The organism is Bradyrhizobium hipponense (assembly GCF_008123965.1).
GTDB classification, from domain to species: Bacteria; Pseudomonadota; Alphaproteobacteria; order Rhizobiales; family Xanthobacteraceae; genus Bradyrhizobium; species Bradyrhizobium hipponense.
Genome location: NZ_VSTH01000149.1, coordinates 1 through 50,058, shown reverse-complemented (window position 1 = coordinate 50,058; position 50,058 = coordinate 1). Strand labels below are relative to the sequence as shown.

Below are 50,058 nucleotides of genomic sequence, written 5' to 3'. Positions count from 1 at the left end.
CGCTTTCTATTCACGAGATATTAACCCTACTTGCTCTCTCAATCGTTCGGGCCTTCAGCCATCGTTTCCGGCTCCGCCTATCTGTTTTCTCCACCTTTCGGCCTTGGAGTGCCTCAATAGCTTTGCCGACAGCCTGACCTAACAGGCTGCTGAAAAAGTCGTTTTGCGAGTTGGTTGGAGTGTGATTCCGTGCATGTGTCTGATTACTTTGGGCTGGGGGATGCGATGCGCGGGGCAGATCAGCGGTCGGAAGGCATATTCAGTTACGTGCGGTTGGAGCAGCGCGTTCCAGCGGATCATCCGCTGCGTGCGATCCGCGACTTGGCCGACGCGGCGCTGAAGGATCTGTCGCGCGACTTTGCCAGGCTGTACGCCCGCCATGGCCGACCGTCGATTCCGCCGGAGCGGCTGTTGCGGGCGCTGCTGCTGCAGGCGTTCTACACGGTGCGATCGGAATGGCAGTTGATGGAGCAGCTCGACTACAATCTGTTGTTCCGCTGGTTCGTCGGTCTGTCGATGGACGATCAGCTGTGGGATGCGGCCGTGTTCTGCAAGAACCGGGATCGGCTGCTCGACGGCGACATCGCGGCCAAGTTCTTTGTCACCGTGCTGAACCTGCCGCAGGCGTGGGCTGTTATCCAGTGAGCACTTCTCCGTCGATGGCACGCTGATCGAAGCCTGGGCCAGCATGAAGAGCTTCGTGCCGAAGGATGGCGGCGATCCACCATCTGGCAAGCAATCGGGCAGCGGTCAGGGACGCAATGTCGAGCGCGATTTCCATGGCGAGAAGCGCAAGAACGACACGCATTCTTCGACCGACCCCGACGCCCGCTTGTTTCACAAGGGCGCTGGCAAGGAGGCCAAGCTCTGCCACATGTGGGCATCTGATGATGGAGAACCGCAACGGGCTGATCGTCGATGCGCGCCTCACCGAGGCCAACGGTACGGCGGAGCGAACGACCGCTCTCGACATGATCGAGGACAACGCCAAGCCGGGCAGCACCGTGGGCGCCGACAAGAACTATGACACCGCCGACTTTGTCGCCGGTTGCCGCGAGCGCGGCTGCACGCCGCATGTCTCGCAGAACCACACCAACCGCCGCTCGGCGATCGACGCGCGCACGACCCGGTATCCCGGCTATCGCATCAGCACGATCAAGCGCAAGCGGATCGAAGAACCATTCGGGTGGATCAAGACGGTCGGCGGTCTAGACCCGGCATCGTGGCAGAGGCCTAGTCGAGTGGTTCTTCGTGCTCACCGCCGCAGCCTACAATCTCGTTCGTATTCCGAAGATGCTGGCAGCAACGGGGTGAGTCTGTCTGGAGCGTCAAACATGAGCGAAAACTGCGCGTACAGCGCTCTTTACCACCCATCGATTGGCTCATCCTCGCCCGCACATCAGGAAAATCGCCCTTCAAGACCCATTTTTCAGCAGCCTGCCAGTCTTGAACAGCGTTGTCGACCCGCTCAAAGTCGGGCTGTCACTGGATAGAGCTGCATTCGAGGTGACCAGAAGCGGCCAGCGGGTGCAGTCGAGGCCGGCGCCGCGTACCCCACAGCGCTATCACCAGGACGGCCGCGTTCCTAATTCCCAGCAGCACGAGGATGCTTTCCAGCATGACGAATCAAGCCCCCGCCCAGGAGAATCATACACGTGGGCGGAATCGAGTCGCCAAGGCCATTAGCGCGAACCCTTCCAGGTGGTCCACTCACGCAGGTGGTCCACTCACGGCTCTGGGAACAATTGCCGGGTTTCCCAGCGACGTTTCCCCAACGTCAAAAGAAGACACAAACGACCTCCGCTTCTCCGCATTGCCCCGGAGCTGAGGTCGTTTCGTCTTTCTGACCTTGTGTAGGCCGATCGGCCAGCGTGAACCGGCGACGACCTGGAAAAGCGGCCTCAGGAAGAACCTGAGGCCGAAGATTAGCTTCTCTGATGCCTCGGGCCTATATGCGAAACGAAGCCCGAAGCTGTATCCAAACGGATCGTGGTTAGAGTTCCTTCGCGGCTGCAAGAGGTCCCGCCCCGGCCAAAAGAAACCCGCCGACCTGTAGGGGCCGGCGGGAGTTTTTGACTGATGATGTTGGCGATCGGCGGGCACCGACCGCCAAAATTACTTACCAGAGTCGCAGTTGCGTGCGGCCCTTCTCGTCAGATGCCCACCGGTTTTGGAGACTGCCCTCGCTGCCCGAGTAGTGCGGCGCGCCTACTAGGCCTCTCATGGCGGGGCCGCCGCTAGTGGAAGCGGCGGCCCCTAGCCGTGAAAGCGCCGTTTACGCAATACATCGGCAGCTCCGCGGCTACAGATAGCCTCGACCCGGCGATGGCCTTGCGCAATGTGATCTACTTATTAGCCTTACCAAGAGGCTTGTTCATGCGCGCTTCTCGATATCAGCCATCGTTCTGGCGAACGCTTCGCGCAGCTGCTCCGCGTGAGCTGCGCTCTGCGGTTCATTGAGATATGCAATCTTGATCAGCAGCCTATTCAACAGAAACGTAATGCGTAGATTTTCCGAGTGGCGCAGTGCCGTGATCTGCCGGCGCATCTCGCCGAGATCGAGCGTTTCGTGTTTCGACGCCCTCTTCAAAATGATACTCGCGCGCGGCCAGCGAACGAAGCCGACGCGCCGAGTATGATGGCGCGAAGGCTCGCTGGGGTGGACCCGGACGGGGCAATGTCCGGTCCGCAAACCTAACGCTGCAATGCGCCGCCGCAATCAAAGCGTCATACTAAGATTGATGTCCGCACTGCGGATTAATTCTGGAACTGGTCAGGCTTAGTCTGCTCACCGGGCTGCTCAAGTGTGAGGTTGATTCTGTTTCGCCGCGATGCTCGCAGATTCATCCAAAGCAGCACCACGCCTGCGATGATGAAAAAGACTGTCAGAAAATTCAGCAAAAGCGGGATCCTGAAAACCGATCTCGATCCTAAATGGAGGCCGATGCATGGCGCCTGTGGCCTGTCTAAAATCAAGCATGTGTTGCAGTCTAGCAAACAGCACCTTCTGCCTTCATGATGGCCTTCATCCGGTCAGTCGAGACCGGCTAGGCTCGGCACATTGTTTCGGCGGGGCTGTGTGCCGAGCCGCCGCCGTGCGTCATAAACACCGCGGGGTGGGCGATTCTCGATTGCGTTCTGAGGAATCCGACGCCGACCTGCGTAAACGCCGGATACAACGACCATTGAAGCCGTGGTCAGAATTAACTCAGCGCCCATGAAAAAGCTCGAAGAAAAATCGATTGTCTAAGAAACCATAGATCGCTCAGCCTGCCGCTAAGTCTCTCGCAACAGGCGAAATCGCGCAAGGGACGAAACCAGCTTGCGCTCGAGTTCTTCGACAAGATGATGTCGCTCATGGGCAAGATGCGCGAGTGCAGGCTCGATGCTCAGCGATGCGACTTTTTCAACAGTATGCCCATCGTTCGCGCCATTCGCCTCACTGATCCGGCGTGACGGCCCAGCTCGGCTGCTATCTTCGATACGGCAGCTCCTGCCCGGGCCAGCTTGGACAATTGCTGGACCTCGCGGTCGGCCCATTGCTTTGGCTTCGGCGTTTTCATCGGGGGCCGCCATCCTCGCGCTCAACTGAATCGTGCGACTCTTTCCGTCGCAGCCTTCACCTAGGCTTCATTGTAGGGGGCTGCGGCCGCTGAACGCTTCCCTGTCCCCCCGCCTGCGAGGTTCGGGTTATGGCGGCCTCAAACACCGCAATACGGCGATCAAGTTGCCATAGCTCGATGTCGTTGACATCAACTAGCTGCTGAGCACGTTCTCGTGCTTACTGCTCGTCGGCACACTGCAAATTGGCCACGTTTATAACGTGGTGGTGCTGATCCAAAAGGTAAGCTCGGTAGTGCGCCATCCCCACGCCCCCAAGACGAAAACAGGTTACTCCATTGATGCAAAGGGAAACCACGGAAATTTGGGCTCGGAAGTTCACGCTTAATGTCTAGCCCTTTCAAAGTTGGCGGCGCTCATCGTCTGTCGCGTCGCGGGCATGAAACAAAAATTGATCAAGCAGTCGCAAATGAGCGGAGGATATACCCCAGAACCGACTTGATTTCTCATTCCGCTAAATCTCGTCAGCGGATTTGTTTGATGGGTAAATAGCGGTGACTGATCAACAATTAGCTCTGCAAGCAATTGGCGAAGCGCAACTCATACTGGAAGAATACCTTCAGCCCTGGCCCAAGGATAATGCGCATATCCTTGAGAAGTTGGTGGAAGTTCTCGAACGCCCCGCCTTGATCGTCGCCGTAAGCCGATTGCAGCAACGAGGCAATTGAGTCCGCCCATGAGCAAACCGCTTCAATCATTTGCTTTGACCGTTTGCATTGCTGCCCTGTCGTCACTCGAAATGACAAACGTACAAGCAAAGCAACAATGCAGCGCTGCAATGCCCTCAAATCCACAAGGGCAGTGGTGGTCCTATCGTCTCATCAACGGGCGAAAATGCTGGTACGCGGGCAAGCCCATGCTTTCGAAATCATTACTGGAGTGGCCTACGGAGATATCCCTCGAACCGGGTTCTAGCGGAGAAGCTGGGGGCGTTATCATAGCGCAGCCTAGCAATCCACTAGACGCACAAGCGTTGGCGCTGAAAGAATTTGACACCTTTGAAGCGCGATGGCGCGCTAGGATCTCTATTTGCAAGGCATGCATCTGACCGATACTCGTGACTAAGCGATCTCGCATCGCGCTCATCGTCGGCGCAAGGGCGTTCGACGTCTGTTCGCGCGCGTGCGCTTTGATGATATCGTGATGGTGCTGCCGCGTCAGCTTGTCAGTCGAGCTTAAAGCGCGAACCACAGTCAGAACTGCTCTGGCCGATCTCGCGATCCCTTCTCAGATCAGCTTCAAGTTCTTCGACAATGGCGTGACTCAGACATGCGGCAAGCGAATCAGTAACTTCTCGCTCCAAAAGGCGGTACCGAGCGATTTGAACTTCTTGCTCGACAAACTAGCGCTCTGGCATGAGCCGTGCCCTCCAGCAAACCGACGCGGAGGCGGCCTAGTTGTTTCCCTAATATGAGCAAAGCTCATCCGCTCAGACCTGAACTGCCGCAGCGCGTTGGTGTCAGGCGCGCGCCACGCCGCCCTCATGGCACGATGCGCAGCGCGCGCGGTAGAGCGTTTCGCCTCGCGAGCTCAGCGCCTCTTCCGCATGATCCGGGAGGACGCCAGCGAGCGATATGTCCACTCCAAGTAGGAGGCGTGCGGAGCGAGTGGATCCAAGCCGAAGTCGAAGGCGGCTCTTGATGCCGCGCATCGCCGAGGTCCTAGGTCAACCGCTACCCAATTGGACAGTTCACGACCTTCGGAGATCGGCGTCTACGATGATGGCCGATCAGCTTGGCGTATTGCCTCACATTATAGAGGCGATTTTAAATCACGTCAGCGGCCATCGGGCTGGTCTATAACCGCGCTCGCTATGCAGCCCGGATGCGCGAGGCGCTTGAACGCTGGGCAGATTACGTGACGGCCCCGCCAGTTTAAAAACTGGCATACTTCATGACCGGCGGGATGCGCTCGACGAATGCATGCACGCGGCGCGCGCTGGTTTTGAGAGTATCGCTATCACCGAGCGCGCGCAGGGCTCGTACGATATGGCGCCCATCTCCTGGAATCGGCCTTGGCCTACGTGACGGAGGTCGACGGCCTGCCTTGCTGTTGCGGAACGACCACGTCGCGGAGGTGAAAGACCTGGCCTTCCTGCACGCCTGCCCGGAGGGCCAAGCCCACGCATGCCCGTCGCGGCAAGCTGCGCGTGGGTATGCTTCGCCAGGATGCCGGCGTCTTCGACACGTCCAGCACGTTGCCGGGCTCGTCGGTCGACGGGCTGGCCGGTGTTTTCACTCTCCTTGGGCGCCTTCTCGGTAAGCATCCGGTGAAGAGACCGGTGAAGGCCGGTGAAGACCGCACAGCGGTCACTCAGGCTGCCTGATCGACTTGCTTGTTTCTTGGCGCCAATTCCACGGAAGGAGTTCGTCGAGCCTTTACCACTTCGTTGAACACGCGATCACCGCATCGCGTTCGATCAATCGCTCGCGGTTCTTGCTGAACACCGTCGGCACCCACACCGCATCGTCCGTCGACAGACCGATGAACCAGCGATACAGCAGGTTGTACTGCACCTGCTCCATCAATGGCCGCTCCGAACGGACGCTGTAGAACACCTGCAACAACATGGCCCGCAGCAATTTCTCCGGCGCAATGCTGGGGCGACCGCCTTTGGCACTGCAGGCGTGCATGGCGGAAAACAAGCCGTCTAGCCGCACCAGCGCTTCATTGACCATCAGCCGGATCGGACGCAGTGGATGATCGGCTGGAACGAAATCCTCCAAGCGCTTCATCGTGAACAGCTGCTCCATGAAAACATCGCTCCCGCGCATCGAACCGCCTCACCAAGGTGGATCAGTAGTCTATCTTTGCCGTAGGTATTTCAGCAGCCTGCTAGGCGCCCGCCGCCACGTGCGGGCGACGCCGGCATCAGCCGGCGGGCAGATGCGCCGAGGGCAACAAGCGCACCTGACGCAACGCCGCCAGATCAGCCGAGCCGGTGCAGAAGCAGGCGACGGCCAACTGGCGGATGACGATCTCGAAATGCGCGACAACCGCCTCGGTCGACACCGTCGCCGCGCGCAGCACGCCGGCCGCCTGCCCGGCGATGTCCGCGCCCAGGCGGATGGCCTTGGCCACGTCGACGCCGTCGCGGATCCCGCCCGACGCGATCAGCTTCACCGTTGGCAGCGCCCGACGTACCGCCTGCACGCTGGCCGGGGTCGGAATCCCCCAATCGGCGAACGCCATCGCCACTGCACGGTCGGCGGCATCGCGGGCGCGCTCGCCCTCCACCGCGGCCCAACTGGTGCCGCCGGCGCCGGCGACATCGATCACCGCCACGCCCGCCTCGACGAGCGCATAGGCCACCGAGGCGGAGAGGCCCGACCCCACTTCCTTGGCCACGATCGGCACGCCCACGCTGCGCGCGGCGCGAGCGATCTGCGCCAGGACGCCGCGCCAGTCGCGGTCGCCCTCCGGCTGTACCGCTTCCTGCAGCGGATTGAGATGGACGATGAGTCCATCGGCCTCCAGCGCGTCCACCGCCCGGCGCGCCAGGTCCAGGCCGTCGGCCTCGCGCAGTTGCGCGGCGCCGATATTAGCCAGCAAGGGAATGTCTGGGGCCAGGCGGCGCAGCGCGCGCGTCAGCCCCTGGGAGTTGCGGGATTGCAGGCTCACGCGCTGCGAACCGACGCACATGGCGATCCCCAAGGCTTGCGCCGCCTCGCTCAGATGCCGGTTGATGGCCTCGGCGCGTGGCATGCCGCCGGTCATGGAGCTGATCAGCAGCGGCGCGCGCATGGTCTTGCCCAGCAGCGAGGCGCGCAGGTCGATCTGCGTCAGGTCCAACTCGGGCAATGCGCAGTGTTCGAAACGGATGTACTCCCAGCCGGCGGCGACCTTGGTCGGCGCCGTTCGCCGATCCAGCACGATGTCCAGATGGTCGTCCTTGCGCCGGCTCACGGCGGTGTCGCTCATGCTCGCTCCATCCGTCGCATCGGGCGACGGCGTTGCGTTCGGATCGACGGCAGCGCGCGCACGCCGCCGCCTCCCGCGCGTTCAGGCTGGCGCACGCTGGCCTCCCCCCGCAGCGTCGCTGCGGTAGCGGCTGGTCGAGGTCTGGTAGTACTGCGCGCGGATGGCCGCCATGGCCTCGATCAACGGTCCCCACGGCGCGGGAAAGCGTTCTTCCGCCATCACCCGGTGCAGCATGCGCGTATGGCCAGCCAGCTCGTCGTTGAGGAACTCCATCACAGGCATAGCCGGATAGCGCTGCAGCAGCAGGATCGCCGCGTTGTCGGCCTCGTCGGCCGACCTGTCTTTGTCGCGTCCATGCAGATCGTTCTGCAGGCGCCCGATCGCGGAGATGAGCCGCAGGACTTGGCGAAACGCCGGACGCGCGCGCAAGGTCGCCATGTCCAGCCCCCACAGCAACGACAGGCAACAGAACACGTTCGCGTAGGCGATCGAATCGATGCCGTTGTGCAGGTACTCGGCGTAGGACCAGCGTTCCGCTCCTGCCGCCTGCGCGTGTCCGGCGCGCAGCGCCGCGCAGTAGCACCGGGTATCGTGGAGAAGCTGAGCATAGTCTCGACGATCGTAGGCGAGCGCGGCCAGCGAAGCGCGCAGCACAGCGCAGCCCTCGAATCCGGGGAGCGCGCACGGCACGCCCTGCCCTAGCGCCTGCTCCACCGCGGCGAGCTGCTCCGGCGCGATCAGGCCAAGGTCGTTGCAATCGTCGAGCCAGAACAGCAGCGCCAGTTCGCGATAGAACGCCACGATCAGCGTTTCTTCCTGCGGATCGCGGCCGGTGCGGGCGCTGGTGTCGCGCAGGCTCGGGTGGATGCGCTGCAGGATGTACTGGCCACCCCTGACCGCTTCCACGGCATGCTCGTCGGCGAACCCGGTCAGGGTACGCCCCCACTCCAGCACCTGCTGCAGCGCGCGTTCGGTCTGGATCATGGCGCCGCTCCTGCTCCCGCGGCCAGGACGCGCCGCCCCCAACGAAGCGCCAGCCACAACCCCGCGAGTTCCGCCACGCGCACGACCCGCGTGGGGCAATACAGTTCCTTGCCGATCCACAGCGGCGTCTGCGGCAATGCATGCGCCGCATGGCGGGCGAGCATCCACTCCAGCGCACGCGCCACCGCCTGCGTGATGCGCCGGCGCCCTGTCGGCTCTTCGCTCCCGTCCATCACGTGCAACGCGAACAGCGCATAGGCGGTTTCCTCGAATGTGGACGCGCGACCGGCGCCCCAGCCGCCGTCGTCGCGCTGCGCCTGCAGCAGCGCCGCCAGCGTGCGCTCGTCGCGCCACTGGGGCTTGCCTTGCGCCAGCGCAGCGACCGCATGCGCGGTGGGATACAGCCATGAAACGTGCCATTTTTCGTTGTCCCATAGACCGTGCGGGTTGCGATTGGCCTCGACGTAGGCGCTGGTGCCGGCGGCGGGCTTTCCCAACAGTCGCAACGCATGCAGGACATGGATGTTGGTCGACACCGAGGCATTGCGCTCGCCGGGGAAGGTGACGAACAGCTCGCCGATTTCGAAATGGCGCAACGCATCGACCGCCGGGTCGCGTCCTGCAAGGCGCAGGACGCACAACGCAACGGCGGTGTCGTCCGCATCGGCCGCGAAGTGCAAGGCCGGGCCCAGACCGCGCACGCCCAGGCGGGCGTCGAGCTGCGCGACGATCACGCGCACCGCCTCGGCGAGCGCGGGATGCGCGAACAGCCCGGCCAGATGCAGGGTGTACAGCGACCAGCATGGCTCGAACACATTGATCGGCCAGACGTTGGGAACGACACCTTCGATGCCGCTGCGCGTCGCACGCGATGCCGCCTGCAGATACGCGTCGGCGCGCCCGACCTGCGGCGTGCTCCCCTGTGTCACGGCGTGCGCACGCCACGCGGCGGTGGCCGCCGGACTAATGCCGATGCTGCCGTCGTCATCCGGGCATGCGGTGGTCGGCGACGTCCCCCAGGCTTCCCAGGAGTGCAGCAACGGATGGCCGCTCGGCAACGTCGCCACCGCCCCCAGCTTGACCAGGCACGCTTGCCGCAACGGCAACAGCGCCGGGTGCCGCGGAAACGCCACGCCGCCCAGCAAGGATGCGGCCTCGCCGCAAAACTGCGGCAGGATCAGCTCCGCGCCGATCGGCGCGTCTTCCGGCACCGCATGCGCGTAGGGATCGGGCTGGCGCTCGAGGAACCGGATTGCAGCCTGGATTGCGTCGGCAGCGCCGGGAAGAGAATCGGCACGCTGCAATGCCAGCAACGCCGCCCACGTGGGCGCATGGCGGAACAGCGGGAAGTCCGCGCTTCCCCATCCGCCATCAGCCTGTTGCTGCGCGATGAGCCACGCGTATGCGTCCTGCCGACCGGTGACGTTGCCGTGGAACTGCAGAGCTCGCGCCGTGTCGTAGACGGACGGACCGACGCTGCCGCCGTCGCTCATCACGCTCAGCAGGTGGCGCAATTCGGAAAGGATCTGTTCGGACAGCGCGTTCACGCGGGATGTTCCTTCTGCAGACCGTTGACGAGAACCAGGATCGGGCAGACGCCGCGCACGTCGCCGCAGGCCCGTCGCGGCCCGGCGCATGGGCAGCGCCGGACGGCCGCCCTGCTCCGGCGCGGCGACGCGCCCCCATGCTGGCGCCGGTCCGCCGCATAGGGTTGCGCGCAGCGCGCCGCGTGCGCCGCGCCCGTGCTGGGCAACCGCTGCGATCGGCGCCGCGGACTCGGACACAGTGCAGGCATGCACCGCTGCCGCCGGCCGATCGCAGCGGCACAGGGGCGACTCCATGCGGACGGGCGCGCTCATGCGCATGGCGCGTGCTTGAACAGATACGCGTTGGCCCGCTGCAGCATCTGCGCCAACCGTTCCGCACGCGGCCCCAGCGGGGCGATGGCCTCCCCGGCGTCGCGCAACAGACCCAACGCGAACTGGCGCGCTGCCTGCAGCCCCATGATCGACGCGCAGGTCGGCTTCTGCGCCGCCGCGTCCTTGCGGGGGGTCTTGCCCAGCGTCGCGCTATCCGCTGTCGCGTCGAGAATGTCGTCGACCACCTGCAACGCCAGGCCGAAATAGGCGCTGTAGCGATCGAGCGCACAGTACAGCGCAGCGTGCGCGGCATCCTCCGCGATGGCGCATAGCGCGCCCATGCGAACGGACGCGCGCACTAGCGCTCCGCTCTTCATCCGGTGCATCGCCACGATCCTGTCCAGCTCGACGTGCTTTCCAACCAGCGACAGATCCATGGCCTGCCCGCCTGCGGCACCCTCGGCGGACACCGCCTGCGCCAGTTCGCGCACGAGCGCGATGCGGTTGTCGCCCGGCGCATCCAGGCTCGCCAGGGTCAGGAAGGCGTGCGCCTGCAGCGCATCGCCGACCAGGATCGCAGTCGCTTCGCCGAACTTGACGTGCACGCTCGGAAGGCCGCGGCGAAGCACGTCGTCGTCCATCGCGGGCAGGTCGTCGTGGACCAGGGTACAGGCGTGCATCATCTCGATGGCGGCGCCGACGTCGTCGAGCATGTGCGCCGGCGTGTCGGCCAGTGCGCCGGCAGCCAGACAGAGCAAGGCGCGGGTGCGCTTCCCGCCATGCAAGGTGGCGTAGCGCATCGCCGCCATCAGCTCGGTCTCACCGTCGTCTTCGGCGCAGAGAAGACGCGCCAGCGCCTGTTCGACCCGCTTTGCGCCGTCCTGCATCCAGATCTCCGGCAGCAGCCCGCCGGATGCGCCGCGCGCCTGCGCGCCCAATCCGCCGAGCGCGGAAACGCCAGTTCGGCCGTCGTGTAGCGTGGAACCGGTCTGCATGTTGTTCATGTCCTTGTACCTGACAGGAGACGGCCACGGCGAGCGGCGAGCCGCCGCGGTGGTGCCGGCGTCGCACCGAGCGCGCGTGCCGAGTGCAGCAATGCCGAGCGTCGCAGGCGCCGCTGCCTCGCCACACGGGGCATGCGATGCCAGCTCATGAGAATCCGATGCGGAGTGTCATGGACGGATGTGCGGTCGGGTAATAGCGCCGGCCTTTTTCGACGCCGCTCAGCAAACGCGGCCGCACCCCGGCCTTGTGCATGGTCAGCGCCAAGGCGATGCAGAACTGCACCAGTTCCAGCCATACCAGGTGGTAGCCGATGCAGACGTGTGGGCCGGTACCAAACTGCAGCATGTCCACCGGCCGGATTGGCTCCGTACGTTGCAGCCACCGCGCCAGGCGGAACTGATCAGGCGCCTCGTGCAGCAGCGCCGAGGTCGAGAAATGCAGCAGCGGGATGCACAGATGGGTGCCCGCGGGAATGCGCCGTTGGCCGAGTTGCAATTCCTGCAGCGCGCGACGCGGCAGGAGCGTGGTCGCTGGATGCACGCGCAGCGTCTCGCGGAACAGCGCCTCGGCGACGGGACACTGCGCCAAGTCCGCGTGCCGGGTCGGCACCGCGCCCACGCGTTGCGCCTCCTCGACCAGGGCGTCCCACAGCACAGGCTGCCGCGCCAGCTCGATCACCATCCAGGCCATCGTCGAGGCGGTGGTGTCGTGACCGCCAAGCAGCAGCAAGCGGATATTGGCGACCAGGACGTCATCGGAGTGCGCATCGTCACTGCGATCGAAGGCGCCCACCATGTCCTTGATCAACCCGGTGCGCGCGGCATGCGCGCGCGCGTCGCGGACGAACTGGCGCAACTGCGCGTCGATCCAGTCGCGGGCGGCACGGCCGCGCCGAAAGGGCAGTCCGGGCAGGTCGACTCGGGGCGCGACGATCAACTGCAGCAGTTGCCGGTACTTGCGATGCCATCCCGGCAGGTCCTGCGCGGGGATTCCCATGAGGCTGAAGATGAGCTTGAGCATCAGGTCGCCGGTTTCGCGCAGGATGGTTACGTCGCCGCGGTCGCGCCACGCCTGCACCCGCGCCCGGATGACGGGCGCGAACAGGTCGCCGATGCCGGCCTGGGTCAGCCCCTTGGGCAGGAACGCCGCCTTGATCGCATCGCGCGCCTGCCGGTGCGCGCCGCCGTCCTGGGCGACCAACGTTCCGCCAAGCAACTCGGGCGCCATCTCTTCCATCAGCGCCGAGGACACGTCCTTGTGCCGGAGCAGTGCGAACGCATCCGGATCCACGCAGGTCATCAGGTGTCCGGCAGGGCCGAAATCCAGCCAGAAGTGGCTGCCCAGCGTCCGTTCCGCGCGCCGCAGCAGGCGCGGCAGGTCGCAGACGATGGCGGGAAGATGCCCGACCAGGGGGAAAGCGCCGGGCACGACCGGGATGTCGTGCCGCAGCCGGTTCCGACGGTCCAGCGGGTTGAGCAGCATGTCCATCAGCAGCGCGGCGCCGCGGCCGCTTCGGCGGTGTCGCCGGCAGGCCGCGCGGCGCGGCTGTTGCCACCGTCGGCGTACGTCGGCACATGCGCCAGCATGCCGCCGTCGATGCACACGACCTGGCCGGTGATGAACGCAGCATCGTCGGAGAGCAGAAACGCCACCAGCGCGGCCACGTCCTCGGGGCGGCCGACGCGCGGCAGGAGCTGGTGCCGGCGCAGATGCCGTTGCATGCACTCGTCCAGCTTGGCGAGGAGACGCTTGGTCATGACGAGACCCGGCGCCACCGCGTTGCAGCGGATCTGCGCATGACCGTACTGGGTGGCGAGCGAGGCCGACAGCATGTTCATCGCCGCCTTCGACGCGGCGTAGGACGTCTGCGCGGTATCACCGCTGAGCCCCTGGCACGACGACATGTTGACGATCGCGCCACCGCCGCGGGCGATCATCCGTGGGATGGCCTGCCGGCAGCAGAGCAGCGTGCCGCGCAGATTGGTCGCCATGGTCTGATCCCAGACCGCCAGGTCCAGGTCGAGGATCGCGCGGTCGCGCGGGGTCAGATGCATGGCGCTCGCGTTGTTCACCAGCAGGTCGACCCCGCCGAAGTGCCGCTCCGCCGTCTCGAACAGCGCTGCCACCGCCTGCGCATCGGCGATGTCCATGGCCAGGGCCAGCGCGTGGCCCGCTTCGGCCGCGATCTGCGTGGTACAGGCGATGGCCGCCGAGCGATCAATGTCGGCCACCACCACTCTGCCGCCCTCGCGCGCGATGGCGAGGGCGCATGCCTTGCCGATGCCGGCGCCGGCGCCGGTCACCACGGCCACCTTGCCTTCAAACCGTCCCATCGTGTCCTCGTGTTTGCGTTGGTCTTTCGCGGCATGCCGCTCGGCCTCTGCCGGAGAAGGCGCAGGGTCGGCGCTGGCGCGCTCGTCATCGCCAGCGTCGCTTTCGATGACCCGAATGGCGGCGACCGGGCACTGGCTGGCCGCGAGCCGCACGGCGGCGTGCAGCGCCTGCGGGACCGTCGCCACGCACACTTCGGCCACGCCGTCCGGTTCGCGCTGGCGAAAGGTGCCCGGCAGCGTCAGCACGCACTGCCCGGTGGTTCCGCACAGATCCTGGTCGACCACGACGCGCATCTCAGCCCCCTTGCACATGCAGCCGCACCGGCAGCGCGCGGAACGTCCTAAGGAACGCGGAGGGCTCCCGGCTCGGCTGCTCGGCCAATGCCAGCGTGGGGAAGCGCGCCTGGATCCGCGGCAGGCTCTCGGCCAACTGGATCCGGGCCAGTTGCGCACCGGGGCAGAAGTGGATGCCGTGGCCGAAACTCAGCATGATCTTCCCGTCGGTCGACATGCCAGGATTGGTGCCGTAGAACCGCGCGGGATCGAAGCGGTCGGGATCGGCGAAGGCGTCCGGGTCGCGATTACCGGCCGCGATCAGCACGCGCACGTCCGCGTTCTTCGGGATCACCACGCCGCCCAGTTCGATGTCGCGCTGGGTGATACGCGGAGTGGCGCTGAACAGGACGGGCGCGTCGCAGCGCAGGACTTCTTCGACGAATGCCTTCACCCCCGCAGCGTCTCCCTGCAGCCAGTGCCGCTGTTCGGGATACGCCAGCATCGCCAGGACCGCATGGTCGATGGTCGCAGCAGTGGTGGTGAAGCCGCCCAGCAGCATGCCCCACAGCATGCCGATCAACTCCGCATCCGACAGCGTGTCGGCATCGTCGTCGTGTGCGCCGACCAGCATCGACACGATGTCGTGGCGGGGATCGGTGCGCTTGCGCTGTATGAGGTCGCCGAAGTAGACCTGCACCCTGGCGCTGCCCGCGTCCGCCGCCGCGAGCTGGGGATCGCTGGCGTGCGGGCTCAGGCCTTCCACAATGGCGCCGATGCCGGCGGCGAGCCCGAACATGTCGTCCTGGGGCAGGCCGAACAGTTCGGCGAAGACCAGCATGGGCAAGGCCAGCGCGAATTCCCGATGCAGGTCCACCGCCTCCCCGCGCTCCAGCGCGGGCGCCATGCCGTCCAGACGCGCTGCGACGATGCGCGCGATGCTCGGCTGCAGGTTGTCGATCTGGCGCATGGTGAAATCGCGAGAGATCAGCCGGCGCAGACGCGTATGCGTCGGTGGGTCCTTCATCGCTATCGTGGACGCCATCAGATTGAGTGACAGGCTGGTCGCCGCACGCGGGAAGTAGCGCGCCAGTTCGCCCGGCGCAGGTCCCCGAAACGCATCGCCCGTGGCCTTGAGTGCCCAGTAGATGTCGGCGTGGCGGCTCAACAGAAAGAGGCCCGAGGCCGCGCGATGCACCGGATCGTGCTCGCGCAACCACCGCATGAACGGATACGGGTCGTGGATACACGCTGGCGACGCCAGTTCGGCGAAGGCGTCCCGGCATGCTGCCGTGGTTTCTTGCACGTCCATCTTGGCTACCTATTGGCTAGCTGATCTGACCGGCGCGCGCCAGGCGCCAGCAAATTTGCGGAGAAGATCGCGATTCCCGGCGGCGTCCGCGCATCACCAGAGCACCGGGAGCTCCTCGAACCCGCCAGTGATGATCTCCTTGCGCAACTTCAGTTCTTCGGGCGCCACGGCCAGGCGCAGCGCGGGAAAGCGCTGGAAGATCGAACCGAACACCACCTTGAGTTCCAGCCTGGCCAGCGCCAAGCCGATGCAGTAGTGCGGCCCGTAGGAGAACGCCAGGTGCGGCTTTTCATCGCGTCCGATGTCGAAGATTTCCGGGTCTTTGAAATGGCGCGGATCGAACGACGTCGCCGGCAGGCCGACCAGCACCTTGCTCTCCGCCGGAATATGCATGCCCGCGATGGTCACGTCGGTCCTCGGATAGCGCATAATGCCGTCCCACCCCGCGCCCGGCGGGTACATGCGCAGAATTTCCTCCACCGCCTTGTCCACCAAGGATGGATCGCCGACCAGGCGTTCGCGCTGTTGCGGATGGCGGAACATGGCCAGCAGGCCGAATTCGAGCTGCGCGACGGTGCTCTCGTGCCCCGCCACCAGCATGCCCGCCGCCAGGCCGATCGCCTGTTCCTCGGTTGCCTTGCCCTGGTCGACCGCCGCGAGCAGATCCGTCAGCAGGTTGTCGCCCGGATCCTGGCGCTTGTCCCGCATCTTGCCGCGAATGTAGGCGCGCAGTTCTTCCCAGGCCAGGCGCGACGCGCTGCGCGGGCCGCTTTCATGCTGGTGCGTCATCACCTCGTCGGACAGCCCGGCGAAAAAGGCGTGATCCTCGTAGAGCACGCCCATTAGCGCGCTGATGACCATGGCCGGAAGTGGAAAGGAGAGGTGGCGCCGCAGGTCGGCGGGCTGGGGCTGGGCCGCCAGCGTCTCGAACAACTGCGCGGCGATCGCCTCGACCTGCTGGGCGAGCAGCTTCACCCTGCGGTCGCTGAAGGCAGGCGCCACGATCGTGCGTAACCGGACATGCTCGCCCCCCTCGTGCGAGACCAGCCACCCCGGCGAACCGAGCATCACCGAATCCGGGGTGAATGCCGCTGGCGGCATTCCCGCGGGCCGGAACGCCGCGTCGGACAGCACCGCCTTGGCCTCGTCGTAGCCTGTCACCCACCAGCCTTCGTGCCCGGATGGGAAGCGCACGCGGTGGATCGGACCGTTGGCGCGTAGCGCCAACATCTCGGGCGAGGGCTCGATGTGATCGACGCGCCACATCGGCAGCGTCGGCAAGGGTTGTTCGGACATGGTGGCACTTCACTCTCTAAGCGATGGAAGGGCGGAAGGTGACCGGCAGGCGCCGCGGGCAGCGGCTTCACGTGCGCTTGCGTTCATTTCTGTTCGTCGATGATGATCGGCGGAGAAGGCGGCCGGACCCTAGGGCCTCAAGTTGGCTTTAGTCAGCTACCGAATCTTGTAGTAGCCCCCCTAAGCTAAACGCCTGATGGCGCAAAAAATATGCAACAAACTCTGTCGCCACGCGCTGCCATACGGAAACCTATTTCCGATGGGTATCCGCCTATGTTGGTTGGCTACATGCGCGTGTCGTCGGACTCCGACCGCCAGAGCACGGACTTGCAGCGCGATGCGCTGCTCGCCGCCAGCGTTGATCCGCCTCACCTGTTCGAGGATCACGCCTCGGGCGCGAAGGATGACCGCTCCGGCTTGGCGCGAGCGCTCGAATTCGTCCGGCCCGGCGACGTGCTGGTCGTGCGGAAACTCGACCGGCTCGGCCGCTCGCTGTCGCACCTGCTCGCCATCGTGACCTCGCTCAAGGACAATCGGGTGGCGTTCCGCTCGCTGACCGAGAACCTGGACACCACGACGCCCTCCGGCGAATTCCTGTTCCAGGTGTTCGGCACGCTCGCGCAGCATGAGCGCGCTTTGATCCAGGAGCGTGTCGTGGCCGGCCTGGCCGCCGCACGGAAACGCGGCCGGATCGGCGGCCGGCCGCAGGCGATCACCGGCGAGAAGCTGGACGCCATCATCGCCGCGCTGGACGGCGGCATGTCCAAAACGGCGGTATGTCGCAACTTCGGTGGCAAGCGAACCACGCTGATCGAGACCCTGGCATGGGTTGGCTGGATGCGCTCCCGTGGAGCGTCATCGCGATGACGACCAAGAGCGAACGCTTGACCGTCCTATCGGGCGCCGAGCAGGAAGCCTGTACGGCCTGCCGGATTTCGACGACACCCAGCGGCTGGAATACCTGGCCTTGACCGAAACCGAACCGGCGCTTGCCAGCCGCCGCCCCAGCCTCACCGCTCGGTTTACTGCATCTTGCAGATCGGCTATTTCAAGGCCAAGCACGCCTTCTTTCGCTTTGACTGGAACGAGGTCGAGGACGATTGCGCCTTCGTGCTGAGCCGCTATTTCCACGGCGATGCGTTCAAGCGCAAGCTGATCCCAACCACGAACACTACACCGAGCGCGAGCGTATCGCTGCGCTGTTCTGCTACCGGCCGTGGGCGGCCGACTTCCTGCCGCAGCTCGCGCAGCAAGCCGCGCAAATCGTTCGGCGCGACGTGACGCCAGGATTCGTCGCCACCGAGTTGATTGGCTGGCTCAATGAGCACAAAACCATCCGGCCCGGCTACACCACCCTGCAAGAGCTGGTCGGCGAAGCCCTGTCCGCCGAGCGTCGGCGGCTGGGCGGTCTGCTGGGAAATGCTGGACGAATAGGCCAAGGCCGCGCTGAGTCACCTCTTGGTGCGCGACGACACCCTGTCTCAACTGGCGGCACTCAGGCAGGACGCCAAGGATTTTGGCTGGCGGCAGATGGCTCGCGAGCGCCAGAAGCGCGCCACGCTGGAGCCGCTGCACGGGATCGCCAAGGCGTTGCTGCCCAAGCTCGGCGTCTCGCAGCAAAACCTTCTGTACTACGCGAGCCTGGCGAACTTCTACACCATCCACGACCTGCGCAATCTGAAGGCCGATCAGACCCACCTCTATCTGCTGTGCTATGCCTGGGTGCGCTATCGGCAGCTCTCTGACAATCTGGTCGATGCGATGGCCTATCATATGAAGCACTTGGAAGACGAGAGCAGTGCGGGTGCAAAGCAATCCTTTGTCGCGGAGCAGGTGCGCCGTCAGCAAGACACGCCACAGGTCGGTCGCCTGCTGTCGCTTTGCATCGACGACAGCGTGCCAATCCCATGCCGTTCGGCGATGTACGCCAGCGCGCCTACAAGATCATGCCCCGCGACACGCTGCAAACCACGGCACTGCGTATGAGCGTGAAGCCGGTGAGCAAACTGGCTTTGCATTGGCAGGCGGTGGACGGCCTGGCCGAGCGTATCCGTCGGCATCTTCGACCGCTGTACGTCGATCTCGCCGGCACCGACCCGGACAGCTCGTGGCGCTGGCCTGGGCCAAAGGTGTGTTCACCAAACAGCAGCGTCTATCGCAACGGCCACTGGCCGAATGTCCAGCAGCCACGGTGCCGAAACGCTTGCGGCCGTACCTGCTGACCTTCGACGCTGATGGCAAGCCAACGGGCCTGCATGCCGACCGCTACGAGTTCTGGCTGTACCACCAAGTCAGGAAGCGCTTCCAGTCCGGTGAACTCTACCTCGACGACAGCCTGCAATACCGTCATTTCTCCGACGAGCTGGTTTCGGTGGACGAGAAGGCCGACGCGCTGGCACAGATGGACACCCCCTTGCTGCGGCAGCCGGTCGATGCCCAGCTCGATGCGCTGGCGGCCGAGCTGCAAGCGCAATGGCCGGTCTTCAACCGTGAGCTGAAACAGGGCAAGCTGATACACCTAGCCAAGCGGGGGACACGGCAGAGCCAGGCTCGCGGCTACGCCGCCCCGAGCTACTTGAAAAGTTAATTGGGGGGCGCCGGCTTCGCGGCCGATGGCGCGGTGGTCGACTCGGCTGCTGCCGGTGGAGAGCGGCCCACCATGACACTGAGCAAGCCCTGCCCCCACAGCCGCTGCGCGGCCTTCTCGGCGTCCCCCAGCGTCACGGCATCGACAAGGACGTTGAGCTTCTCGATATAGTCGATCGGCAGCTCGTCTAACTGATATTGCAACAACGCGAGGGCGAGCTTTGACGACGTATCGAGCGTCAGCATCTGCGACCCCTTCAGATACGACTTGGCCTCATCCAGCTCTTTCTGGGTCGGGCCCTCCTCGGCGATGCGGCGGATTTCCTTTTCGATCACGTCGAGCGTTTGGCCGGCACGGTCGGTGCGGGTGCCGCTACCACCGACAAACACCGCGGAGTGCTCCATCCAGAGCAGCGATTCATGGACCGAATAGGCCAGCCCGCGTTTCTCCCGGACCTCGTGGAAAAGTCGCGACCACAGCCCGCCGCCGAGGATATGGTTGACGACGTACCCCGCCATGAAATCCGGATCATTGCGGCGGATGCCGGGACCGCCGAACCACAGGATGGTCTGCGGCACATCGAGTGGAATAAAGGCGCGCTGCGGCGGCTTTGCCGCTAGCACATCAGGAACGGGCCTAAGGTTAGCTTTGGCGGGCAAGCCTCCAAACGTCTTGTCGAGCAGTTTGCCGAGCGTATCGGCGTCAATATCGCCGACGACCGCAATCCGCAGCGTATCCTTGGCGATCACGTGGCCGACATAGTCCCTCAGGTCGGCGACATCGATTCTTGGCACGCTATCCAGCGTCCCCCTCGATTGCCGGCCATAGGGATGGCTGCCGAACGCGATTTCGAGGAACTTTCGTTCGGCGAGCGCGCTCGGGTTGGTCCTTTCGCGGCGCAGCCCCGAGAGCACCTGGGCACGAATCCGCTCGACGTCGCTGGCCTCGAAATGCGGCGCGGTCAGCGCCATGCGCAGGAGGTCGTAGGCCTCCTCCTTGTTGCCTTTCAGCATGCGCAGCGAGCCGCGGAAATAATTCCGGTTCGAGGAGAAGCTGAGTTCGATGGCGCGGCGATCGAGACGCTCGTGAAAGGTTTTGGAATCGAGGTCGGCGGAGCCTTCGTCGAGTAGATCGGCGACCAGATTGCCCACGCCGGGCTTGTCGGCCGGGTCTTGAGCCGCGCCGCCACCGAAGGCATATTCCATCGCGATCAGGGGAACGGTGGCGTCCTGAACGAACCAGGCCTCGATGCCGCCGGTGGAGACCAGCCGCTGGATCTTGGCGGCGGCCTGAGACGGCGCCGAAGATAACATCATCATCGCGACGCAGACGCTGCCGATCAGCGCCGCGCGGCACGTTAAGCGGTAGATCACGAGCGCTTCTCCTCGCCTTTCGGCGCGGCATCCTTGATCAGGTAGCCGGTCACCGAGCGTTTCTTGTCGAGCCATTTTTGTGCGGCTTCGCTGACCTGCGCGGCGGTGACCGCGCGAATGCGGTCCGGCCAGCTTCTGATATCGTCGATGCTCAGCCCCGTGGTGAGCGCGCCGCCATACCGGCCCGCCAGCCTTTGCTGGTTGTCCTGGGCGTAGATCGCTTGCGCGATCAACTGCGTCTTGACGCGTTCGAGGTCTTCGCCGCGGGCCGGCTTTTGCGCGATTTCGGCGATCACGCCATCGATTACGGGTTCGATCTGCGAGAATTCCACGCCGGGTTTCGGCGTCACTGAGATGGAGAACTGCGAAGCATCGAGCGCGATGCCGGTGTAGCCGGCGCGGGCAGAGATCGCGAGCGGGCGGTCGATCACCAATGCCCGATACAGATAGGATTTGGAGCCGCCACCCATCAGTCGCGCGAGGACGTCGAGCGCCGGGCTTTCGCCGGCGATCGCTGTGGCTGCGGAAGGCACGAGATAATAACGGCGCAACCCGGGCTGCTCGACCCGCGGATCCGACAGCGTCACGGTGCGCGGCGCCGCCGGGATCGGTTCTTGCGGACGCATGCGTTTGGCGGGGATCGCCGGCTGCGCAGGGATATCAGCGAAATTCTTCTCGACCAGAAGACGGACTTCATTGGCGTCAACGTCACCGGCGATGACCAGGATCGCGTTGTTTGGCGCGTAGAAGCGCTTGTAGAAGGCGAGCGCATCCTCGCGATCGAGTTTCGCGATCTCCTGGCGCCAGCCGATCACGGGCCGGCCGTAGGGGTGGTTGAGGTAGAGCGCGGCCATGATCTGCTCGGTCAACCGTGCATCCGGATTGTTGGCGACCCGCATGTTGAATTCTTCCAGCACGACGTCGCGCTCGGGCAGCACGTTGTCGTCCTTCAGGATCAGGCCGGTCATGCGGTCGGCTTCGAACTCCATCATCCGCGCGAGCTGCTCGCGCGGCACGCGCTGGAAATAGGCGGTGTAATCGAGGGAGGTGAAGGCGTTTTCGTCGCCGCCGATCCGCCGCACGGTCTGCGAGAATTCGCCGGCCGGATGGTTGGCCGTTCCCTTGAACATCAGGTGTTCGAGGAAATGCGCAAGTCCCGATTTGCCCGGCTTCTCGTCGGCGGAGCCGACCTTGTACCAGATCATCTCCGTCACCACCGGCGTGCGGTGATCGACAATCACCACGACTTGCAGGCCGTTCTGAAGCATGAAGCTCGCTGGTCGTTCCCAGGTGGGGGTGATTTGGGCAAGAACGCTCCTGTTCACAGGAACGCCCCGGGAGCTAGGATCCCGGCTATTTTCCGTTTTGTATTCGACCGCCGCGGTACGCGTCATCAAGGCCAGGGCAAAAGTAGCTGTGCCTAGCACCTTGATTGTCAGGGACCTGGAATTCTTCATGTCATGGCCTTTGGTCACATAGAGATCCACGTTCTGCAGCGGACATCCCGACAAAGCAGGTGAGCCGCACGCCGTTGGGCAAACAGCGGAGCAATAGTCGGGCCAATCGCCTGACGCTTCTGCGCACGGGCCGCTGCGCGGCCAACTGGACGCAAGCGACGCGCAAGGCGTGTCTCTTTCCTCCCGAAAGCCGACCCGCACTTGCTTGTTGTCCGCCAACATGTTGCGAACACGACATTGCACACGAACCCGCACGACAATTCGCCGCCTCGCGCTGGCCTAAATCCTGCGGAGCCACATGCCGCATCGAGGGCGGTTGTCTCACTTTTCTGAGCACCCCTACACGACTTCGTTTCCGAAGGGCTGGAACGGCTCGTCGAGGGGAGCCGCACCAACGCTACTAGGAAAGGACTGCCATGCCTCTTTACGTGCATGGCTTTCTCGCGCGTCAGGACACGAGCCCCAGCAGGTCGAGAAACTGACGACCTAGCTGAGGGGATCATCGAGCAGCTCGGCGGCGACACCACAAGAGAATTGGAGCGTGCGCACCAGCTTAATAATCGGAGTTTCGATGAATTCTCTTCGGGTCCAAGCCGCGCCAGCCGGGCGTGCTTTAGACGGGGGAGCGGCCCTGTCCAACGGCGATCCGCATCAGAGGTCGCCAGGATCATTGCTATCGCTCTTGATCACATGCGTTAGAAGGACTGCTGTCGTGGGCCGGAGCGCAAAGTGTTGATCCGGGCGTCGTCCTGGAAGCGCAACAGAAGGGACATGCTAGACGGCCCTCGAACCCTCGGGAGAGCATTGACGAGGCGGCCGTTGCTCCTCCTCGATTGACATTTCGAGTCGCGGTTGGAGTCGCCAGTTGTATTTTTCATTCGAGATGCGAACCATTCACGTCTGGCCTGGCTATATGCACGCAGTGCTCGCGACCCAGCGGCGGCATAGCCCTCGAGGTGGGCGACGGCCGCCTTTGAATCATAGAGCGCGCCTCGAACCATGCAGGCGGAGCTCATCCGGCGACCTCGAACTATCATGTGCGATAGGGGAAAAGGAGGCCCTTCAACGACGCTCTCGAAAGCAGCGCGCCATGAACTTGGTTCGCTAGTGGATTCCCGAGTGTAATGGACGCAGAGCGCCGAAACCCCTATTAGGTACGTATAGTTTGCCAGCGTGAATATGGCGAATGAACACTTGGAAGATTTTCTGAAGCGCCGGTACAGCGATCTTCCATGCACTAAAAGCAGCGCTCGCGAGCGTAGCGAAGTCTCCCAGCTGAATTTCCGTGGTTGCACCGTGTTCAGGCAACAACCCTCCCTCGTCGACAAGGAATGCAAGGAATTTAGCCGATTCCTGGTGCAAGGTGGAAGCGTCCCTAGCTCCGACGGATGGGCACTATCGATCATTGCCACTAATCGACCCTCACGTTTGCAGAGATTAGTATCCCAGCAACACCCGGGCGAGCACACCGCCAAAAGACCATCCGGCGAGCGTACAAGCCATTTCCGGCAGCACGGAAACAATAGCCCGAGCATAGACTTTGGCGATCTCGTCAATCGAATCCACCTTCAGGAGTTCGTCACCGAGTAGCGTTTTCAGCTGTTGACATTCACGATGCTGCATGAAGGCGCGATGAAGATTTGCATTCTCGACTGCGGTCAACGGCGCTCGCAATCGGAACTTCGGGACCGATGCCGACACACGTCGATCATGGTGACATGGCGCTTCGGACGGCAGCAACGCCGCCATGTTGCATAAGAAAGCTGCCATTCAACTCATTTTCAAGAGAGCTTGAATCGTACGTAACGTCATATTGTACGTTTTGATCGCGTAGAGTTGCGCCTCGGTTGCGTAATTACGACGACATTTATGCGGACGTGTCGACTTATGGACAGTACTGCCATTGGCATGAGTGATGCTTGTTGGAATAAACGAGACCTAGACCAACCTCATCGATGCATGTCCACTCCGGCAGCTGCCCGATTCTGCTGGACTGGCGCTAAGGGCAAGAGCCGTGGCGCTTTCTTCATCTATCGGGGCCGCGCTTCGTGCCGTGTCGCGCTGATGGACGAATCGAGAATGATGCAAGAGCGGACCGTATGAGGGATGCAAATCGACAGTCCGGCCTCAAGAGCTCTTTCTTCGAAACGCGGAGCGCGGAAGTGGATAATATAGAAGCGATGACTCTACAGGAGCTGCGCTCTGCAATCACTGGCGGCAGGGTCCTGGAGATAACTACGACAACGGGCTGTGTCGTCGGATGCTCTTATTGCCCGCAGGACAAGTTTGCCAAACGGCAAAGAGCGATACCCGACGTGAAGCATCTTTCTCTCCAAGATTTTAAGCGATGTCTGGCGCGCGTACCAGCAGCTGTCGACATCAGCTTTTCCGGGCATTCGGAGCCTTGGCTCAATCCGGCTTGCACCGAAATGGTTGAGCATGCCTACGCGTGTGGCCATGGAATCCGGGTTTTCACAACCCTCGTAGGAATGAACGGGCGGGATCTAAGATGCTTGCGTGCGTTCCAGTTCCGCGTTTTCCTGGTGCATGTTTTTGATGACGGCACGCACATGGATAGTGGTCTCGTCAGGCGCAACTATGTCGATTTGATGCGCCAACTTGTCGATGCCGACATTTCATCACTGCTCTTCATAGTCATGGGTGACGTTCATCCCGAACTTGTCGACATAATTCCTGAGGAAGCGCTGGTCCGCTCGCGTCCGCCGCGCAGCAGGGCTGGCAGCGGCGAGCTTAAGATGGTTGAAGCGCGACAGCCAATCGTTGGAGCACTGACATGTCCTGACGAACGGCAATATCGCAATGTTCTTCTCCCAAACGGCGATGTTACTTTCTGCTGCATGGATTTTGAGCGACGACATGTTTTGGGCAACCTTCTCCGCGACAGGTACAAGGATCTCTTCGAAGGGGCGACTTTTTGCAAGATTGCCAGTCGCATGAACGGAGCGGACGGCTTTCTGCTTTGTCGATCGTGTGAATTCGCCGAACCACTGAGGTCGGAATGCTGATGTTTGGGAGCAGTTGACCATTGACTGATCGAAGCGAATCGCGAGCCCCGGCGAGGACGGCCTTGCAGCTCATCATCACATCAGCCGCGGGGACGACCCTGCCATGAACGGAGGGTCGCCATGGCCTGGAGCATTTTGTTGGTCGCCGGCCTCCTGGAAGTCGCCTGGGCAATCGGCCTCAAATACACCGAGGGCTTTACCAAGCTCGTTCCGTCCGTGCTCACGCTCGCGGCCATGGCCGGCAGCGTGATCCTGCTCGGCCTTGCTCTGAAGACGCTGCCCATTGGAACTGCCTATGCAGTCTGGACCGGCATCGGTGCGGTCGGCACCGCAGCACTCGGCATCATCCTGTTCGGAGAGCCGGCCGCAGCGTTTCGCTTTGCCAGTATCGGACTGATCGTCGCCGGCATTGTCGGGCTGAAGCTCGTGTCCTGACGAAAACATCCAAGGCGTTGACCCCCACCAGGTCAGCGCCGCAACGATCGCCGAGACCGGCGCCGTGATTGTCCAGGCATAGACAATTGAGCTGGCCGCGTTCCAGCGCGCCGCCGACGGGCGCGGCGTCGACAATCGTAATAGTGTGGCCGAGGAAAGTCGCCTCCAATGCAGGCCCTCTAGGCCGTGAGCTGTTGGCCGCGACCCTCAGTGTCGCAATGCGAAAGCCCATGCTGCGGGCGATACGCCCGCCGCCCATCGGCGTTCCCACGGCGATCGTGTCTGGCACGATCGCACCACCCAGAACAACGCGAGCAATTCTCTGCCGAGTTCGCCAATGCGAATAGAACAGTAATGGACGCCAGCTATGCCGCTGGTGCTCTGGGCGGCCGAGCAAGAAAGTCGCCTGCCGGAGTCATACGATGCCTGATCTCCGGAGCAGCAGGGGAGAAGATGCATAACAGAGCGATATGATCGGCAGATCGTGTTCGTTTGCTCCGCACTGCTTCCGGCTATCCCGCGTCGGCACGATCAGGGACGGCCGACCAGTTCGTTCAACTCTTTGGACTCGGATCAGTCAGGTGATCTTGCGGTCTCTGACTCAGCTCCGCGCCTCGAGTTCCCGGTGCGAACTTGTTTGTGTGGTTGTAAAGAAGCTGGAGCACCAAATCTCTTTCGCAGGAGTTCACAGCAGTGATCAACCAGCGGTGTCGGCGCGTCATGACATTCGTGTTCGACCTCAGACCCGCGGCTTGTTTGAACGATCACCGCTCTTGTCGCATAGAGGACACCGGCCATCGAAACACGCCGGGAGCTTGCGTCGCGCTCGTCGGCACAGAGTCCGCACACCACGAGAGCGTGGGAGCGACGCTGCGACTTCAGCAGATCACGATTCATTGTGGAAGCCGCGCACGTGGTGTTCGGGAGGTAATATGCGATTGACGTTCTTGTTCGCTTGTTCGGTCCGCCGCAGCAGTTGCGCTCATCGCGTGCGGTGTTGCTTATTCGGCGGATCTCGAGCCAGTGGTCAGCGAGCAACCGCACGAACAGCTGCATTGCCTTCTGTGGCATTGTTGTGATCGGCGCCTGCAAGGCAGGTCCACACGTCTTGGTCACCGAAACCGCACGTGTGGTGTTAGGCTTCTTACCCGCCCGGCCAAACGCTGGCCTATGTCGGAGCAGCCGTGACTTGAAAGGCAATCGCGGCCGATATCGCCAATAGCAGCGAAGTCCGGGAAGGAGCTTATGCGGCCTTCCCGCGGCAAAGGCCGCAATTCGACTACCGTCGTTTCGATGGGAGCCTCGCAGCCGTCGTTGAGCAAGCGCTCACACCTGCTTGGTCCGTCGGATTTGAGTGCGAGTATATGAGTTTTGGCAGGACGGCATCTGGGAATCAAGCTGCGAGCTCTGGCATGTCAAAACCTGAAAGCTAGCGTCTCATGGAGTGGAGGTGAGCTGCATCCCAACCCGCATTGGTGTTGCCTACCTTGCCCTGCGGTGCCTTGAACGCCACTGGCCTTCTTTCTTTTCGCTCAACCTCTACACGGCGGAATCTGATTGTTGTTCAGTGCCACGCCCTCGTCTTGCTTAGGCCTCGGAGAGCCCGTCATTCTTCTGAGGCGAATGCGGCCTCTCTCGAACTCAAAAGGCGGCGCCTTGGCAGGACCGCGAGTCCATGGTTTCCAAAAAACCGCGCCAAGAATGATCGGGCTCTGCGGAGCTCGCGATTCTCTGTTCTTGCGACGTTCGCGCTTACGAGAGTTCAAGATCCGCGGCAGTGGTAAGCTTGCCTCACTCCGATCGACGCCAGCTCGCCCGTGACTGTCACCTCACGCGGAGCCGATTACCGCATGTTCTGCTGTGGGCAACACCCGTCAAGGATGTGCATTCGCGTCGTCCGAACAGCTTGCTGGTTGACCGCCTAGCCGAATGCACGCTCGATACAACCAAGGTACGGCAAAGCTGCCCGCCCATAAGCCCAGTCCGGCACGATCGGCCGCACGTTGCGCCGCGTGGTATGGTCCCGTGGAAGATTGCGTCCAATCGAGCGCGAGACCGTTGCGCACCAACCACTCTCCGAGATCTATGCCATCGGCTGAACAGGTCGCCACCGTCCGTCCACACTCATCCTGCAGCACTGACAGGCACCTGACCTCGCGCTCTGCAATGAAGCCTTCAAGATCGCTCGCGGCATTGAGGCCACATCGATATAGATTGCTCTTGATATCTCGGCACATTTGACTGTTGTCCGGCGCCTCGATGCCCCAGAGCCGAACGCGAGTCCCGTGAACTTCAAGGGTGTCGGTGTTGATGACCTGTGCTCGCCCTGTCAACTCGCCGGCCAGCACGATGCTGCACAGTACGAGCATGGTCAACATCACGATCAATCCAGGCATGGCGATCTTCTTTGTCGAACTGCGAACATTCCGGCCAAGTGCAGCAGAGCATGGGAAACCGCCGAACAGCGCTCCATCGCAGCTGTGCTTAGGAGGGTTCTAATGTTCCAATGGTAAGCTCGTTCGACGGATGAATCCCCCTGGATCAGCAGCGCAAGACGCCGCTCGCGTCCCACCTCGCCCGCGATGCTCTGCGACCAGGCTGCTGCGCTGACCGCATCCAGCCATTGCGCCACATCATTGCGGCAGTCCGCCTCGGCTGCATCGCGCACCAGCAGGTCGAACTCCGTAGTGCGCGTCCACTGTTTAGTGAGCAAGCCGGAGCAGACGGCCGGCCGCAAGTCGGCGAGATATGATTTCCTGGTCGCCTTGTGCGGAAGAAGCATAAGCTCGGTCGCCTTGCTGCCACCGATAGCAGCGAGCGCGCGCCGCCCGGGATCGCTGCAGCCGGTTGCTATCAGAGAAAGCGTATGCATCGCTTGAGCAAAACGGGAGCCCCGACGGCCATCGTTGTTATCAACGGCAACATGCCTTCTACATGCGGTTGGCGACAACTCCGCCCGCAATCACGCCGCCCAATTTGTTTCGCGAGCGCCAGCACAGCCAGATCACCCTCCAGTTGGACAAGGGCCACAAGTGCGTAGGAAACGGCGAACCATGCGATGTGATAGAGGTTGGCGGCGCCGAAGCCCGCACCATCGAGCGCCCAAAACGCGACGCAGACAACGATACCAGACTGATACGCAGTCGAGAGGGCAAGCGCCTTACTGTACTGCAGATTGCGATAGGCGGTGTTGGATGGAATGAGCCGCTTGGCGAGCGCCTGGATCGCAAACAGCGGCACCAGAAGCGTCGTGACATTCATACCATATTGCGGCAGGTCGGCCGAAACAAAGAGGATGCTTGGCAGCAAGAGGCCGACCGCAAGAGCAAAGGCAGCTGGCCCCGGCCCGAACAACAGGAACAGCGTGGAGCCGGGGACGAAGCGCACCTCGGAGACCCCGACCGCAAAGTGCGGCAGGATCTCGAGGAACGTGAACACAAGCGCAGTCGCGGCGATGGCTTGCATGGCGAATGACAGGACGCCCCGCTCGCGCATGGTCTCGACCACAAGGTTGGCGGCGACGCAGCCCGCCGCAAGGCCTGTCGCGTAGCTCAATACGAGCTTGGCGCCTGCTACTGTTCCCGGTTCAATATGCATGGCCGCAAGTCCTGCCTGTCGTTCTACTCGGGGTCTTAGCTCAAGAATGCCGGGCCGTCTTGTGGCTAACAGTTGGAAACGGCCCTTCACCTTCACCACCGTCGGTCCACCGATCACCGTCCTGTTTTCGCCATTCGGGCTGGGTGTGTACTCAGCACCTCCGCTCGGCCTTTGCGACATTTCGATAGCAACAGCTATGCCAGCGCCGCTACCGCGATTAAGTCTCTGATTGCGCTTTGAAAAGTTCCGCGGCGCGCAACATTCGCCGTGTTCTGTAGCTGACATGCTCGGGATGAAATCGAACACACATGGCGCCGCCGTCTTTGCTCAACCTGTGCCGTTTCGAACAATCATTCTCGCTCCCCCATTGAATCGGAAATCCTGAGGCCGCTGGCGCGAAAGATACCGGTTCGGCATCAATCTTGCTCGACTTCGTTCGAGGACGGCGCATGCCGCGCAGCCAAATGTTTGGCGGCGGGATCGTCGAATTGGAAGACCTCTCGTTCTCTTCGTGAGCTTGCGGGGTTGTTCGATTGCCTTGCGACAAGCACGCACGAGTGTGGGAATGGCGACGACCCATCCGAACTGTGGAGCCGGCATTTGCCGGATTACAGCATCATCTCTCAGCGACGTGCCCGGCAAATTCCGCTGCACCGTCTGCGACGAAGTTCTGAACGTGTTTGATGGTCCCGCGCGAACGCCTCTCGCGTCTAAGTGGCGCCAAACCGGATGCTAAAGTGAACCTGGATCAACTTACGCCTGGTAAGCCTGCCGTGTCCGGAAAGACGGCGACCGGCTCGATGCTGCGCATTCGCGCAGTCATGCTAGGCGATCGTATCAACCCGTCGGCTCTCGAAATCGGAACGCTGGTGTCCTCGACGCCGGTCGCTTTCCGCATTCATGCGGGCCTTGTCGTGATCTTCCGCTATGGCGTTGTGGTGCTCATCGGGTTGTCGCCCTCGGAGGAAAACGCTCTGATCGAAACCTTGAAATCTCGGGTCATCGGTGAATTCAACTCCTACGAGGAGGAGAGCGCGCAAGCGCAGCTCTGCAACGACCAGGGCGCCGACGTCATTCTGCCGGGCGGGCGGATTTGTCTCAGCAAGTTTACCGACGACCGGCTGCTGCTGATCGCCGATACGCTCGCCAAGAGCACGGCGCTGGAGCGAGACGAGCGCCGTGTCGCCGCGGTGTTCGACGTAATCGAACCGTTTGCACGCGAACTCGCCGAGCGCGGCCGGACGCCGCGGGGCCGCACGAGCATTCTCCAATTGATCGGCAATGCGCTCCTGGTCCAGCAGCGCGTAGCGGGCCGCGTCGCCATTGCCGAAAAGCCCGACGCACTCTGGGACAAGCCGGAGCTCGAGCGGCTCTATTCGCGTCTGAAAGACGATTACGAACTAAAGGAGCGTCTTGAGATGCTCGAGCGCAAGCTGTCGGCCATCTCCGGAACGGCCAACGCGCTGACGGACATCATGGACACACGGCGCTCGCTACGTCTTGAGTGGGTTATAGTCCTGCTGATCGCGATGGAAGTTGCGATCGAATGCTTTCAGATAATAACAGCAGCTCATTGAAGTGCGGCTGGCCGCAGCACGCAAGGCTCCTTCGTGGTCTTTGAGCGGGCTTACTAACCGATCAGGCCGGCATTGGCGTGCGACGCGCTGTTCGGCAGCACGCGGGTTTCGGCCACGCCTTCGCCGTGCTCGTGCACGCGAGCTTCGGCGAAATCCCGGTGCGGCTCGCGAACGGAGCGAACAGGCGAGGCGACTTCCGGCGCGTTTCCCTGGATATCGAGCAAGGATAAGGCGTGTCTAGCAGATGCGCGGCGGATCGTTCATCTCGACGATCCTGCCCCCGAGAAGGCCCTTTTGCCCAGTTTGCCGCGGACCGCCACTGAGCTTGTCTGCTATTGCCGAGTGGCTCGCGGAGTACTTGCCAGGCCTTCCCCCGCCGTCCGCCAGCGCGCAACCAGCGACTACCGGAACACGGACGGTCGATTTCACCAGAGCGCGTAGCTGAGGTGAGCGACCGCCTTTCGCCGCTTTGGCGCATCGCCGCGGCTCGGACGACATGTCCTGCAGTGATTTCCCTTGCTTGGCTGTTAGCGAACGGTTCCATGGTCCGCCAGCGCAGCGCACCGCGCGCTGCAACTGAACATGAAAGCTCAGAACTGCGGATCTCGTGCTCGACGCGAAGGTCCCGAGCTTGACGTGGCCGGGGACTGCGACCGAGCGCGCATAGCGGCTCCGCGTCAGCGATCAACGCTAAACGGATGACAAAGGAACTGCGCAGCGAATTCGACGCGGTTTTGACCTCGCAAGCAGGCGCCTAGATTTGCTGTCGTCCCGTTTCCTGTGGACGTTCCATCTGCAGGGACTGTCCCTCAAGGCGGCCTGGACACTCACGCGCCCTCGGCAGCTCCTCTCAAATCCGCTTCCGAACCGATACCGGCATGGCGATCCTTCGCTGCCTCGTTCAGGAGCCCGGCGAGCCTGAGGCCTTCAAGGACTCCTTCGAGCCGGTGTTCGCGAATGATTGCGGCGAGCAGCGAAACGGCCTCCTCCCGATGGACGGTGAAGCAGACGTGAGGCGCTCGCTGAACCAACAGGTCCAGCAAGGTCGGAAGGTCAGCAACGTGGTGGCGTAAAGTCGAGACCACATCATTGGCGAGATAGCTCGCCAAATCCGCCTTCGCCGGCGGATCAAAGTCCAGGTCGACCTCGGCGCGCTTCTCAATCGCCTGGCGTATCAACTCGCGCTGCCGTCTTGCGTTCATCGAGAGCATGAACACCGCATCCGCGAGCTTCTCGCGCGGCAAACTTCTCAGTTCGGCTATGCGGGCCTGGATGTCGTCGACAGAACTCTCACGGCGTGCCTCTGCTCGCCGCGCGTTAGCGGCTGCCCTGCTCTTTTGAACTCGAACCATCGTCATTGCTCTCCGGCCGACGATATATCGCGGCGATACCGGCAAATGAAAGTGCAAACTTGTGTGCTGCATGCGCGCAGCCCGCCTGGCGAACCCGGAACCGGCGGCCGCGCGACGGAGTTAGAAAGCGCTAGTTTCGTGATTCGCTCGTGCTTTTCTAGTCTACAAGGCGCCCGATCGCATGTTGTCGGTCGGTGGCTACGGCCGCGCGAAGTCCTGCTTCCAGCATTCGTTGGTAGGTGATAGGCAGGGTCGCGAGACGGTGGCAGCAGGCGGATCGCCGCGAACCTTCCAAGGAGGACGAAACCGGCCAGTTGGGGAAGAAAACCAGGATCCTCGATCCAGATCCGAGATGGACGACCTAATCTCACGAATGCGTTGCACGCTTGTTTCGGATCCGCTCGTTTTGGCTATCTACGGGCATATTATAGCGGACACTGCAAGCTGCGCTTCCACCATGCAAGGGCCCGCCCGGTAGATGCAAAGATGGGGACCCCGATTGAATGTGCCCGGGTGAAATCTCGAGTTCGCGCCTGCCTGCCATGGCCAGACCCTCACCCGAACTTTTAACCAAACTTGAATAGCACACCGAAACCGCCGCGTGGGTAGCTCCACTCGATATCACCACTTTCTGCGCAGATCACCCGGCAGGTGCCGCACTCCATACACCCGTCGACTGTCACCTCAACATGACCTTTATCGTTGAGCTCGTAGCACCGTGCTGGACAAGCCTTCAGCATCGACAAGAGCCGCGACGATGGCGTGGTGTGCGGCCGCACCTTGATATGGGCGCGGCCGGAATCAACAAGATAACGGTTGTAGAATAGTTTGTCCTCGACACGTTGGGATGGCTCGCTCGGCATTGTTTGTGGCTCCGTCGTTCGTCGTTGTCTTTGCTTTGTGATCAGCGCCAGGCTCGGGCAATGCGGAGGGCATCGCTGAACAATCCACTCCACGAGCGCGCTTTGATGAACGAGTTGAGCATCAGCTTCTCTCTCTCGAGCTTTGGTGTGCCGTCGACGCGCACGTAATCCTGCATCGCCTTGGAGAAGAGCTGCGGATATGTGAGAAAGAAGTTCTGCGAGTGGGTATGCAAGAGTGCCGGCATATCCTTATACTTCTTCAGGTCCTTGATCACGAAGGAATCATTCAGAAGCTTCTTGTAAAGTGAAAGGTTTTTGGCCGTCATCGGATCTTTTCGCGATTTGATAAGGCAGATCGCTTCCGCGGCGATACGCCCCGACGTCATCGCAAGATTGGACCCCTCGCGATGGATAGCGTTGTTGAGCTGGGCGGCGTCTCCGACAACGACCCAGCCCTCACCACAAAGCTGCGGGATGGCCTTGTACCCACCTTCGGGGATCAAGTGCGCGGAATATTCCTTTACTTCCGAACCCTCGATGAGCGGCGCGACGGAGGGGTGACGCTTGAAGCCCTCGAGCAGGCCGTAAGGCGTCTCGCCGGTACGCTGGAAGTCGGCAACAAGACAGCCAATACCGAGCGAGATGCATTCCTTGTTGGAATAGATGAAGCCCATACCGGTCATTCCGCGGGAGATGGTTCCGGCGGCTTCGATGACGAGCCCCTCGTCGCCTTTGAGATTGAAGCGAGCATCGATTGTCTCGCGCGACAGGAAATGCATCTCCTTGACCGCGAGTGCCACCTTATCCGGTTCCGGCCGCCCTCTTAAGCCCGCCCGCGTCCCGAGCACTCCGTTCACCCCCTCGGCCAACACGACCACATCTGCATGGATTTCGCCCCCATTGCGGTCTGTGCGCACCCCAACGACCCTCCCATGGGAATCCTGGAGGAGCTCGGTCACCGTGGTCTCGCACAGCACCGTAGCGCCCGCCTCGCGGACCTTCTCCGAGAACCATTTATCGAACTGGGCGCGGATGATGGTGTAGCGGTTCGGCTTCTCCTCGTTGAAATCATCGGAGCGATAGTGAAGCCCCGTGTGCGAACACTCGTCCACGATCCAGAAGCGTTGCTCGACCAGATGTCGCTCAAGCGGTGCATCTTCTCGGAAATTAGGGATCAGCTTCTCCAGCATATCGGCATAAAGGATGGCGCCTTGCACGTTCTTCGACCCCGAATACTCGCCGCGCTCCAGCTGCAGCACTTTCAGGCCCCGCTCGGCCATGGTAAGCGCCGCCGCATTCCCGCCCATGCCAGCACCGACGACGATCGCGTCGAATCTTTCCTCGATCATAACAAGCTCCTCTAGCCGGCGATGCGGTCGTGCGAGTGGGGCGACAGCTGCGCGCGGAATGCAGAGGTCAACGCTGGTAACAGCCGAATGGCATCGGTAACGATGCCGATATGGGCGAAGTCGAAGATCGGCGCGTTTTTGTCGGTGTTGATGGCGACGACGAGGTCACTCCCCTCCACGCCGACGCGATGCTGGATCGCGCCGGAAATGCCGGCCGCGATATAGAGCTTTGGCCGAATGGTTTTCCCGGTCTGGCCGATTTGGCGGTCCGAGGTGACCCAGCCCTTCTGGACTAGCGGCCGAGAGCAGCCGTATTCGGCGCCAAGTACGTCGGCGAGCTGCTGTACCAGTTGGAAGTTCTCAGGCGATCCCAGACCGAGCCCTCCAGCGACGACCACGTCGGCATAGGCAAGGTTGGACTTTGTAGAATCGCGGTCCGGCAGGAACGAGAGGACTTTTGTGACGATATCTTCTTCAACAAGCCCGAGCGGATGCGAGATGACGCGCCAGACGGCGCCCGTCACGCGCTCGGGCATAGGCATCACGCGCGGACGGACGGTGGCCATCTGTGGACGATAGTTGAGTGTGTAGATCGTGCACAACAGCGAGCCGCCAAACGTCGGCCGGGTCGCCGCAAGCGAGCCGTCGGCATCGACATCGAGCTCGGTGCAGTCGGCAGTTAGGCCGGTGAGCAGTGTGGTGGCGACTGAGCCGGCGAGATCGCGGCCGAGTGTAGTTGCGCCTAGGAGTAGGATTTCCGGCTTGTAAGTGTTGACCAGCTCGGAGAGCGCCTTGGTATAGGATTCGTTGCGATAATCGGCCAACAGATTGTCCGCGACGATATAGGCGAGGTCGGCGCCGTAGCAGAAGGATTCGGCGACCGCCTGCTGTGTCGTCTCCCCGACCGGGCCGATGACAACCGCGGCGAGGTCAACGTTGAGCTTGTCGGCGAGCCGGCGGCCGGCACCCATCAGCTCCCAGGAGACGGGGTGCACAACCCCGCGTTCCTGCTCGATGAAGACCCAGACGTGCCTATACGCCTTAAATCGTTCAGGCAGCTCCCTCTTGGTCGCCGCGCGACCACCACCCGCGGCCGGAGCTGCGCTTTTGGGTGCGGTGCTCATCATCTGTACTCCCATTCGTGTTCAGTAGCGGCTCGCCAGCGGAGCGTGCTCCGCCTCCAGCTTTGAATTCGCGCTTGAAGATTGCTTCAGTTAAAAGTTGAGCCGGGTGCCCGTCGCCATTGTGTCAGCACCACCTGGCAGCAGCGCAGGGCCGAGACACCCATTGCTGGTACTTTTCTCGACGAGCCCGGAGCACGGGCTTCGGGTTCCTTGCGGGTTCGGCATTTTGGGCCACCATTTGGCAACGGGCACTGGTAAGGAACCCATCGCGCCGGTCACGCGAGCCGATTGATTGGTCCCCCTCATCTTCGAGGTGCAACCGAGCTGGAACAGGTCGAGGCCTGCCAGAGGCTCGGCTGGTATCGTCGTCGGTCGCGTGCATGCCGGGGAAACGCGATCCATTGCTCCGAATGCCCTCGCAATCCTGCCGATGGCAGCGACACGCCGGCAATTCTTGGCGCGGGCACGAGGGCCGGCGGTCAAGCCGCCCGTCAACGGCGCCGCGCGACCGGCGCTGGAGAGCAAGGACTGCCCCCGCGAAACCTCGGCCATGGATCGGTCAACGGGGGTGATTTCGTCGACGAACCTTTGGCGCGGATCAAGCGCAGCTTTCAGCTCAGCCAGGTCGGAATATGCGACCATCGCTTTGGCGTCGCGACGCATCATGGTGCCGACAGGCAGCGCGCGCGAACCTGCGCGGCGTCAAAAACAAAATCGATGCGGACCAAGATGTGCATGCGCTTCTCCAGATTAGCTGAGCATCTGTCAGCAATTGTCGTACCAATTGCGCAGGCGATTAAAATTGAGCGCCAATACAGACTCTTACTGAAGGAACTCGGGTTGGCAGCCTCTCATGACGATCGGAACATTCGATAACCGTGCCGAGGCGTGTTCGGAATGCGACAGAAGACAGTCATCCGAATCTGGTGCGCTTTCCTCGCCAAATGTGCGCTTCCCGCTGCCGGCGTACCATTGCAGGAGATAGGTGCGCCATGGGCACCAGCTTGAAAGGATGGACATACCAGGGCTCGGTCGTGATTGGCCCTTAAGGAGAGCCGAGTGAGTGTTGAAGCTGCGGATCCGCGAGGCCACTGCAACTTCCGTTTGAATTCGAAGCCCTGGGTGGCTGTCAGGTTATCCGAACCTTCACGGTCCGGAGCACGAGATATAAACTCAATTCACTCCAAGGAGCCGAGCTGGACCAATGCTGGATGCTTGTTCGGTTGTGGCGCTGCCGCATCCTTCAGGACCTTGAACACGCGCTGTTCGATCGGTGAGGACGTGACGAAGTCGGCATAGGCGCGCTCAAGCGTAGCCTTGCAACGCAAGGCAATGTCAGGATCGGATGCACCGGTCAACTCCTCGCCCGCGAGATATTGCCCCATGCGACGCAGGATATGAAGCCGCGCCACGTTGATGATTTTCGCGTCGTACTCGACGCCGAGGAGTGCAAAAAACTCCTCTGCCGCCGAGGCCTTGTTCAATTGCGAAAGGATGCCGTCCGTCGTCATTCTCAACCTCCATCTAGATCCGCGCCCGGAAACCATCCAGACCGAATGTTTCAACCTGATCGCGCGACGCGCATGGCTGACCAACCGATCACCCGCCGTTGACGAGCGAGCCCTCGTGAATGTCGCGCCAGATCGCCACCACCGTTTCCTGGGCAACCGGGCCTTTGTGCTCGATGGCGTGCTTGCGGACGCGCGCGAGGATGGTCTCCGTTTGCTCGGCGGTGACCGACAGCTGCAACTCGGACAACAGCGAAGTGAAGTGATCGCGGCAAGCCCTGAATGCTTGCCGATCACAATGCGGTGGGAGCGGCCAAGCAATCGCGGGTCCAGCGCTTGGTAGGTGCGCCGGTCTTTTAACAGCCCATCGACGTGGATGCCGGATTCATGGGTGAAGACATGCTCGCCGACAATCGCCTTGTTGAGCGGAATGGTGCGGGACGCTGCGGCTGCAACGGCGGCCGCGACTTTCTCCAGTTCGGATAGCAGCACGCCGGTATCACGGCCGCAGAGCTGACTGAGTGCGACGGCAACTTCCTCCAGCGGCGCATTGCCGGCTCGCTCGCACCGGCCAATGACCGTCACAGAGGCGTGGGTTGCACCAGCCTTGATCGCCGCCAGCGTATTAGCCGTCGCCAGCCCAAGATCGTCATGGCCGTGGAATTCGAGTTCGAGATCGGTGCCGGCGCGCAGTGCCGCCATGAGCGCGAAGGACGCGTCGGGATCGAGCACGCTCAGCGTATGCGCGACACGAAAGCGCCGGGCGCCGGCCGCCTTGGCGGTTGCGATCAGGTCGATCAGGAAGTTGACATCGGCGCGCGAAGAGTCTTCGCCCCCCACTGCGACATCCAGTCGCTTGTCGCGAGCATAGCCAACGACGCGCTTCACCCGCTCCAGCGCGGCCAAACGGCCGCCACCCAGTTTCGCCGCAATCTGCACGTCGGACGATGGGATCGATAGGTTGACCATCGAAACACCGGCCTCGATCGCCGCATCGACGTCCGCGAGTTTCATCCGGCACCAGCCGATGATCGTGGCCGCAACGCCCGCTTCGGCGATCGCTCGGATCGCGGTAATCTCTTCCTGACCCATGGCCGGCGTGCCGGCCTCGATCTCCGTGATCCCGGCCCCCGCCAGCGCACGCGCGATCGAGACCTTTTCCGTTGTCGTGAAGGCCACGCCAGGCGTCTGTTCGCCGTCGCGCAACGTAGTGTCATTGAGGACTATGGATTTCGACCGATGAACGTCGGGGATGGTCCTAGCGGCAGCGAACGCCATCAGCGGCTCCGTATGTTTATTCCGGAAGCTCTTCAGCAACTGCCGTGCCAACCCGTTCGAATTCTCAAGAACCTCTGAATGACGTCGAATTTTAGATGACTCGGGTGTGTCGCAAATCCGACAGGGTGGAAGCGGCGGAGCGCCAGGTTCGGTGCACTTGCGACCGAGTTGAACGCAGGGCCTAGCTTGGAAGCTTCCTAGTCGGGCAACGGTTGGGGCCTCACCTCAAGCTGCAGCACTTCGGGAAGGCGGGTGCGAGCCGTCGGGTTCAGTCCAACCACAGGTCGGCGTCCGCAAACAAATTCAGTGGGCGCGATCGAGAGATGGATGTTGGCCTCGATCGCGCGTCAACGTAGAACATCTCAGCGGTAAATGTGACGGTCGCCTCCGCCAAATATCAACCCGCGATCATCAGGCGCAGTCGCGTCGGGCCGGCTGCGCGCAATCGTTTACCCCGGTGTCTTTTCAAGCCCTCAGTCTCCTCATGTGACAGCTGACCGAAAGCTCCTCCGATATACCGGGAATGGCGCCGAGGAGGGGGCATCCATGATGAATTCAGTCTTGCGAACTTGGGATGGCTTGGACGGAGTCATCGAGACGACGCAGATGATCCCGCCGGCGTCCGGCCATCCCGCTCTCCTTACCGAAGCAAAGATCAAAATCATTGCATTCCGTGCAGACCGGCGTGGTACACGTCACCAGGCCGTCATCTTCGCATAGCATGCGATAGAAAAAGCGCTTCCAGCGCATGTTCTTTGTGTTGCGAGCCGCCAGCGGCCCGAAATGGCGCATCAGGAGACGGGACAATTCGTCCCGCTTCCGCAGACCGAGATCTTCCCATAAGTGATTAGGTTCCATGGCGCGGCGCGCGATCATCGTCGCCAACCAGCTGCCGACCTCGCCATGGGTGGAACGTTGCGCAAGCAGGAGGTCGCGCACCATAATTGTCTCGTCAGGAGCCGGTAACGCGGACTGTTCGCGCCAGGTACAGCTCCTGATCGGGGTGGATGGGAAGTATTGCACCAAGAGAGCATTGAGCTCCTGGTTGGTCAAGCCAGCCCGTTCGGGAAGTTGGCCGCCATCCATAGCGGATGCGGCGAGAATGCAAGCGAGCACATGGCGATCGAAATCGTCATTGTCGCTGATGTCGGCTTCTGTTGGATGGCGCCCGGTCAGAAGGCCGTAGAGCTCACTCGCATCGCGCTGCTCGGCGACGTGAGCTGCCGATACAGCAGGTGACATCGTATCGGCCAATTTTCCTTGTGTGCCAATCATGAAGGTCGCCCAGCTTCTGAGTGGACGATGTCGGCCTTCCCCGGTCGAGAAGGCCGACAACATGAACTATGCCGAAACAGCGGCGAGCTCGGCGGCGGTCTTGCCGACCAGGCTCTCGTCGACAGGCTTGATGATGCCGTGCTCCATGAGCATATCCTCGAGCTCGTCCATGCTGATTGGCGTCGGGATAGCGCCTTGGCCAGCATTATTGTGGATCTTGGTCGCGAGATTGCGATAGTGATCCGCCTGCTTGGACTCTGGCGCGTATTCCAGCACCGTCATGCGGCGCAGCTCCGCATGCTGCACGACATTGTCGCGCGGCACGAAGTAGATCAGCCGGCTGCCGAGCTTCTTGGCAAGAGCATCTGCAAGCTCCAGCTCCTTGTCGGTCTGCCGCTCGTTGCAGATCAGGCCGCCGAGGCGCACGCCGCCGGAATTCGCATACTTCAGAATACCCTTGGAGATGTTGTTGGCGGCATACATCGCCATCATCTCGCCGGACATCACGATGTAGATTTCCTGTGCCTTATTCTCGCGGATAGGCATCGCGAAGCCGCCGCAGACGACGTCGCCGAGCACGTCGTAAGAGACGTAGTCGATGTCTTCATAGGCGCCATTCTCCTCCAGAAAGTTGATGGAGGTGATCACGCCTCTTCCGGCGCACCCCACCCCCGGCTCCGGACCGCCGGACTCGACGCATCGAATGTCCTTGTAGCCGAGTTTGATGACGTCCTCGATTTCGAGGTCCTCGACGCTGCCGGCGTTCGCCGCGAGGCTCAGAATGGTGTCCTGCGCTTTGGCGTGCAGGATGAGGCGAGTCGAGTCCGCTTTGGGATCACAGCCAACGATCAGAATCCTTTGGCCCAGCTCAGCAAGGGCCGCCAGCGTATTTTGCGACGTTGTCGATTTGCCGATGCCACCCTTGCCATAAAACGCGATTTGTCTCAGCGAAGACATGTTGCTCTCCATCAAGCGATTGCCAATTTTTTTTCGCGCCGAACGCGCGAGGCTGTTTCTCTCTCAGAAACGTAGGCACACGGGTTTCGGGAAGGAGGCCATCGCTCGCCATCGGCGTCGGCGTGCCCTCAGCCCTCACTCGTTGTTGCTGCATCCATTTAGCAACTGGCGTGCCATTTCGTTCGCACCTGCGTTAAGCGCCTGATCACACTCGACTAACAGCGCGACGTGCGAAACCAGATGCCGTGGCGGACCCGACAGCGGCAAGGGCTTTGACAGAAACCGGACAAAGCCCCGGCGCGTGGATTCCACTACGAGCGCCGGCCGAAAGAGCGCGGAACGCGGAATGCCGGGCCTTAGCCCGGGACGATTGAGGAGACCACACGGTGCAGATCGGGTTCGAGGACACCGCCATCATCAAAGGCGAATGTTTCATGACCGGCATGGTGGGTACTTGCCATCAGATCGGGTGGCATATCGCTTGCTTTGCTAGTCGCGGAACGCAGTTTCCGCGTGACGCGATGTTGTGAGGACAATATGTCTGGAATTGGAAGTAAGTTGCCGCCGTTCGACATCACAGGCGTGAAGCCCGGCTTTCACCTGCAAGAGGAGAACGGGCAGAGCGCCTTCGAGACGCTGACTGAGAGGAGTTTCCCCGGCAAATGGAAAGTCATCTTCTTTTACCCGAAGGATTTCACATTCGTCTGCCCAACCGAAATCGCTGAGTTTGCCCGCCTGTCCAAGGATTTCGCCGATCGCGATGCAATCGTGCTTGGTGGCTCCACCGATAACGAGTTCTGCAAGCTCGCCTGGCGGCGTGAGCACAAGGACCTGCACCGTCTATCGATCTGGCAGTTTGCCGACACCAAGGGCGCACTGGTCGATGGCCTTGGAGTGCGCTCGCGTGATGGCATCGCGCATCGCTACACCTTCATCGTCGATCCTGAGAACACGATCCAGCATGTCTATGCGACAAGCCTCAATGTCGGCCGGAGCCCAAAGGACACGCTACGCGTTCTGGATGCGATACAGACTCATGAGCTCTGCCCTTGCAACCGCGAGATCGGCGGCGACACGCTTAAAATTGCCTGAGGCAACATGTTGATCGTGCAGTTGAAGGAGAAGCTCCCGCCTACGAAGGACGTCAGACTCGGTACCGTCTAACGTGGAGGCTATTTCTTGGAACCCCTACCCGGCAGAACCACATCGAACCGGCCGTCGCCGAGCTGGCGCGTTATCGAAGCGACTGTTTTGGCGATGCGGCAACCCAACAGTAAGGCGAACAGGCCCATGAGCATCGTTGCAAGCCCGATCATCCAGATCAGCTTCCGCCGAACTTCTTCAGCTCGTATTTCAGCAGCCTGCGAATTGGGTCCGGCCGACAAGTCGGAGAGCACCGGCGCAACTCAAACCCCTCATTTCAGAATGAGCCGATCCGCCTGCCCAGCTCGAAGGTGTCCGCCGCCACATCAAGAGCATCAAGGGCTGGGAAGTCACCGAGCTGGTCACGTTCGCGACGCTATCCTTCACCAAGTACCTGATATGGAAGGATCTCGTCGACCGCGCAGATTTGCTCAAGCGCAATGCCGTCGTGCGTCACCTGATCGATACCCCGACCCACAGCTACGATGGGTCCGGGGCGAGCTTCATCGATGCGCGAACCAGCGACGAGATCATCGATCCGATCGAACTGTTCGCGCCGCTCTCGGCCGATTCCTCGCAGATCGCTGCCGTCGTCGCCGCCCAGCGCGGCGCGGACTATGTACTGTTCGACCCGCCCGGCCCGGGCAAGAGTCAGACTATTGCCAGCGCCATCTGTCGCCGAGCCGCGCGTCCCTAAACTCGCACTCACCAATCTCTCGATCAATCCAACATTCACCTTCCAAGGATGGCACGCAGCCTTTTGCCGATCGATCCTTTAATGTCAGCCCCATAGAGCACCCCCTCGCGAATCAGGTGCTCAGCAAGGAACCACAAGCGATTCTTTCGACTCAAGATCTCGCCGATCAGCGGATCAGACCGAGTGGTCAAAAGTTATGGGTAATTGAAAGCCTCACCGGAGGGTTACGCACCGATCGATTTCGGCCAAGAAGCTTGCGATCGGCCTGCCATCACATGCTTGGCACAAGATCACATGGCGTGAGGGTACGTACGGCAGAACGGTTGTCCTCGCGCTTTGCCCGTGTGCGCGTCCGTCCGGCACATCGAGATTACTGGCGCGCCGAAAGTTGCATCAGGCCAATCTCACGTCGAAATCGGTGAAAATTATGACGCAGTCGGACTAATCGCTACGGATGACGCCGGGGCATTTCTTTAATGCCTGGGCGGCCGACGAAGAGTGCCACGCCCGATGGATTCATCCGCACCATCGAGCTGTCGCTAACGGATCCGAAACGGACCTTCGAGAGAGATTGGACATTCGATCACCTGATTTGGTCCCATCGGTGAACATCTGAAAGACGAATCCTCCCTGATGGTTATGATCGCATTTGATGTGCACTTGCCGCGCCTATGCTGCAGAAAAGCCATTTTACGACGCCTTTGGGAACAACACGTTCCTTGATTGCGGGAGGTGATTGCCGACGAGGCGGTTCACTCGATGAACGCTGTCAACGTTATCCGCGACCGCATTGGCGAAGTCGGCCCATTCTCTACAACCTAATTCACGTTACCGAGAAATCTAAGTTATTCTGGTATCTTCGTCCTACACTATCTCGGCGGAGTGCACTCCAAGCAGCTGCTCGCCAACTCCCGCCTCGCGATCATGAGAAATATTGCGAAGCCACTCACGGCGCAGAGGGAGACGTGAGCCATTAGCCAGGTTGATTGCAATGCCCTGGCATCCGCTGCGCAGAGATTGGCTCCAACGAACAGGCAATCGTTCACTGCCCGCCCGAGTTGGACCGTCGGTACGACGCCGTGCGTCAGACTTTTCGATGGATGCGCATCCTGATGCGTGTAACAGCGAGCCGGGCGAAAGTTGAGCCGGCGTCGTAATCGCCGCTCGGTCTGTCGTTTGCTGCAAGTTGCCATTCTGCCAGTCGGCGCCAAGTTATGGTGCGCTTTCGTGCGCAATGTCGTGTTCACGACATGCCGACTGTTGACCTTTGGCCAGAACGTGCGCCCCGCGTTTTGTTTTGCGTCCAGTTGGCGCGCAGCGTGGCCGTGCGCAGGCCGCCGGGCAGTTGGCCCGGCCTTTGCTCCGCTGCTTGCCAAACGGTGTGCGGCTCCCCGCTTTGTCGGGATTGTCTGTCACAGAACGTTGCTCTCTGTGGAACGAAAGTGCGATGCGATGAAGAACTTGAGTTCGGTAACCGCCAAGATTGGAGGCACTGCGGCTGGTGCCTTCGATTTGACGACGCGCACCGCACTGGCGGTCGAAACGTATGATAGCACGGATGGTAACCTTCGGTACGTTCCTGAAGACGGGAGCGTCCTTGCCCGGGACACGGTCACGTCGGATCGACCAGCCAGCTTCACGCTTCAGAACGGCCTGCAGGTCGTGGTGATTGCGGATCATCGCACGCCCGTTGTGACTCAGATGATTTGGTATAAGGTCGGCTCCGCCGACGAGCCACCCGGCAAATCGGGGCTTGCGCATTTCCTCGAACACTTGATGTTCAAGGGCACATCCAAACATCCCGCAGGTGAATTCTCCCAGACCGTGCTGCGCGCCGGCGGCGACCAGGGCAGCTTCACCGGGACCGACCATACCAGCTATTTCCAGCACGTGCCGCGCGAGCAGCTCGGTAAGATGATGGAATTTGAAGCCGACCGCATGACCGGTCTCATCCTCAAAGAGGAGAACGTGCTGTCGGAGCGCGACGTCGTGCTGGAGGAATTCAATTGCGTCGCCAACAGGCCGGGTCCGCAGCTCGCCCAGCAGATGATGGCGGCGCTTTACCTCAACCATCCCTACGGCCGCCCTGTGATCGGCTGGCGTCAGGAAATCGAAAAGCTCGACCGCGAGGACGCGCTCGCCTTCTACAAGCGTTTCTACGCGCCGAACAACGCCATCCTGATCATCGCCGGCGACGTCGACGCAAATGATATCCGCCCGATGGTGGAGAAGAATTATGGCCACATCCCCCCACAACCATCAATTCCCGCGGAACGCCTGCGACCGCAGGAGCCGACGCCGGCCGCGCCGCGCACCGTGACGCTGACCGATCCCCGCGTCGAGCGGCCAGCCTTGCGCCGTTATTATCTCGTGCCGTCGGCTCACCCCGCGGCCGCCGGCGAGAGTCCAGTGCTTGATGTGCTCGCGGGATTGATGGGTGGCGGCGCCAACTCACATCTTTATCGCGCGCTGGTAGTCGACAAGCAGATCGCGATCACGGCGGAGACGTTCTACAACTATATCTCGCTCGACCCTTCGCAATTCACGATTTCTGCGATCCCGAAACCCGGCGTCGGGTTCGGGGAGATCGAGTGCGCCATCGACAAGGTGATAGTCGATATTGCGCACAGTTGCGCGCGCGCCGAGGATCTCGAGCGGGTCAAGACGCAGCTGATCGCGCGAGCAATCTATGCCCGGGACAGCCAAGAAGTGCTTGCGACCTGCTACGGTGCTCGGCTCGCGACTGGACTCAGCATCGACGAAATCCGAGGCTGGCAGGACGGCATCCGCGCTGTCACCGCCCACCAGGTGCGTGCGGCCGCTCGGAAATGGCTCGACAAGAAACGCTCCGTGACCGGCTATCTTATGAAAGGGTCAACGCGGAACCACGAGGAGAAGCGATCATGACCTACTCCTGCACACGTCGTGCGGTCCTCGTCGGCGGAGCCTCGCTCTCAACCGCGATGCTCGCCTCGCCACGTTCGCTTTCCGCGACCGGAACGCGTGCCGCGACCAAGATCCAGCGCCTGGTGTCATCTTGCGGTATAGTAGCCTGGTTCGTGCAGGACGCCACTGTCCCGTTGATTGCGATGGAATACGCTTTCGGCGGCGGCGCGACCCAAGACCCGACCGATAAACCCGGCGTCGGCTACATGGTTTCTGGCCTACTCGATGAAGGCTCCGGCGATCTAGATTCTCAGACCTTTCATGAGCGGCTCGACCGTCGCGCCATTGAGCTGAGCTTTGGATCGACCCGCGATCACCTCCGCGGTGCCTTGCTCACGCTCGAAGACAACAGGGACGAGGCCTTCGACCTGTTACGGATGGCACTAACCTCGCCGCGGTTCGACGCGGCCGATGTCGAACGGATTCGTGCCAGCATGCTTGCGAACCTGCGGCGCGACTCGACCGATCCTTCGTCCCTCGCCAATCGCAAATTCCTCGAAGTCGCCTTTAACGATCATCCTTATGCTCGGGAGGCCAGAGGCACGATCGAGAGCGTGCCAAAGATCGACGTCGCAGATCTCAAGGGCTATGTCCGACGCGTGATGGCAAAAGACACGCTCAAGATCGCGGTTGTCGGCGACGTCGATCCAGAGGCCCTGTGCAAATTGCTCGACAGGACTTTTGGCGGCCTGCCGGCCATGGCGGAGTCGATGCCGGTGCCCGACGTGGTCGCAGCAACACCGCCGCAGCGCGTCTTCATTCCGCTCGATGTGCCCCAGACCGTTGTGGCTTTCGGCGGTCCCGGCGTCCGCCGCAGCGAGCCCGATTTCATGGCGGCCTATGTCGTCAACCACATCCTCGGCAGCACCGGTCTGACGTCGCGGCTGTTCCGCGAAGTCCGCGAGAAGCGCGGGCTGGCCTATTCGGTCCATGAGCGCTTGGTCTGGATGGATCATTCCGCCATATTTGTCGGCAATAGCGGCACCCCCGCCGATCGCGCTGACGAGACGGTCGAACAGATCGAGAAGCAAGCGCGCCGAATCGCCGAGGAAGGACCGACCCAGCAGGAGCTCGACGATGCAAAGTCTTACCTGAGGGGCTCACAGATGCTGGCCCTCAACACATCCTCGAAGCTTGCGCGAACGCTGCTGCAGCATCAGCTTGATAAGCTGCCGATCGACTATGTCAAAAAGCATAACGCCGTCGTCGATGCAGTGACGTTAGAGGACGCCAAGAGGGCCGCACAGCGGCTGTGGGGCCAGGGTCTGCTCACCATTATCGTCGGCCGCTCCCCAATGGGCGCAGCCCGGTCGACCACCGTGCCATCGGCCGCGACTTCCTCATCAGCCGAGCAGCTAGGCGCCACGCCATCGCCCGAGATACCGGCCAAACCCAATTAACGTTAGGCAACGCCCCGCGTAGCTTCGAGCCTCGAGTTATGTGCGTCAAGTTCTGCAAAATCGATCATGGGGTCCGGCCGAGCCATCCCCTCGGAGCCGCCGTCGCTCGCCTCACCAGAAACGCAGCGGGCGGGCGACGGCGGCGGCGAGGGGGTGGCGTCCATCCCCTTGGTGGGCCTGAGCATAGGGCCTCACCGTCAAAATAGATAGGAATGCCTTTGCGAGCAAATTTACGCTTTCGCTCGACGGAATCGAGATCCTGGCGGCCGAGATCACTCGCCGGCATTGGGTCTTGATGGTCGCCACCGGCGACGAGACGTTCTATCTCCGTGACAACCCGACCGTCCTGCAACCCGACCGACAGGCGGCGTGCAAGCAACACGGTCTGATCGATCGGATGATCTTCGTCACGACCAGGGAACGGATAAAGCCGCGGCTGGGCGAGCCGCCGGTAGATGCGCAGGATGCCCAGACAGCATCACGTTGCGATCCTTCGCGCCCTTGCCGTGGCGGCACCTGGATGATGCCGCGGGCGCTGTCGATGTCTTCGATCCGAAGTCCCGCGACTTCGCCGCGCCGTAGAAAAACCGTAGCGCACAGACGATCTGGTTCAGCCCCGGCGCCAACGATACTTGGCCGCCCACCCTGCACGGCACCGGCACCGAAGACTATTTCAACACGGCCTGGTGCCCCACTCAAGACTACAGCGCGCCCTATCATGGCATCATCGCCGCTGGCGGGCCGAACTGGAGCTCAAACCGCTGACGCTTTATCGGTGGCACATCGAAGACCCGGTGATCCTCCGCAAAAACATCCGAGTCACAATTGAGCACGGCCATGCGAATCGCCGCGCGGACGACATCTCTTCGGTGGCGTTCTGGTATCAAGCTGAGCCGCACAAGCCGTTCGGCGAATTCCCGGCGGTCAGGGATCGCCTGCCCGCCTTCCGTGCACCGTTCCTCAACTGGGGAGCGGCATTCGACGAGGGAAAGCGCTGACGATAGTCGGGGGTTTCAGTCCCTCCCCCGCTACCACGGGCCAAACCTCCGCGCAGGTCCGATCACCTGGCCCTAACTAGGAATAGCGCCCGCGCCGCACACTCGGCAGTGCGCAGAGAGCGAAACTCGCGGCCTTCGAGGCTGTCGATATCCGATCTGAGGAAAAGAAGCGGTAGCATGCTCGTCCCTCGCGACGATGCCGCGGTATGGCTTTCAACTTCGATGATGTAGGCGTTGGACATGATGGCTGATCGCCGACTTGCCGGCGCTCCTGTCTAAAGATGCGATCGGAACTAGCTTGAAGATGAGTTAGCGAGAATTCGCTCGCGAATCTCCGCTCATGTCCATCGTCAGGCTGCGGATCGAGATCGAGCGCGCGCTGCGGGATTTTGCGACCGCGAACGGCTTTTCTCCGCCGCCCCGACCGGTCTCGGCATCATGCTTCGAGAGCTGCGGCGCCGCGGCCTCGCGCCCGCCAGTACGCAACAGTTTCTCGATTCTCTCCGCGTCATGAATGAAGCCGCGCATGGCGTTGACGTCGATCCGGAGAAAGCGCAGCGGGCCGTCGATGTCGGAACAATCTTCTGGCGGAACTCGACGAACTAAGCGGCGCCCCAAAATTTAAGCACACTCCGACTCTTCTGCGCACTATCAAGCTGAGGACGCGCAACTCTCATTGCTCATCGCGGGACATTGGTTTTACGCTTACTCCTGTTCGGAGGCGCGCGCCGACTTTTTTGAGCGTGATCCGATGACGATCGAAGAAGCGCCAGAGTGTGCCGATGCCGAAGGATAGACCTTGCTCGGCCAGTTTCGCTCGAACCTCCGCGATCGTGATATCCTTGCTCGATAATGCTCAGGATAGCGTGGCATGCGCCTCGATCCGTCCTGAGAGCGTGGATCGCCGCCCTGCCGCTTCGGCCTGGCATCATCGACATCCCACTCAAGAGCGCACCAACGGATCTTGTGGCGCTTAGCCAAAGCGTTCCGCAGCCTGACGGTGCGACATCCCCTTCGCCAGTGCGGCAATCAAACGGTCACGAAGATCAATCGAAAGCGCCTTTACCATTCATGCTGGCCTCCGATCCAGCACGAAGCTTGAATCAGATCCTCATCGCCTTGGGAATCCCTCGCGATTCAATCAGGCCGGAAAATGCTGTAACTTCGTTCACGGACGCTTCCTCTTTTGGATTCAACGCCCTTCACTTTGGTACGTCGATGCCATCGAGGGGCGTCCACACCATCACAGGCGCAACAACAGCAGCAGACAGTACTGTTCACAGCGTGATATCAGGAGATCGGAGAGGCCGAGAATCCAACTAAGCGATTGGTCCCCGGGGCCCCACGGATGGGGTCCACTTCACTACTACAGGTCCTGATCTATTGGAAAAGGTGCGTCTTTTGAAGCTTTTGTTGGACGGCGAACGAATGCCTCGCCGGGAAGGCGATGTGAGAGGTCCTCCGCAAGAACGGTCACATTTGGCTGCTTCAGAAGGGAACCATGGTCGCCAGGAAGAGGGGGCCCTTCAACGACGCTCTCGAAAGCAGCGTGCCATGGAGTTGCTGCGCTAGCGGAGTCCCCAGTGTAATAGACGCAGAGCGCCGAAACCTTCTTAGGCACGTATAGTTTGCCCGCGCGAATATGGCGAATGAACATTTGGAAGATTTCCTCAAGCGCCGGTACACCGATTTTCCATGCACCGAAAGCAGCGCTCGCGAGCGTAGCGAAGTCACCCGGTCGAATTTTCATGGTTGCATCGTGCTCAGGCAACAACCCTCCCTCGTTGACAATGAATGCAAGGAATTCAGACCATTCCTGGTCCAAGGTGAGAGTGGAAGGCGTCTCTGGCGCCGACGGATGGGCACTATCGATCACTGCCACTAAATCGACCCTCACGTTTGCAGAGATTAGTATCCCAGCAACGGCGTGGGCGAGCATACCGCCAAAAGACCATCCGGCGAGCGTACAAGCCATGTCCGGCAGCACAGGAACAATAGCCCGAGCATAGACTTGGGCAATCTCGTCAATCGAACCTACGTTCAGGAGTTCGTGACCGAACTCTAGGGCATGTATACCGTAGATGGTCTGTGTAGCTGGCAGCGCCCGCACGAGGTCATCATAGACGCTCAGCCCTCCGCCACAAGCGTGACAGAGGATAAGTGGCTGACTGTTCGCGAGTCGAAGTGGAATAAGTTGGCTCGCAGATTTTCGATGGTTCTTCGATGCGGGGCGCACCTTCTCGGCGCACTGATCGAGACGAGGATTCGTGAAATGCACGGAAAGATCGAGGATCAAACCCCGCCGCCGGAGTTTCTCAAGCACTTGCACCGCCAGCAGCGAATGGCCGCCAAGCTCAAAGAAGCTGTCGTGGCGTCCGACCCGCGCCACACCGAGAAGCTCCGCCCAGATCGTCGCCAGCGCGGTCTCGGTCTCGCCGCGCGGCGGCTCATAGGCCGCGCGCGCATAGGCCGCATCCTCAGGCATCGGCAGCGCCTTGCGGTCGAGCTTGCC

The 50,058-nt window shown here is 61.8% G+C and carries 40 protein-coding genes and 7 pseudogenes; 17 read left to right on the top strand and 30 right to left on the bottom strand.

The genetic code is table 11. From position 1 onward, the window contains the following. Positions 1-225: 225 nt before the first annotated feature. Positions 226-1,314 (top strand): annotated as a pseudogene (locus FXV83_RS35400) (IS5 family transposase). A 1,060-nt stretch (positions 1,315-2,374) separates the two neighbouring features. Here FXV83_RS35400 and FXV83_RS35395 read toward each other — a convergent pair. Next, positions 2,375-2,590 (bottom strand): hypothetical protein, encoded by a 216-nt coding sequence (locus FXV83_RS35395; RefSeq protein WP_148744166.1) that lies wholly within the window; start codon positions 2,588-2,590, stop codon positions 2,375-2,377. 1,525 nt (positions 2,591-4,115) lie between these two features. Between FXV83_RS35395 and FXV83_RS43240 the strand changes: the two genes are divergently transcribed. Then, positions 4,116-4,289 (top strand): hypothetical protein, encoded by a 174-nt coding sequence (locus FXV83_RS43240; protein ID WP_187436392.1) that lies wholly within the window; start codon positions 4,116-4,118, stop codon positions 4,287-4,289. 8 nt (positions 4,290-4,297) lie between these two features. Next, positions 4,298-4,669, top strand: a complete 372-nt coding sequence (locus FXV83_RS35385; protein WP_235940419.1) for a hypothetical protein — start codon at positions 4,298-4,300, stop codon at positions 4,667-4,669. Positions 4,670-6,020: 1,351 nt separating this feature from the next. Here the strand turns inward: FXV83_RS35385 and FXV83_RS35375 are convergent. The 10 genes and pseudogenes from FXV83_RS35375 to FXV83_RS35330 all read right to left on the bottom strand — a co-directional run. After that, positions 6,021-6,395 (bottom strand): annotated as a pseudogene (locus FXV83_RS35375) (transposase); the annotation flags it as partial. A gap of 97 nt (positions 6,396-6,492) precedes the next feature. Next, entirely contained in the window at positions 6,493-7,542 is a 1,050-nt protein-coding gene (gene fni, locus FXV83_RS35370; protein WP_148744164.1) for a type 2 isopentenyl-diphosphate Delta-isomerase, read from the bottom strand. 81 nt (positions 7,543-7,623) lie between these two features. Further along, complete coding sequence (locus tag FXV83_RS35365) at positions 7,624-8,526, bottom strand: terpene synthase family protein (RefSeq protein WP_148744163.1); 903 nt, start codon at positions 8,524-8,526, stop codon at positions 7,624-7,626. Then, complete coding sequence (locus tag FXV83_RS35360) at positions 8,523-10,073, bottom strand: hypothetical protein (protein ID WP_148744162.1); 1,551 nt, start codon at positions 10,071-10,073, stop codon at positions 8,523-8,525. Before FXV83_RS35360 ends, FXV83_RS35365 begins: the two co-directional genes overlap by 4 nt. Positions 10,074-10,381: 308 nt before the next feature. Next, a complete protein-coding gene (locus FXV83_RS35350; protein ID WP_187436391.1) occupies positions 10,382-11,389 on the bottom strand; it encodes a polyprenyl synthetase family protein in 1,008 nt (335 codons plus the stop codon). 145 nt (positions 11,390-11,534) lie between these two features. Next, positions 11,535-12,878: a cytochrome P450 gene (locus FXV83_RS35345; protein ID WP_148744161.1), complete on the bottom strand. Its 1,344-nt coding sequence runs from the start codon at positions 12,876-12,878 to the stop codon at positions 11,535-11,537. Continuing rightward, entirely contained in the window at positions 12,878-13,723 is an 846-nt protein-coding gene (locus FXV83_RS35340; RefSeq protein ID WP_347341092.1) for an SDR family oxidoreductase, read from the bottom strand. Before FXV83_RS35340 ends, FXV83_RS35345 begins: the two co-directional genes overlap by 1 nt. After that, positions 13,710-14,017: pseudogene (locus tag FXV83_RS45540) on the bottom strand (ferredoxin). Before FXV83_RS45540 ends, FXV83_RS35340 begins: the two are co-directional and overlap by 14 nt. Before the next feature lies 1 nt (position 14,018). Next, positions 14,019-15,308: a cytochrome P450 gene (locus FXV83_RS35335; RefSeq protein ID WP_148744159.1), complete on the bottom strand. Its 1,290-nt coding sequence runs from the start codon at positions 15,306-15,308 to the stop codon at positions 14,019-14,021. A gap of 93 nt (positions 15,309-15,401) precedes the next feature. Next, on the bottom strand, positions 15,402-16,604 hold the full coding sequence (locus FXV83_RS35330) for a cytochrome P450 (protein WP_148744158.1): 1,203 nt from the start codon (positions 16,602-16,604) through the stop codon (positions 15,402-15,404). Between the two features lie 273 nt (positions 16,605-16,877). Here FXV83_RS35330 and FXV83_RS35325 point away from each other — a divergent pair, with 273 nt between their 5' ends. Both FXV83_RS35325 and FXV83_RS35320 read left to right on the top strand, forming a co-directional pair. Continuing rightward, the gene (locus FXV83_RS35325; RefSeq protein ID WP_148744157.1) at positions 16,878-17,471 is read left to right on the top strand and encodes a recombinase family protein; all 594 of its coding nucleotides are present in this window, start codon (positions 16,878-16,880) and stop codon (positions 17,469-17,471) included. Next, positions 17,468-19,125: pseudogene (locus tag FXV83_RS35320) on the top strand (DUF4158 domain-containing protein); the annotation flags it as partial. The gene FXV83_RS35325 and the pseudogene FXV83_RS35320, both read left to right, overlap by 4 nt. A 62-nt stretch (positions 19,126-19,187) precedes the next feature. Here FXV83_RS35320 and FXV83_RS35315 read toward each other — a convergent pair. From FXV83_RS35315 to FXV83_RS35305, 3 genes are all read right to left on the bottom strand, one after another. After that, the gene (locus tag FXV83_RS35315) at positions 19,188-20,510 is read right to left on the bottom strand and encodes a M16 family metallopeptidase (protein WP_235940423.1); all 1,323 of its coding nucleotides are present in this window, start codon (positions 20,508-20,510) and stop codon (positions 19,188-19,190) included. 50 nt (positions 20,511-20,560) lie between these two features. After that, positions 20,561-21,832: a M16 family metallopeptidase gene (locus FXV83_RS35310; protein WP_235940418.1), complete on the bottom strand. Its 1,272-nt coding sequence runs from the start codon at positions 21,830-21,832 to the stop codon at positions 20,561-20,563. Positions 21,833-23,458: 1,626 nt separating this feature from the next. After that, positions 23,459-23,683, bottom strand: a complete 225-nt coding sequence (locus FXV83_RS35305; RefSeq protein WP_187436390.1) for a thioesterase domain-containing protein — start codon at positions 23,681-23,683, stop codon at positions 23,459-23,461. Positions 23,684-24,120: 437 nt separating this feature from the next. Here FXV83_RS35305 and FXV83_RS35300 point away from each other — a divergent pair, with 437 nt between their 5' ends. Further along, entirely contained in the window at positions 24,121-25,047 is a 927-nt protein-coding gene (locus FXV83_RS35300; protein WP_235940417.1) for a radical SAM/SPASM domain-containing protein, read from the top strand. Positions 25,048-25,167: 120 nt separating this feature from the next. Beyond that, complete coding sequence (gene sugE, locus FXV83_RS35295) at positions 25,168-25,482, top strand: quaternary ammonium compound efflux SMR transporter SugE (protein ID WP_148744154.1); 315 nt, start codon at positions 25,168-25,170, stop codon at positions 25,480-25,482. Positions 25,483-27,356: 1,874 nt separating this feature from the next. On the opposite strand, the gene FXV83_RS35290 is transcribed toward sugE, so the two are convergent. Genes FXV83_RS35290 through FXV83_RS35280 form a run of 3 tightly spaced genes read right to left on the bottom strand, consistent with a single transcriptional unit; the run spans position 27,357 to position 29,079 of the window. Next, a complete protein-coding gene (locus tag FXV83_RS35290) occupies positions 27,357-27,878 on the bottom strand; it encodes a thermonuclease family protein (RefSeq protein ID WP_148744153.1) in 522 nt (173 codons plus the stop codon). Beyond that, entirely contained in the window at positions 27,866-28,354 is a 489-nt protein-coding gene (locus FXV83_RS35285; protein ID WP_148744152.1) for an SAM-dependent methyltransferase, read from the bottom strand. Before FXV83_RS35285 ends, FXV83_RS35290 begins: the two co-directional genes overlap by 13 nt. Beyond that, positions 28,336-29,079: an energy-coupling factor ABC transporter permease gene (locus FXV83_RS35280; protein ID WP_148744151.1), complete on the bottom strand. Its 744-nt coding sequence runs from the start codon at positions 29,077-29,079 to the stop codon at positions 28,336-28,338. The genes FXV83_RS35285 and FXV83_RS35280 overlap by 19 nt, the downstream gene beginning before the upstream one ends. 737 nt (positions 29,080-29,816) lie before the next feature. Here FXV83_RS35280 and FXV83_RS35275 point away from each other — a divergent pair. Then, a complete protein-coding gene (locus FXV83_RS35275; protein ID WP_430648968.1) occupies positions 29,817-30,656 on the top strand; it encodes an RMD1 family protein in 840 nt (279 codons plus the stop codon). Positions 30,657-30,709: 53 nt separating this feature from the next. Here FXV83_RS35275 and FXV83_RS43235 read toward each other — a convergent pair whose 3' ends face one another. The 5 genes from FXV83_RS43235 to FXV83_RS35255 all read right to left on the bottom strand — a co-directional run bounded on the left by FXV83_RS43235 (position 30,710) and on the right by FXV83_RS35255 (position 35,347). Beyond that, positions 30,710-30,880 carry a hypothetical protein gene (locus FXV83_RS43235; protein ID WP_187436389.1) on the bottom strand — a complete coding sequence of 57 codons (171 nt, stop codon included), beginning with the start codon at positions 30,878-30,880 and terminating at the stop codon, positions 30,710-30,712. Positions 30,881-31,483: 603 nt separating this feature from the next. Continuing rightward, the gene (locus FXV83_RS35270) at positions 31,484-32,008 is read right to left on the bottom strand and encodes a hypothetical protein (protein ID WP_148744150.1); all 525 of its coding nucleotides are present in this window, start codon (positions 32,006-32,008) and stop codon (positions 31,484-31,486) included. Between the two features lie 566 nt (positions 32,009-32,574). Further along, positions 32,575-32,871 carry a ferredoxin family protein gene (locus FXV83_RS35265; RefSeq protein ID WP_148744149.1) on the bottom strand — a complete coding sequence of 99 codons (297 nt, stop codon included), beginning with the start codon at positions 32,869-32,871 and terminating at the stop codon, positions 32,575-32,577. Positions 32,872-32,912: 41 nt separating this feature from the next. Continuing rightward, on the bottom strand, positions 32,913-34,220 hold the full coding sequence (locus FXV83_RS35260; RefSeq protein ID WP_148744148.1) for an FAD-binding protein: 1,308 nt from the start codon (positions 34,218-34,220) through the stop codon (positions 32,913-32,915). A gap of 11 nt (positions 34,221-34,231) precedes the next feature. After that, entirely contained in the window at positions 34,232-35,347 is a 1,116-nt protein-coding gene (locus tag FXV83_RS35255; protein WP_430648967.1) for an electron transfer flavoprotein subunit alpha/FixB family protein, read from the bottom strand. 285 nt (positions 35,348-35,632) lie between these two features. On the opposite strand from FXV83_RS35255, the gene FXV83_RS35250 reads away from it, so the two are divergent. Further along, a complete protein-coding gene (locus tag FXV83_RS35250) occupies positions 35,633-36,220 on the top strand; it encodes a hypothetical protein (protein ID WP_148744146.1) in 588 nt (195 codons plus the stop codon). 302 nt (positions 36,221-36,522) lie between these two features. Here FXV83_RS35250 and nifW read toward each other — a convergent pair whose 3' ends face one another. From nifW to nifH, 4 genes and pseudogenes are all read right to left on the bottom strand, one after another. Next, positions 36,523-37,011, bottom strand: coding sequence for a nitrogenase stabilizing/protective protein NifW (gene nifW / locus FXV83_RS35245; RefSeq protein WP_430648966.1), 489 nt, complete (start codon positions 37,009-37,011; stop codon positions 36,523-36,525). Further along, positions 36,944-38,130, bottom strand: a pseudogene (gene nifV / locus FXV83_RS35240) (homocitrate synthase). Before nifV ends, nifW begins: the two are co-directional and overlap by 68 nt. A gap of 555 nt (positions 38,131-38,685) precedes the next feature. After that, on the bottom strand, positions 38,686-39,405 hold the full coding sequence (locus FXV83_RS35235) for a nitrogen fixation protein NifQ (RefSeq protein WP_148744144.1): 720 nt from the start codon (positions 39,403-39,405) through the stop codon (positions 38,686-38,688). A gap of 66 nt (positions 39,406-39,471) precedes the next feature. After that, positions 39,472-40,362 carry a nitrogenase iron protein gene (gene nifH / locus FXV83_RS35230; protein WP_026233535.1) on the bottom strand — a complete coding sequence of 297 codons (891 nt, stop codon included), beginning with the start codon at positions 40,360-40,362 and terminating at the stop codon, positions 39,472-39,474. A 386-nt stretch (positions 40,363-40,748) separates the two neighbouring features. On the opposite strand from nifH, the gene FXV83_RS43230 reads away from it, so the two are divergent. Together FXV83_RS43230 and FXV83_RS35225 are read left to right on the top strand one after the other, a co-directional pair. Continuing rightward, complete coding sequence (locus FXV83_RS43230; RefSeq protein WP_187436387.1) at positions 40,749-40,892, top strand: hypothetical protein; 144 nt, start codon at positions 40,749-40,751, stop codon at positions 40,890-40,892. A 7-nt stretch (positions 40,893-40,899) separates the two neighbouring features. Then, positions 40,900-41,454, top strand: coding sequence for a peroxiredoxin (locus FXV83_RS35225; RefSeq protein ID WP_148744143.1), 555 nt, complete (start codon positions 40,900-40,902; stop codon positions 41,452-41,454). 80 nt (positions 41,455-41,534) lie between these two features. On the opposite strand, the gene FXV83_RS35220 is transcribed toward FXV83_RS35225, so the two are convergent. After that, positions 41,535-41,759 carry a hypothetical protein gene (locus FXV83_RS35220; protein ID WP_148744142.1) on the bottom strand — a complete coding sequence of 75 codons (225 nt, stop codon included), beginning with the start codon at positions 41,757-41,759 and terminating at the stop codon, positions 41,535-41,537. A gap of 173 nt (positions 41,760-41,932) precedes the next feature. Between FXV83_RS35220 and FXV83_RS35215 the strand changes: the two genes are divergently transcribed. The 6 genes and pseudogenes from FXV83_RS35215 to FXV83_RS44995 all read left to right on the top strand — a co-directional run bounded on the left by FXV83_RS35215 (position 41,933) and on the right by FXV83_RS44995 (position 47,546). Next, the gene (locus FXV83_RS35215) at positions 41,933-42,202 is read left to right on the top strand and encodes a DEAD/DEAH box helicase family protein (protein ID WP_148744141.1); all 270 of its coding nucleotides are present in this window, start codon (positions 41,933-41,935) and stop codon (positions 42,200-42,202) included. 229 nt (positions 42,203-42,431) lie between these two features. After that, positions 42,432-42,588, top strand: a pseudogene (locus FXV83_RS44480) (IS701 family transposase); the annotation flags it as partial. Positions 42,589-43,654: 1,066 nt separating this feature from the next. Beyond that, positions 43,655-45,109, top strand: a complete 1,455-nt coding sequence (locus FXV83_RS35200) for a M16 family metallopeptidase (RefSeq protein WP_148744140.1) — start codon at positions 43,655-43,657, stop codon at positions 45,107-45,109. Beyond that, a complete protein-coding gene (locus tag FXV83_RS35195) occupies positions 45,106-46,548 on the top strand; it encodes a M16 family metallopeptidase (RefSeq protein WP_430648965.1) in 1,443 nt (480 codons plus the stop codon). The genes FXV83_RS35200 and FXV83_RS35195 overlap by 4 nt, the downstream gene beginning before the upstream one ends. Before the next feature lie 603 nt (positions 46,549-47,151). Then, positions 47,152-47,313, top strand: a complete 162-nt coding sequence (locus FXV83_RS45000) for a DUF2961 domain-containing protein (RefSeq protein WP_342760674.1) — start codon at positions 47,152-47,154, stop codon at positions 47,311-47,313. Between the two features lie 29 nt (positions 47,314-47,342). Next, entirely contained in the window at positions 47,343-47,546 is a 204-nt protein-coding gene (locus FXV83_RS44995; RefSeq protein WP_275198848.1) for a DUF2961 domain-containing protein, read from the top strand. Positions 47,547-47,855: 309 nt separating this feature from the next. Here FXV83_RS44995 and FXV83_RS35175 read toward each other — a convergent pair whose 3' ends face one another. From FXV83_RS35175 to FXV83_RS35170, 3 genes and pseudogenes are all read right to left on the bottom strand, one after another. After that, on the bottom strand, positions 47,856-48,074 hold the full coding sequence (locus FXV83_RS35175; RefSeq protein ID WP_148744138.1) for a hypothetical protein: 219 nt from the start codon (positions 48,072-48,074) through the stop codon (positions 47,856-47,858). Between the two features lie 205 nt (positions 48,075-48,279). After that, a pseudogene (locus FXV83_RS44475) lies at positions 48,280-48,615 on the bottom strand (IS630 family transposase); the annotation flags it as partial. Between the two features lie 297 nt (positions 48,616-48,912). After that, on the bottom strand, positions 48,913-50,058 hold a 1,146-nt coding region (locus FXV83_RS35170), incomplete at its 5' end, for a thioesterase domain-containing protein (protein ID WP_235940414.1).

Coding starts and splice junctions, on each gene's coding strand:
- FXV83_RS35385 (WP_235940419.1), top strand. CDS start 4,298: ATGAGCAAACCGCTTCAATCATTTGCTTTGACCGTTTGCATTGCTGCC.
- fni (WP_148744164.1), bottom strand. CDS start 7,542: ATGAGCGACACCGCCGTGAGCCGGCGCAAGGACGACCATCTGGACATC.
- FXV83_RS35365 (WP_148744163.1), bottom strand. CDS start 8,526: ATGATCCAGACCGAACGCGCGCTGCAGCAGGTGCTGGAGTGGGGGCGT.
- FXV83_RS35350 (WP_187436391.1), bottom strand. CDS start 11,389: ATGAACAACATGCAGACCGGTTCCACGCTACACGACGGCCGAACTGGC.
- FXV83_RS35345 (WP_148744161.1), bottom strand. CDS start 12,878: ATGGACATGCTGCTCAACCCGCTGGACCGTCGGAACCGGCTGCGGCAC.
- FXV83_RS35340 (WP_347341092.1), bottom strand. CDS start 13,723: ATGGGACGGTTTGAAGGCAAGGTGGCCGTGGTGACCGGCGCCGGCGCC.
- FXV83_RS35335 (WP_148744159.1), bottom strand. CDS start 15,308: ATGGACGTGCAAGAAACCACGGCAGCATGCCGGGACGCCTTCGCCGAA.
- FXV83_RS35330 (WP_148744158.1), bottom strand. CDS start 16,604: ATGTCCGAACAACCCTTGCCGACGCTGCCGATGTGGCGCGTCGATCAC.
- FXV83_RS35325 (WP_148744157.1), top strand. CDS start 16,878: ATGTTGGTTGGCTACATGCGCGTGTCGTCGGACTCCGACCGCCAGAGC.
- FXV83_RS35315 (WP_235940423.1), bottom strand. CDS start 20,510: ATGATGATGTTATCTTCGGCGCCGTCTCAGGCCGCCGCCAAGATCCAG.
- FXV83_RS35310 (WP_235940418.1), bottom strand. CDS start 21,832: ATGCTTCAGAACGGCCTGCAAGTCGTGGTGATTGTCGATCACCGCACG.
- FXV83_RS35300 (WP_235940417.1), top strand. CDS start 24,121: ATGAGGGATGCAAATCGACAGTCCGGCCTCAAGAGCTCTTTCTTCGAA.
- sugE (WP_148744154.1), top strand. CDS start 25,168: ATGGCCTGGAGCATTTTGTTGGTCGCCGGCCTCCTGGAAGTCGCCTGG.
- FXV83_RS35290 (WP_148744153.1), bottom strand. CDS start 27,878: ATGCCTGGATTGATCGTGATGTTGACCATGCTCGTACTGTGCAGCATC.
- FXV83_RS35285 (WP_148744152.1), bottom strand. CDS start 28,354: ATGCATACGCTTTCTCTGATAGCAACCGGCTGCAGCGATCCCGGGCGG.
- FXV83_RS35280 (WP_148744151.1), bottom strand. CDS start 29,079: ATGCATATTGAACCGGGAACAGTAGCAGGCGCCAAGCTCGTATTGAGC.
- FXV83_RS35270 (WP_148744150.1), bottom strand. CDS start 32,008: ATGGTTCGAGTTCAAAAGAGCAGGGCAGCCGCTAACGCGCGGCGAGCA.
- FXV83_RS35265 (WP_148744149.1), bottom strand. CDS start 32,871: ATGCCGAGCGAGCCATCCCAACGTGTCGAGGACAAACTATTCTACAAC.
- FXV83_RS35260 (WP_148744148.1), bottom strand. CDS start 34,220: ATGATCGAGGAAAGATTCGACGCGATCGTCGTCGGTGCTGGCATGGGC.
- FXV83_RS35255 (WP_430648967.1), bottom strand. CDS start 35,347: ATGATGAGCACCGCACCCAAAAGCGCAGCTCCGGCCGCGGGTGGTGGT.
- FXV83_RS35235 (WP_148744144.1), bottom strand. CDS start 39,405: ATGATTGGCACACAAGGAAAATTGGCCGATACGATGTCACCTGCTGTA.
- nifH (WP_026233535.1), bottom strand. CDS start 40,362: ATGTCTTCGCTGAGACAAATCGCGTTTTATGGCAAGGGTGGCATCGGC.
- FXV83_RS35225 (WP_148744143.1), top strand. CDS start 40,900: ATGTCTGGAATTGGAAGTAAGTTGCCGCCGTTCGACATCACAGGCGTG.
- FXV83_RS35200 (WP_148744140.1), top strand. CDS start 43,655: ATGAAGAACTTGAGTTCGGTAACCGCCAAGATTGGAGGCACTGCGGCT.
- FXV83_RS35195 (WP_430648965.1), top strand. CDS start 45,106: ATGACCTACTCCTGCACACGTCGTGCGGTCCTCGTCGGCGGAGCCTCG.
- FXV83_RS35175 (WP_148744138.1), bottom strand. CDS start 48,074: ATGCGCGGCTTCATTCATGACGCGGAGAGAATCGAGAAACTGTTGCGT.